Source organism: Streptomyces sp. PT12, assembly GCF_003311645.1.
Lineage (GTDB): Bacteria > Actinomycetota > Actinomycetes > Streptomycetales > Streptomycetaceae > Streptomyces.
Genome location: NZ_QEST01000137.1, coordinates 1 through 54,433 on the forward strand (window position 1 = coordinate 1; position 54,433 = coordinate 54,433).

Sequence of the window (54,433 nt, forward strand, 5' to 3'; positions counted from 1 at the left end):
TTCCTTCAAGCCCATCTCAGGACCCTCCGGGCGTTTCCCTTCGCTGTGTCCACCATATTAGCGGACTTCTCGGAGTGCTCCGCACCAGGCTTCCCGCTCGGGATTTTCGGCGTGCCGAAAGAGACCCCGGTGAGGGAGAATCGTGCTGAACTGAGAGGTCCGCCTGCGAAGCCGCTCCCGCGAGTCTTTCGGCTCTGTGGGGCGATATCCGCTTCAGGCGACTCGACCTACGTTACGACCTCGGGCCGGGTGCGTCAAGTCGCGCCCTGGGGCGGCGGGGCTGGTGGGCCCGGTAGGGGCTCACGCTGGGGTCGCCCGTGATCCAGAAGCGCCACGGGTGGGTGGCGCCGTCGCCCCCGACTCCCGTGCGCGGGCCCGTGCTGATCGACTCCGCCGCGACGGGCTTGCCGGGAAGGATCCGCAAAGGTGCCTGCTCGTCGGCGGAGCAGACGTCGGTGCCGTCGAGGACGCGGTCCACCTCCAGGGCCGTCGCCAACCTGGCCGGGCCCCTGGCGAGTTCGGCGTCGGTGCGCGCCCTGGGGCGGCGAGCGCGGGCCAGCTCCGCGCCCGAGCGGACCTCGCCCGCGCGCAGCAGGACCCCGCTGGCGTGGTCCTTCGGGCCGCACACCAGATTGAGGCAGTACCACATGCCATAGGTGAAATAGACATACGCGTGGCCAGGGGGTCCGTACATCGTGGCGTTCCGCGCGGTGCGGCCGCGGTAGGCGTGGGAGCCGGGGTCGGCCTCGCCCGCGTATGCCTCGACCTCGGTGAGGCGCAGGGTGATCTCGCCCTCGGCCAGCTGGCGGACGAGGGTGCGGCCGAGCAGGTCGGGGGCGACGTCGAGGACGGGGCGGTCGAAGAAGTCGCGGGGCAGGGTGTCCATGGTCCTTCCGGTCGTCGTCTCGTCGTCTCGTCGTCTCGCCGTCTCGCCGTCTCGTCGTCTCGCCGTCCGGCTCAGCCGAGCAGCACGGTCATCGGGATGGCCCGGCTCAGCCAGTGTGCCGTGGCGTCGTCGGCGACGCGGACGGCGGTCTCGGCCAGGCCGGGGGCGTTCCGTTCGAGGGCGTGCCAGCCGCGGGCCACGATCAGGTAGCCGCGGGGGGTGCCCCACCACGAGAGGTCAATCAGGCAGTCGTACAGGGAGTCCCACGTGCCGCCGAACCACCCGGGGAGGTCGAGGGCGCGGGCGCACTCGGCCAGGAAGGTCTCCTTGTCGACAACGGCGGTGAGGTCGGCGGCGGTCGCGTGGCGGCCCTCGCCCCGGGCCAGGCGCAGCGCGGCGTCCGCACCGGCCTCGGTGGCGCCAGCGGGCCAGCGGTGGACCCCGGGCGCGAGGGGGATCCCGATGTCCTCACCGCGTTCTCCGTGGCTGGTCATCGTCTCCTCCCCCGCTGGCCAGGCCCTAGGCTAGCGGCGCCAGCGATCACGACGTTAAGGAGGTTCCTCATGTCCGAGCCGCAGAGGCGTCCGCTCCCCCATGACTTCCACCCGCCCGTTCCCTCGTTCACGGTGCTCAGCGACGATGTCGCCGACGGCGGGCGGCTCGCGGACGGCCAGGTCTTCGCGGCGGGCAACACCTCGCCGCACCTGCGGTGGGCCGAGGCCCCCGAGGGTGCGCGGAGCTACGCCGTCACCTGTTACGACCCGGACGCGCCGACGGGCAGCGGGTTCTGGCACTGGGTGCTGTTCAACATCCCCGCGTCCGTGACCGAGTTGCCCGCGGGGGCTGGCAGCGGGGAGAAGGCCGGGCTGCCAGCGGGCGCGGTGCACGCGCGCAACGACTACGGCACGCGGGACTTCGGGGGCGCGGCGCCGCCGCCGGGGGACGGGCCGCACCGCTATGTCTTCACCGTCTACGCGGTAGACAAGGAGGAGCTTGGCCCCGACGAGCACGCGACGCCCGCGCAGGTCGGCTTCATGCTGCGGTTCCACGCGATCGGGCGGGCGCACCTGATCGGTACGTACGAGAACCCCGCGGAGAGCTGAGCCGGGGTCCTGGCTTCATCCGGCGTTGTCGTTCCCTTCCGTTTCCTGTCCCGAAAACCCCGGGGAAATTGCATTGTCCGGCCGCGGTGCCGGGGGCACAGTGGACGCAGCCCGCCGCGGGGCGGGGGAGGAAAACGGGAGGTGGGCGGGGTGCGGCAGACTCTGGTGCTCAACGCGAGCTACGAGCCGCTTTCGACGGTGTCGCTGCGGCGGGCCGTGGTGCTGGTCATGCAGCGCAAGGCCCTGGTGGAGCACGCCCACCCCGGGCTCCGCGTGCGGGCGGCCGCGGTGGACATGCCGGTGCCACAGGTGATCAGGCTCAGGCGCTTCGTGAAGGTGCCCTTCCGACAACGCGCCCCGTGGTCGCGGCGCGGCGTTCTGGTGCGGGACCGGCACCGGTGCGCGTACTGCGGTCGCCGGGCGACCACGATCGACCACGTGGTGCCCCGCTCCCAGGGTGGCGGGGACACCTGGCTCAACACGGTCGCGGCGTGCGCCGACGACAACCACAGGAAGGCGAACAGGACGCCCGCGCAGGCCGGGATGCGGATGCTGGCACCGCCGTTCGAGCCGACGCCCGCGGACGCGCTGCTGCTCGCGGTGGGGGCGCAGGACGGGGACGCGCTGCCCGACTGGCTGGCCGTGACGGGCGCGGGGGCGCTGCCGGAGGCCGCGTCGGCGTGAGGCGCGTGGGCGTGTGACAGGGGGCCGTTCCCTCGGATGCGGGGGAACGGCCCTGTCGCGTGCTCGGCCCTCTCAGGTCCTCGGGTCCTCGGGTCCTCGGGTCCTCAGTCGACGCGGGGCTGCTGCTGCGGGGGGACGGACTTGTCGAGGGACTGGGGGGGCGCTTCGTTCCCGCCGCCGCCACCGTTGGCGAACTTGCTGAGGTTGCCGCCGAGCCCCTTGAGCGCCTCGCCGATCTCGCTCGGCACGATCCAGAGCTTGTTCGCGTCGCCCTCGGCGATCTTCGGGAGCATCTGGACGTACTGGTACGACAGGAGCTTCTGGTCGGCGTCGCCCGCGTGGATGGCCTCGAAGACGGTCCTGATGGCCTGGGCCTCGCCCTCGGCGCGCAGCGCGGCGGCCTTGGCGTCGCCCTCGGCGCGCAGGATCTCTGACTGCTTGGCGCCCTCCGCCTGAAGGATCTCCGACTGCCTGACGCCCTCGGCCTGGAGGATCGCGGCGCGCTTGTCGCGGTCGGCGCGCATCTGCTTCTCCATCGAGTCCTGGATGGACGTCGGCGGCTCGATCGCCTTCAACTCGACGCGGTTGACGCGGATGCCCCACTTGCCGGTCGCCTCGTCCAGGACGCCGCGGAGTGCGGCGTTGATCTCCTCGCGCGAGGTCAGGGTGCGCTCCAGGTCCATGCCGCCGATGATGTTCCGCAGCGTGGTGACGGTGAGCTGCTCGATGGCCTGGATGTAGTTGGAGACCTCGTAGGTGGCGGCCCTGGCGTCGGTCACCTGGTAGTAGATGACCGTGTCGATGTTCACCACGAGGTTGTCCTGGGTGATCACCGGCTGGGGCGGGAACGGCACGACCTGCTCGCGGAGGTCGATGCGGTTGCGGATGCGGTCGATGAACGGAACGACAATGTTCAGGCCAGCGTTCAGCGTCCTGGTGTAGCGGCCGAAGCGCTCGACGATCGCGGCGCTCGCCTGCTGGATCACCTGGATGGTCTGGACGAGGGCGATGACGACCAGCACCACCAGGATGACCAGCACGATGATGATGGCGTCCATCGTGACTCCCCTTGCAGTTGGACGAGTTGGGATGATTGTCGGTGAACTACCGGGCCATCACATCACGACGGCCGTGGCTCCGTCGATCTCGACGACGCTGACCTGCGTGCCCGGCTCGTAGGTGTCATCCCCCAGCGAGCGGGCCGACCACACCTCCCCCGCGAGCTTGATCCGCCCGGTGTGGGCGTCGACGCGCTCAAGGACGAGCGCGGAGCGGCCCATCAACGCGTCGGAGCCGCTGCGGTGCGCGGGAAGCTGGTCGCGTGAGCGGCGGGCGAGCGGCTGGACGGCCAGGATCAGGGCCGTGGAGGCTACGGCGAAGACGACGACCTGGAGGACGAGGCTGTCGGTGAGTCCTGCCGTCAGGGCGGCGGCGCCCGCGCCGATGGCGAGCATGCCCAGCTCGGGCATGGTGGTCAGGACGAGAGCGATCGCGAATCCTCCGGCGGCTATGAGCCACCACACCCAGAAGTCCATCAACTCATGGTAGTGCGCCGAACGCGGCGCGGAACAGGGCTCGTTGGGGAGGTGGGCCGGGTGCGGGAGACGGGATCAGGAGAGCGGCAGGCCCTGGGCGGTCCAGCGGTCGCCGCGGCGTTCGACGATCAGCGGGAGGCCGAAGCAGCGGCTGAGGTTGGCCGAGGTGAGGACGTCGTCGACGGGCCCCGCGGCCAACACCTTGCCCTGGCGGATCAGCAGGACATGGGTGAACCCCGGGGCGATCTCCTCGACATGGTGGGTGACCATGAGCATCGAGGGGGCGTAGGGGTCGCGGGCCAGCCTGCCGAGGCGGCGGACCAGGTCCTCGCGGCCGCCCAGGTCGAGCCCGGCCGCGGGCTCGTCGAGGAGCAGCAGCTCGGGGTCGGTCATCATCGCGCGGGCGATCTGGGTCCGCTTGCGCTCACCCTCGGAGAGGGTGCCGAATCTGCGGTCGAGGAACGCGCTCATGCCGAGCCGGTCGAGGAAGGCGCGGGCGCGGCGTTCGTCCACCTCGTCGTAGCTCTCCTGCCAGCCGGCGGTCATGCCGTAGGCGGCGGTGAGCACCGTCTGGAGGACGGTCTGGCGGCGGGAGAGCTTGTCGGCGAGCGCGCTGCTGGCGATGCCGATGCGCGGGCGCAGCTCGAACACGTCGACGCCGCCGAGCTTTTCGCCCAGGATCTGGACGGTCCCCGAGGTGGGGAAGAGGTAGCTCGACGCGATGTTCAGCAGCGTCGTCTTGCCCGCTCCGTTGGGTCCCAGGATGACCCAGCGCTCGCCTTCGGCGACGGACCAGGAGACCTTGTCCACCAGAGGCCGGCCTTCGCGGACCACGGATACGTCCACCAGCTCCAGTACATCGCTCATGCGCGCGGTATCTCCCCTTGCAGTCGCCGTCGGTCACAAACCTACGCCACGGCCTCTCGTCGCCTTGCGTCAGGAGGCTTGTTGGACGCACCTCCCTAAGGTAGAGGGCATGCTGGATGAACCTCGTGCGGGGCGGCTGGCCGCCTGGGGCAATGCCCTGTTCGCCGGACTTGTCTCCCCCGATGACGCCATGGCTGGCGCGGTGGGCACCGATACGGTGCACCGCGTCGTCGGACTGCCGGATGAGCCGGGCGCGGTCGGGTTGACGCTCGCGTTCGGACGGATGCGGGCGCTGGGGGTGCGGGGGCTGCGGATCGCGCTGCCCGCGCCCGGGCACCCGCTGGGTCTGAGCGGTCCCGCGGCGTTCAACTCCGCGGCGATCGAGGCGGGTGAGGCGGTGCTGGCGTCGGGGTGCCCGCTGGGGCTGGTGCCCGAGGTCGACGAGGTGGGCCCGGTGGGCGATGTGCTGACGGACGTGGTGTGGCGGTGCCTGCCGGTGCGTCCCGCGGCGCCAGCGGACGTGCCGTCGCTCGGCGAGGCGGAGCGGGAGCTGGCCGAGGTGCTGCGGGACGCGACGGAGGCGTTGACGCGGCTCGATGTCGCGGGGGCAGGGCCCATGGCGCTGACGCGGCTCGAGGCGTACCGGGCGCGGATGGAACGCGGGCGGCAGCTGCTCGCGCCGGGGTATCCGCCGCGCGCGGTGCGGGTGCTCGAGCTCGCGGGGCGCGTGGGCGCGCTCGTCGCCATCGCGGACGAGGCGGCGGGCGAGGGGCACGGCGGCGCGGTGAGCGCGGGGCAGATCGCCGAGCGGGACCGGGTGTTGCGGGCGGTGGAGCGGGCGGCGCGGCGGGCGCGGGTGGCGGCGTACAACGCGTACGCGGAGGAGCTGGAGCGCCAGCGGGGCTGAGGGGCGGGCGGCGGCGGAACGGGAGGGGCCCCGGGAACGGCGTGCGTTCCCGGGGCCCTTGGGGCGCGGTGGCTCAGCCGATGACGCCCGTGTTGGCGAACGCGGGGTTCAGCAGGCCGACGAGGTTCAGGGTGTTCCCCGTGATGTTGGGCTCGATGCTGAGCGGCACCTGGAGCAGGTTGCCCGAGAGGACACCGGGCGAGGCCACCGCCCCGCCCGCGGCGGCCGAGTCCGCGGAAGCGGCGCCGGCGACGGTACCCACGACGGCTCCTGTGGCGGCCAGCACGAAGGCGACCTTCTTGGCAGTGTTCATGGTTGGGATCCTCCTGGACGGAACTGTGCAGGGACTCCGGCGAGGGAGTCGCACGCTGCACAACGCGCGGGCCGAGCGCGCGGCACGGGCGGGGTGCCCGTTACCCACGTTCGGCCCAACGCTCCGTCCGGGAAGGGCCGGTCAGTTGTTGGTGGCGACGTTGCCCCAGACCGGGTTCAGGACGCCGATCACGTTCACGGAGTTGCCGTTGGCGTTCACCGGGACGTGGACGGGCACCTCGACGAGGTTCCCGGAGACGACGCCGGGGGACTCCAGCGCGGTGCCAGCGGCGTTCGCCTGGGCCGAGGCCACGCCCGCACCGGCGGCGGCGAGACCGCCGACCATCAGGGTGACAGCGGTGGCCTTCTTGAGGTTCTTCACTTCCAGACCTTCCTTGCACGACCGCCGCGGCCACTCGCCGCGGCGTGTCCTGCCCAACGCGTGGGGCTCGTGGGAGTTGCGCTGAACGGGTTACATCCACACGACGGTATGAATCTCATCCCGGATGGTGACGCCCGGCTTGGCGCCCCCGGCCTGTGTGGGGTAACGGGCCGGGGGGTAACGGGCGCCCCGCGGTGGTCAGTCGGAGATCCCGTGGCGCACGGCCCACAGCGCGGCCTGGGTGCGGTCGGCCAGGTCGAGCTTCATCAGGATGTTGGAGACATGCGTCTTCACGGTCTTCTCGGAGAGGACGAGCGCCCTGGCGATCTCGCGGTTGGAGCGGCCGCGGGCGATCAGGGCGAGCACCTGGCGCTCGCGCTCGGTGAGCGAGCCCGCGCGGCTGTTCTCGCCCGAGCCCTCCTGGGCCAGCAGGGCACCCGCCACCTCGGGCTGGAGCAGGACGTGCCCCGCGTGGACGGAGCGGATGGCGCCCGCGAGGGCGTCGGGGTCGATGTCCTTGTGCACATAGCCCGCGGCGCCCGCCCGCAGGGCGGGGACGACGGTGCGGCGCTCGGTGAAGCTGGTGACGATCAGGACGCGGGCCGGGTTGCCGAGCTCGCCGAGGCTGCGCAGGGCCTCGACGCCGTCGCTGCCCGGCATCTTGACGTCCATGAGGATCACGTCGGGGCGCAGCTCCTCGGCGCGCGCGACGCCCGAGGCGCCGTCGGCGGCCTCGCCGATGACCTCGATGTCGTCCTGGACCTCGAGGAATGTGCGCAGCCCGCGGCGGACCACCTGGTGGTCGTCGACGAGCAGGACGCGGATGGCGTCAGCCACCGGGGACCTCCATCTCGATCGTGGCGCCCTCGCCGGGCGCGGATACGACGGTGAGCCTGCCGCCGACGGAGGCGGCCCTGTCGCGCATGGAGACCAGGCCGAGGTGGCGGCCCGCGGTGCGGACGGCCTCGGGGTCGAAGCCGGTGCCGTCGTCGGCGACCCGCAGGACGGTGCCGACGCCGCGGCGGAAGAGGGAGACCTGGACCTTCTCGGGGGCGCCGTGCCGCAGGGCGTTGTGCAGAGCCTCCTGGGCGACGCGCAGCAGCGCCTCCTCGTGGGCGGCGGGGAGGGCGCGCGAGGTGAGGCAGTCGAACGTGACGCGCGCGGGGTGGGCGCGGTCGAGGACCTGGGTCTGGGCGCGGAGCGTGGCGACGAGGCCGTCCTCGTCGAGGGCGGCGGGGCGCAGCTCGATGACGGCGGCGCGCAGCTCGTCGGCGGCCTCGGCGGCCAGGGTGGTGACCTGGGCCAGCTCGGCCCTGGCGCGGCGGGGGTCGCGGTCGAGGAGGGTGGCGGTGGCCTGGGCGGTCAGGCGCAGCGAGAACAGCTTCTGGGCGACGGCGTCGTGCAGCTCGTGGGCGAGGCGGGCGCGTTCGTCGGCGATGGTCAGCTCGCGGCTGCGCTCGTAGAGCCTGGCGTTGGTCAGGGCGATGGCGGCGTGCTCGGCGAGGAGGCGCAGCAGGTCCTCGTCCTCCGCGGTGAACGCGCAGCCGTCGGGGCCCCGGCTGCCGGGAGGGCAGCGCTTGTTGGCCAGGAAGAGGGCGCCGAGGACCTCCTGGCCGTCGGCGATGGGCATGCCGAGGAAGTCGGACATCTCGGGGTGGGCGCCGGGCCAGCCCTCGAAACGTGGGTCGTCGCGGACGTCGGCGAGGCGGACGGGGGTCGCGCCCTTGAGCATCGCGGCGAGGATGCCGTGCTGGCGGGGCAGGGGGCCGATGGCCTTCCACTGGCGGTCGCTGACGCCGTCCACGAGGAACTGGGCGAAGCCTCCGTTGCCGTCGGGCAGGCCGAGGGCGGCGTAGCGGGCGTCGAGCAGCTCGCGCGCGGAGGCGACGATCGTCTGGAGGACGTCGCGCACCTGGAGGGTGCGGTTCATGGCGAGCAGCGCCGCGCTGACGGCGGCGAGCCCCGTGCGTGGGCCCATGGGGAGAAGGTAACGCGCCGGGGCCCCGGGCCGGATCGGGCGGGGGCGGGGGCGGCGTTGCGGCGGTGGACCTAGGTCGGGGGGCGGAGGTCGGGGGGCGGAGGACGGGGGCGGGGCGACGGAACGGCGGCGGGCGCATCAGGGGGGACGCCCGCCGCCGTTCCGGCCGCGTCAGGGGTGCCGACGGGTCAGTCGCGCATGACCTCGGGCTCGTGGCGCCGCAGGAACTTCATGACCAGGAGGCCGCACGCGACGGCGATGAGGATGAGCATCGAGACATCGAGGAGCCAGTACCCGGCCTCGTGCTTCCAGATGGGGTCGGGGTCGGGCTCGGCGGCGGGCGAGGCGGTCAGGACGTTGAGGTCGACCGTCGCGCCGGTGCCCGCCAGGGCCCAGCGCGAGGGCATGAGCCATGCGAGCTGTTCAACGCCGAGGCTGCCGTGGACCTGGAACAGCGCGCCGGTGAAGACGAGCTGGACGACCGAGATCATGACGAGCAGCGGCATGGTCATCTCGGAGGTGCGGACCAGGGCGGAGATGACCAGGCCGATCATCATCGAGGTGCAGCCCAGGACCATCAGGACAAAGGTCATCTCGAGGGCGGGCGAGTCCTCGAAGATCACGCCCTCTGGGGGCATGTCGCGCGGGATGAAGCCGATGATGCTGAGCAGGGCGCCCTGGAAGACGGTGACGATGCCGAGGACGAAGACCTTGGACATGAGATACGCGGACCGTGAGAGTCCCACGGCGCGTTCCCGCTCGTAGATGACGCGTTCCTTGATGAGCTCGCGGACCGCGTTGGCCGAGCCGGTGAAGCACATGCCCACGACGAGGATCAGCAGGATGATGCTGGCGTCGCCGTTGCGGCCGCCGTTCTCCACCGGGCCGTAGCCGAGGCCGTGGTCGGCGGGGATGAACGTGCTGACCAGGCCGAGGACGATGGGCAGGGCGATCGTCAGGCCGAGGAACCCCTTGTCGGCCATGATCACGGCGGCGTATCTGCGCATCAGGGTGAGCACCTGGGAGCCCCAGGTCTGCGCCTTCTGCTGGACGGGCGCCACGGGCCAGTACTGCTGGGCCTGCGGCTGCACGGCGTCGAGGTCGGCGGCGTACATCTGGTAGTGCTGCGAGCCGCGCCAGCGGCCCATCCAGTCGTAGTCGCGGTAGTTCTCGAACGCGGAGAAGACGTCGGCCCACGTCTCGTAGCCGAAGAAGTTGAGCGCCTCGTCCGGGGGGCCGAAGTAGGCGACGCCGCCGCCGGGGGCCATGACCAGGACGCGGTCGCACAGGCCGAGCTCGGCGACGGAGTGGGTGACCACCAGGACGGTGCGGCCGTCGTCGGCGAGGCCGCGCAGCAGCTGCATGACGTCGCGGTCCATGCCGGGGTCGAGCCCGGACGTGGGCTCGTCGAGGAAGATCAGCGACGGCTTGGTCAGCAGCTCGAGGGCGACCGAGACGCGCTTGCGCTGGCCGCCGGAGAGCGAGGAGATGCGCTTCTCGGCGTGGTGGCTCAGCTTGAGCTCGGCAAGGACCTCCTCGACGCGGGCGTCGCGCTCGGCGTCGGCGACGTCGCCGGGGAAGCGGAGCTTGGCGGCGAGCCTGAGGGCCTGCCTGACCTGGAGCGCGGTGTGCAGGATGTCGTCCTGCGGGACCAGGCCGATGCGGTGGCGCAGCTCGGCGAAGTGCGTGTAGAGGTTCCTGTGGTCGTAGAGCACCTCGCCATAGGTCGCGGGGCGGTAGCCGGTCAGGGCGCGCAGCAGCGTGGACTTGCCCGAGCCCGACGGGCCGATGACGCCGACCAGGGACTTCTCCGGGACGCCGAAGGAGACGTCGTTGAGGATCGTCAGCTGGTTGTTGTTCACCTGCACCGTGAGGTGGCGGGCGGAGAAGGAGACCTCGCCGGTGTCGACGTACTCCTGGAGCTGGCTGCCCACGAGGCGGAACGTCGAGTGGCCGATGCCGACCGTGTCGTTCTGGCCGAGGTACTGGCGGCCGTTCTTGGGCAGCTGCTGGCCGTTGACATAGGTGCCGTTGTGGCTGCCGAGGTCGTGGATCTCGAAGCGGCCGTCGGGGTGCGCGAGGAACTCCGCGTGGAAGCGGGAGACCTGGAGGTCGGAGACGACCAGCTCGTTCTCGAGCGCGCGGCCGATGCGGGTGACCTGGCCGACGGCGAGCTGGTGGAGGCTGGTGGCGCCGCGGTCGGCACCCGCCGCCCCGCCGCCCTGCTGGTGCTGCTGCTGCGGTGGCTGCTGGTGGGGTGGCTGGGCCGGGGGTTGGTGCCCCTGGGGCATCGCGAGTGGGTGGCCCGCCATGGCGGCGGCCTGGGCCGGGTACTGCGCCTGCGCCGGGTACTGGCCCCGCGCGGGGTACTGCTGGCCCTGCTGCTGGTGCGGCACCTGCGCGCCACCGGCGGCGAACGTGAGCCGCGGGCCGTCGGCGGCGTTCCCCAGATGGACGACCACGCCGGGGCCGAGCGGCAGGTGCTGGACGCGTTGCCCCTGGGCGTAGGTGCCGTTGGTGCTGCCGTGGTCCTCCACGATCCAGCCCTGGCCGACCCAGCGGATGGTGGCGTGCCGCCACGAGACGCGCGAGTCCTGGAGGACGACGTCGCCCTGGGGGTCTCTTCCCACCTGGTACGACCTGGTCGGATCCAATATCCAGGTTTGTCCGTTCAATTCGAGTACGAGTTCCGGCACTCCATGCCCCACAAAGTTGTCCCCCGAATAGACCCCCGCCAGGGGGTCTTGGGATGTTTGAACATCGTGGGGGAACTATTCCAGGCTCCGGCGGCGATCGGGAACCCGCCCCCCGAAAGTCACCAAGCTGGTGCAGAGCGTGCGTAGCTCCGTGACGTTCACCTCATGGCCGCGTCCACGCACCAAGACGGACATGGCGGGGACGCAGGAAGCGGCTACCGTGGAAGAACCATGACCCTTGCACATATGGCCGAGGAATCCGCCGAGGGCCTGCCCTCTGGCGTTCCCACGTTGCTGGTGAAGGTGTTCGGCAAGGACCGGCCCGGACTCACCGCATCGCTGTTCGAGACTCTGGCCGCCTACGCCGTGGATGTCATCGATCTGGAGCAGGTCGTCACGCGCGGGAGGATCACCCTCTGCGCCCTGGTGACCATGCCCGCGCGCGGCACCGGCACGGAGGGCGAGCTGCGCGCCACCGTGCACGCGTGGGCCGAGTCGGCGGGCGTGCAGGCCGAGATCATCTCCGGGCTCGGCGACAACCCCGCGCGGGGCGCTGGCCGCTCGCACGTCACCGTGCTCGGGCACCCGCTGAGCGCCGAGGTGACGGCGGCGATCGCCGCGCGGATAACGCTGGCGGGCGGGAACATCGACCGGATCTACCGGCTGGCCAAGTACCCCGTGACCGCGGTGGAGTTCGACGTGTCGGGGGTGGCGACGGAGACGCTGCGCACCGAGCTGGCCACCGAGGCGGCGGCGCGCGCGGTGGATGTGGCGGTGGTGGCGTCGGGGCTGCAACGCCGGGCGCCGCGCCTCGTGGTGATGGACGTGGACTCCACGCTGATCCAGGACGAGGTGATCGAGCTGTTCGCGGCCCACGCGGGCTGTGAGCGCGAGGTCGCCGAGGTGACGGCCGCCGCGATGCGGGGCGAGCTGGACTTCGAGGAGTCGCTGCACGCCAGGGTCGCGCTGCTCGCGGGGCTCGACGCTTCGGTGGTGGACAAGGTCCGCGACGAGGTGCGGCTCACGCCGGGCGCCAGGACCCTGATCCGCACTCTCAAGCGGCTCGGCTGCCAGGTGGGCGTGGTGTCGGGGGGGTTCACACAGGTGACGGACGTGCTGCGGGAGCGGCTCGGCCTCGACTTCGCCGCGGCCAACACCCTGGAGGTGGTGGACGGGCGGCTGACCGGGCGCGTCGTCGGGGGCATCGTGGACCGGGCGGCCAAGGCCAGGCTGCTGCGGAGCTTCGCCCATGAGGCGGGGGTGCCGCTGTCGCGGACGGTGGCCATCGGCGACGGGGCGAACGACCTGGACATGCTCAACGCGGCGGGGCTCGGGGTGGCGTTCAACGCCAAGCCGCTGGTGCGCGAGGCCGCGCACACGGCGGTCAGCGTGCCGTTCCTCGACACGGTCCTCTACCTGCTGGGGATCACCAGGGAAGAGGTCGAGGCGGCGGACGCCCAGGGCTGACGCGTGCGTGCCCCGGGGTCCGGCGTGCGTCAGGGCTGCGGGCTCCAGAAGGCGACGAGGCGGGCGGAGCCGTGCTCCACGGCCTTCCAGTCGCCGCTGAGGCTGAGGACGGCGAGCGAGGAGGTGGGGTAGCCGCCTCGGTTCATCCGCTCGCGGGTGTCGCCGTCCGACTCGCCCGCGAGCGCGTCGGCGAGGGCGTGGACGGCGGGGTTGTGGCCGACGAGCATCAGGTCCTTGACCGCGTCGTCCGTGCCGTTGATCACGGCGATCAACTCGCCGAGCGTGGCCTCGTAGAGCCGCTCGTCGTAGACGGTCTTCGGGCGCTCGGGCAGCTCGGGGGCGAACAGCTTCCAGGTCTCGCGGGCGCGGGCCGCGGTGGAGCAGAGGGTCAGATCGGGGGACACGCCCGCGCCGGCGAGCCAGCGCCCGGCCACGGGCGCGTCCTTGCGGCCGCGCTCGGCCAGGGGACGCTCGTGGTCGGGCACCTGGGGCCAGTCGGCCTTGGCGTGTCGGAGAAGAACGATCCTGCGGGGAACATCGACGCTCATGTGCCCCAGCTTCGCATGAAAGGAGTGGGCGGGCGCAGGTGGTTGGGAATCGGAACGGCCCTGGTGCGCTGGTGGAAGGCTCAGGGCAGCAGCGCGGCGCGGACGTGGGCGATCAGCTCGCCGACGGGCTGCCAGTGGGTGCCGGTGGCCGCGTCGGCCTCCGTGCCGGAGACGAGCAGCGTCAGCAGGGCGGCGAACACGGCGGCCGGGAGTGCGACGGCCCACCAGCGCAGGCGGATGTCCCCCGTTGAACGGTTCGCGTGGGGGGCGGCCATGACGGTCTCCCTCGGTCGGGCGCCGGGGTCAACTCTGTTCCCCGGCAGGTGAGTCCAACCTACGCAACGCGCCGTGCGCGGCCCATCCGGTGATCCACCCAGTCCCCCCTGAACCTGACCCCCTAGGGGAAGGTGGTGCTGGCACCACCATGGGGCGGCGGAAGGCGTCGGAAGAACGCCGGGGGAGCGTCAGGGGGAGGCGATGATCGCGATCACGGCGATCACGACGCTGATGCCGAGCATGGTGCCGAGGATCTGGAGGAGCTTCCGCTGGCCGCCTGTGGGGTGGGGTTCGAGCGCTGGCATGCGGCCCATCCTCCCACGCGCCGCCCCCGCTCCCCCGGGTGTCCCCCTCAGTCGCCGTCTTCCACGCGGCGGTCCCGCCCGGCGAGGACGCCGACGGCGATCTGGACGGCCATGAGCCCGGCCATCACGGCGAGCGGCACGTCCCAGCCACCGGTGGCCTCGTACAGGCTGCCGATGACCAGGGGCCCAGGGATGCAGATCAGATAGCCGACGCTCTGGGCGAACGCGGAGAGGCGGGCGACGCCCGTGGCGCTGCGGGCGCGCAGGCCGATCATGGTGAGGGCTGCGGGGAAGGCGCAGTTGGCGACGCCGAGGAAGACGGCCCAGACCCAGGCGCCCGGCGCGGGGGCCAGCCACAGGCCCGCGTAGCCGACGAGGCCGCACGCGCCGAGCGCGGCGACCAGCGGCCCCTGGTGGCGCATGCGGGCGGCGACGCGGGGGACGACAAAGCCGAGCGGGCCGCCGAGGCCCATGATGACGGCGAGCAGCAGCCCGGCCGTTCCGGCGCCGACGCCCGCGTCGCGGAAGATCTGGGAGGCCCAGCCGAGGGTGATGTAGGCGGCGGTGGCCTGGAGCCCGAAGAAGACGGCGAGCGCCCAGGCGGTGCGGGAGCGGGCCAGGGAGGGGATGGGCGGCGCGGCGGCGTGGGACGCTCCGCCTGCCCCTGCCTCCGCGCCGCTCCTGTGGGGGTCCGCGCGCCGGGTGCGGGGCCTGGCGGCGAGCCAGGGCAGCAGGGCGAGGGCGGTGATGGCGGCCCATACGCCGATGCCCAGGCGCCAGCTGTCGCCGAGCGCGCCGGTCAGCGGGACGGTCATCGCGGCGGAGACGGCGGCGCCGAGCGCGGAGACGCCCGCGTAGACGCCGGTCATCGTGCCGATGCGGTCGGGGAACCAGCGCTTGACGAGCACGGGCATCAGAACGTTGCCCACGGCTATCCCGGCCAGCGCGACCGTGGTGGTCAGCAGGAAGGGAACGGTCGAGGGCATGAGCGAGCGCAGCGCGAGCCCCGCCGTGAGCGCCGCGAGGCCCGCGATCACCACGGCTGCGGGTCCGAACCTGCGGGCCAGGCGCGGGGCGGCGAAGCCGAAGAGGCCGAAGCACAGGGCGGGCAGCGACGTGAGCAGCCCGGCGACGGTGCCGTTCATGCCGAGGTCGGCGCGGACCTCGGCGAGCACGGGGCCGAGCGAGGAGATGGCGGGCCTGAGGTTGAGCGCAGCCAGGGTCAGCGCGAGGACGAGCCAGGCGCGCCGCTGGCCGGATCCGTCCCCCGGCACGGCGTCGTGCGGCGGCCGCGGTGCGGGGGAAGTCTTTCGGAGAGTACGGTCGTCCTTCGTCAACCCCATGCAACGCATCATAGAATCATGGGATGAATCCCTTGCCCGAGGGGTTCGGACATCCCGGGAGAGATATGTCACTTACCGCGCCCCGACGTTCGGCGCTGGCGGATCAGGTGATCAGCCAGCTGCGCCACGAGATCACCTCGGGGGAGTGGCCGGTCGGCTCGCGCATCCCGACCGAGCCCGAGCTGGTCGAGCAGCTCGGCGTCGCGAGGAACACCGTGCGGGAGGCGATCCGGGCCCTGGCGCACAACGGGCTGCTCGACATCCGGCAGGGCTCGGGCACCTATGTGGTGGCCACGAGCGAGCTGGCCGGGGTGATGCACCGCAGGTTCGCGGACGCCGCCCCGCAGGATGTCGCCGAGATGCGCTCGACCCTCGAGGCGGGCGCGGCGCGGCTGGCCGCGCGGCGCTGCACCGCGCAGGATCTGCGGCAGTTGGAGACGCTGCTGGGGCGGCGCGAGGCGGCCTGGGCCGCAGGGGACGTGGAGCGCTTCGTCGAGGCGGACGCGACGTTCCACATGGCGGTGGTCAAGGCGTCACACAACGAGGTGCTGACCGCGCTCTACGCCGATCTGGGCACGGTGGTGCGGTCGTTCCTGCGCGACGAGGTCGGGGACGAGCTGCGCGACGAGGACTATGTCGAGCACGCGGGCCTGGTGGCGGCGATCACCGCGGCTGACGCCGAGGCCGCCGCCACCGAGGCCGGCTCGTACGCGCTGATCTGCCGGGGGCTGATCCCGCGCGCGACGGTGTGAGGGATGGGGTGACGGGCTGAGTGACGGGCGGTCCCGCTCAGGAGCCGATCATGTGGACGCCGCCGTCCACGTGCACGATCTCGCCCGTGGTCTTCGGGAACCAGTCCGACAGCAGCGCGACCACGCCGCGCGCCGCGGGCTCGGGGTCGGCCAGGTCCCAGCCGAGGGGGGCCCTGTTGTCCCAGATGTCGGCCAGCTCGTCGAAGCCGGGGATGGACTTGGCGGCCATGGACTTCAGCGGGCCCGCGGAGACCAGGTTGACCCGGATGTTGCGGTCGCCCAGGTCGCGGCCGAGATAGCGGGACGTGGCCTCGAGGGCCGCCTTGGAGACGCCCATCCAGTCGTATTTGGGCCACGCCACCTGGGCGTCGAAGTCGAGCCCGACGACCGAGCCGCCGCGGGGCTCGAGCAGCGGGAGCAGGGCCATCGTCAGAGACTTGAGGGAGAACGCCGAGACCTCGACGGCCGTGGCGACCGAATCCCAGCCGGTGTTCAGGAAGTTGCCGCCCAGGGCGTCCTGGGGCGCGAAGGCGATGGAGTGCACCACGCCGTCGAGGCCGATGCCCTCGCCCAGGTGCTCGGCGACGTTGGCGGCCAGGGAGTCGAGGTGCTCCTGGTTCTGCACGTCGAGCTCGATCACCGGCGCCTCCTTGGGCAGCCGCTGGGCGATGCGCTTCACCAGGCTCAGCCGGCCGAAGCCCGTGAGCACGACCTCGGCGCCCTCCATCTGCGCGAGCCGCGCGACGTGGAACGCGATCGAGGCGTCCGTGAGCACCCCGGTGACCAGGATGCGCTTGCCTGCGAGCAGTCCGTCCATGTGTCAGTGCCCCATGCCCAATCCGCCGTCAACCGGGATGACGGCTCCAGTGATGTACGCGGCCTCGTCCGAGGCCAGGAAGCGGACGGCCGCCGCGATCTCCGCGGGCTCGGCGTACCGGCCGAGCGGCACCTGGCCGACGATCTCGGCCTGCCGCTCCTCGGGGAGCGCCCTGGTCATGTCGGTGTCGACGAAGCCCGGGGCCACCACGTTGCACGTGATGTTGCGCGAGCCGAGCTCGCGGGCGAGGGAGCGGGCGAAGCCGACGAGGGCGGCCTTGCTCGCGGCGTAGTTGACCTGCCCAGCCGAGCCGAGGAGCCCCACGACCGAGGAGATCAGCACGACGCGGCCCGTGCGGGCGCGCAGCATGCCGCGGGCCGCGCGCTTGACCACGCGGAAGGTGCCCGTGAGGTTGGTGTCGAGGACGGCCTGGAAGTCCTCCTCGGACATCCGCAGGATCAACTGGTCGCGCGTGATCCCGGCGTTGGCCACAAGAACCTCGACGCGGCCGTGCGCGTCCTCGATCTCTTTGTATGCCTGCTCCACCTGTTCGGGGTCGGTGATGTCGCACTTCACCGCCAGGCAGCCCAGCTCGGCCAGCTCCTTCGGTGGCTCACCGGAGCGGTAGGTGATGGCGACCTGGTCGCCTGCGTCGGCGAGGGCACGAGCAATGGCCAGGCCAATCCCGCGATTTCCTCCGGTGACGAGTACCGAGCGGCTCAAGGGCCGACCCTCCTTCTGCGTCAGGTGTTCCGGACAAACCTAGCCTCCCCGCGCCGCGCCGAGGGGGGCGGGGCGCGACAGGGGCCCCGCCGGGGATCTGTTGGCCCTCCACAACGCGGCCGACGCGCCCTGGGGCGGGCGAGGCGTCGCGGCGGCGGCGAACGGGGGTGCGCCCGGCGGGTATGACCCGGGACACGCCGGGAGGTGGCGGGGCATGATCGTGCCGGGGCGACCACCACCGCCGCCGCCATCGCCGGGTCCGGCGAACGCCCAGAACAGACGAGCACCGAGGACAGATGACCGCCGAGGACAGGAGACCCCGTGCCCAGATCCATCGATGAGACGTTCCTCGCGCTACCGCTGCGCAGGCTCGCCGACGCGGCGCTGGCCAGGGCGAGGGCGCTGGGGGCCGAGCACGCGGACTTCCGCTGCGAGCGGGTGCGCAGCGCCAACTGGGTGCTGCGCGACGCCAGGCCCGCGGGATCCGCCGACACAACGGACGTGGGGTACGCGGTGCGCGTCGTCCACGGCGGGAGCTGGGGGTTCGCCGCGGGCGTCGACATGACGCCCGCTGGCGCCGCGCGCGTGGCGGGGCAGGCGGTGGCGATGGCGCGGCTGTCCGCGAAGGTCATCGCCGCCGCGGGCGCGCGGGAGCGGGTCGAGCTCGCGCCCGAGCCGTCGCACGGCGAGCGGACGTGGGTCTCGTCCTACGAGGTCAACCCCTTCGACGTCCCCGACGGCGACAAGACGGCGCTGCTCGCGGACCGGAGCGCCGGGCTGCTGGGCGCCGAGGGCGTCAGCCATGTCTCGGCGCGGCTGTGGGCGGTGCAGGAGAACAAGTTCTACGCCGACACCGCGGGCACCGTGACCACCCAGCAGCGCGTGCGGGTGCTGCCCGAGCTGACGGCGACCGCGGTGGACGCGGTCAGCGGGCGGTTCGACTCGATGCGGACGCTGGCGCCGCCCGTGGGCCGCGGCTGGGAGTATCTGACGGGCACGGGCTGGGACTGGGACGCCGAGCTGGCCGAGCTGCCGGGGCTGCTGGCCGAGAAGATGGCCGCGCCGACGGTGGAGCCGGGGCGTTACGACCTGGTGGTCGACCCGTCGAACCTCTTCCTCACCATCCACGAGTCGATCGGCCACGCCACCGAGCTGGACCGGGCGCTTGGCTACGAGGCGGCGTTCGCGGGCACGTCGTTCGCCACGTTCGACCAGCTGGGCACGCTGCGCTACGGCTCGCCGCTGATGAACGTCACGGGCGACAGGACCGTCGAGCACGGCCTGGCGACCATCGGCTACGACGACGAGGGCGTGCAGACGCAGTCCTGGGACGTGGTCAGGGACGGCGTGCTCGTGGGCTACCAGATGGACCGGAGGACCGCCGCGCTCCAGGGCTTCGAGCGGTCCAACGGCTGCGCGTTCGCCGAGTCCTCCGCGCGGGTCCCGCTCCAGCGAATGGCCAACGTCTCGCTCCAGCCCGATCCCGAGGGGCCCGACACGGCGGGGCTGATCGACCGGGTCGAGCGGGGCATCCTCGTCGTCGGCGCGGGCTCCTGGTCGATCGACATGCAGCGCTACAACTTCCAGTTCACCGGGCAGCGCTTCTTCCGCATCGAGAACGGACGGCTCGCCGGTCAGCTGCGCGACGTGGCCTACCAGGCCAACACGACGGACTTCTGGGGGTCGATGGCGGCCGTCGGCGGGCCCGAGACCTATGTGCTGGGCGGCACGTTCATGTGCGGCAAGGCCCAGCCCGAGCAGGTCGCGGCCGTCTCGCACGGCTGCCCCTCGGCCCTGTTCCGTGACATCAGCATCCTCAACACCACCCAGGAGTCGGGCAGATGAGCAGCGGAAGGCGTGGCGCCGACGCGCCGCACGAGATCGTCGAACGCGCCCTCGCGCTGTCCCGCTCGGACGGCGCCGTGGTGATCGTCGATGAGACGTCGACGGCCCATCTGCGCTGGGCGGCCAACGCGCTGACCACCAACGGCGTGACGCGCGGGCGGCGCGTGACCGTGATCGCCACGGTGAACGGCGCGGAGGGCACGGCCGCCGGCGTGGTCGGCGGGACCGCGGTGGACGCCGACGCGCTGGAGCCGCTGGTGCGCGCGGCCGAGGAGGCCGCGCGGCAGTCGCCTTCGGCCGAGGACGCGCGGCCGCTGCTCGGGGGCGCGCCCGGTGGCGATGTCACGGCCGCGCCCGACGAGACGTCGGCGGCGGCGTTCGAGGCGTTCGCGCCGGCGCTCGGGGAGACGTTCGCGCGGGCGCGTGCGGAGGGGCGTGAGCTGTTCGGCTTTGCGAACGACGAGGTGGTCTCCACCTATCTGGGCACATCGGCGGGGCTGCGGCGGCGGCACGACCAGCGCACGGGCCATGTGGAGCTCAACGCCAAGTCGCGCGACCGGCTGCGGTCGGCCTTCGTGACCGTGCCGACGGACGACTTCGCCGCCGTCGACCCCGCGGCGCTCGACGCGGACCTCGCGACGCGGCTGCGCTGGGCCGAGCGCAGGGTCGACCTGCCCGCGGGCCGTTACGAGACGCTGCTGCCGCCCACGGCGGTCGCCGACCTGATCACCTATCTGTACTGGAACGCGGACGCGCGCGACGCCCACGAGGGAAGGACCGTCTTCAGCGGCCGTGGCGGCGGGACGCGGGTGGGCGAGCGCCTCTCCTCGCTGCCCCTGACGCTGGCGAGCGACCCGGGCGCGCCAGGGGTGGCGGCCGCGCCGTTCGTGGTGGCGCACTCGTCGACGAACACGTTCGTCTCGGCGCCCTCCGTCTTCGACAACGGGCTGCCGATCGGGCGGACCGAGTGGATCTCCGACGGGGTGCTGCGGCGGCTGCTGACCACCCGGCACACCGCGGAGCTGACCGGGCTCCCGGTGGCCCCGCTCACCGACAACCTGCTGCTCGACGCGGGCGGGACGCGTTCCCTGGCCGACCTGATGGCCGACACCGGGCGCGGGCTGCTGGTCAGCACGCTGTGGTACATCCGCGAGGTGGACCCCAAGACGCTGCTGCTGACGGGGCTGACCAGGGACGGGGTCTATCTGGTCGAGGGCGGCGAGGTGGTCGGCGTGGTGAACAATTTCCGGTTCAACGAGTCACCCGTCGATCTCCTGTCCCGCGCGGCCGAGGCGGGCCGGGCCGAGGTGTGCCGCTCGCGGGAGTGGGGCGAGTACTTCCCGCGCACGTCGATGCCCGCGCTGCGGGTGCCGGAGTTCAACATGAGCTCGGTGAGCCCGGGGGTCTGAGGGCCGCAAGGGCCGGGGGCTCACGGCTCGGGGCTCGGGGCTCGGGGCTCGGGGGCTCGGGGGCTCAGGGCTCGATCGTGAGCCCCGAGATCAGCCCGCCGTCCAGCGTGAAGCGGAAGTGCAGGTCGACCTGGCCGCCGGGGAAGTCGCCCTCCAGGTGGTGGGTCGCCATCCAGCGGTCGCCGCCCTCGTGGCGGGCGCCGGTCAGCTCGGTGGTGTAGGTGTACTCCGAGGCGGCCCGGTCGAGCCAGCGCGCGATGTCGGCGCCGCCCGTGTGGACGGCGCCGTCGTCGGTCACGGTGGCGTCAGGCGTGAAGAGCGCGAGCGCCGTCGGGGTGTCCCTGACGCGGTGGGCCGCCAGGAAGCGGGGGACCGTCTCGGGCAGCTCCGCGGGGTCGATCGGGCGGCCGGTCATGGGAACTCCTCAACTGCTAAAGTGAAAGCTACTTACTTCGACCTTAGCAGTCACCTCGTCGCACCATCATCCCGGGAGGCCCCATGCCTGGCCGTGTCCGACTTGAGGATCGCGAGTGCCCGCTGTCCACGGCCGTGGCGCGGGTCGGCGAGTGGTGGACGCTGCTGATCCTGCACGACGCGTTCGACGGCTACACGCGCTTCGATCAGTTCCAGGCGAACCTGGGCATATCGTCCAGCATGCTGACCACGCGGCTGAAGTCCCTGGTCGCCGAGGGGATCCTGGAGCGCCGCCCCTACCGCGAGGGACCCACGCGCCACGAGTACGTCCTGACCGACCTCGGCCACTCGCTGCGCCCGGTCGTCGTGGCCCTGGCCGCCTGGGGGAACGCCAGGCTGGCCCCCGACGAGCGCAGCATGATCCTGGTGGACGCCACGACCGGCGACGAGGTCGAGCCGGTCGTCGTGGACGCCGCCACCGGGCGCAGGGTCGACGACAGCGAGGCGTTCGTCTTCGCCGCGGGGCCCGCGGCGAGCCCGGCGATGCGGGCGCGTTACCCCCGCGGCGGAGGCGGCGCGGGGCCGCGGAATCCCCGGGCCTGAGCCGAGCCGCCGACCGTAGGATGGGCCGCGTCCCAGACCCCCATCGACTTCCAGGACTCAACGTGACACGCCTCGGCGACTCCGTGCAGCGCGTCCGCGCGCTGCTGACGCGGGACCTCTCCTCCGACACCACCGTCAGGCAGCTGCTCGAGGAGACCGGCGCGCGGCGTTATCTGGACCTCGGTGACCTGTCGGCGGGCGAGCAGGCCGCGTTGATCGCCTCGCGCGCCGTCGACGTGCTGCCGTCGGCCGAGCGGCTGGCCGAGCGCATCGAGGAAGCGCGGGCCGCGGGGCGCGGGCTGCACGTCAAGCTGGGGATCGACCCGACCGCCGTGGATGTGCACCTCGGGCACGCGGTGCCGATCATCGTGCTCAGCCGGTTCCAGCGGATGGGCCACGACGTGACGCTGATCATCGGCGACATCACCGCCAAGATCGGCGACCCCACGGGCCGTTCGACCGAGCGCCCGCCGCTCACCGACGAGGACATCGCCAGGAACCTCGCCGGGTACCGCGAGCAGGTCAGGCCGTTCTTCGACTTCGAACGTGTCAGGTTCAGGCACAACAGCGAGTGGCTCGGCGAGATCGCCCTCCCCCGGCTGATCGGCATCCTGGCCCAGGTCCCGGCCTCCGCGCTGCTCCAGCGCGACGACTTCCGCACGCGCCTCGAAGGCGGGCACGGGCTGAGCATGTCCGAGCTGATCTACCCGGTGGCCATGGCGATCGACTCCGCGGAGATCGCCGCCGACGTGGAGCTCGGCGGCGTCGACCAGCTGCTCAACATGCAGATGGGCCGCCGCGTGATGGAGATCTACGGCCAGGAGCCGCAGGGCATCGTCAGCATGCCGCTCATCGAGGGCACCGACGGCTCGGGCGCCAAGATGTCCAAGTCCAAGGGGAACTACATCGGCCTCAACGCCGCCCCCGACGACGTCTACGGCAAGGTCATGTCCATCCCCGACCGGCTGATGGAGCCCTACCTGCGGGCCTGGACGGAGTGGACCGACGACGAGCTCGCGCTGGCGCTCGGCCGCCTCGCCGACTCCTCGCTGCACCCCATGGACCTCAAGAAGGTGCTCGCGGGCGAGGTCGTCACCGTGCTGCACGGCGTCGACGCGGCGATGGCGGCCAGGGCGGGGTTCACCGCGCAGTTCTCGCGCAGGAGCTTCACCGAGGTCGAGGCGCTGCCCGAGCTGTCCCTCGCCGAGCACGGCGGCGAGGGCATCGCGGCGCTGCTGACCAAGGTGCTCGGCTTCACGCCGAGCGCGTCCGCGGCCCGGCGGCTGGCCAAGCAGAACGGGCTGCGGCTCGTGCTGGAGACCGGCGAGGGCCAGAGCAGCGCCGTGCTGGCCGAGGCGGACGCGCTGCGCCCGCTGGGCGAGGTGCTGGGCGAGCGCCTGGCCGCGGCCGTCGAGCCGCCCAAGGGCATCTACCTCAAGGCCGGGCGCAGGCTCGCCCAGGTCCGGGTCTAGCCTGGTCACGAAGCCCCCGCCGCGTTCGGCGCGGCGGGGCGCGAGGCGAGGTGGTGAGGCGATGCTCAGGCGGCGGGGTGCGGCCGATGACCCCACGGTCCACCGGATCACCGGGGCCAGGCAGGGGCTCGCGGACGACGTCCGCGGGCGGCAGCGCCGTTATGTCATCTCAATGCTCGTGCGCACCGCGGCGGTGGTGCTGACGCTTCTGCTGTGGAACGTCAGCAGGCCGCTCGCCGCGGTCACCCTCGTCCTCGGCGTCGTGCTGCCGTATGTGGCCGTCGTGGTGGCGAACGCGGGCCGCGAGAACGCCCCCTCGCTGCCGTCGACGTTCCTCGCCGAGGGCGCCACGCGGTCGCTTCCGCTCGCGAACGAGGATCCTCACAAGCGGAGTTGACGCCTCCGATCTGGGAAGCTCGATAAATCCTCAGCTCAATTGGGCCGTTCCCCTGCGCCGATCGGTGCATTGCATGTCATACTTCAAGGGCGCTCCGTATCCCCCGTCGGAGCGACGATCCGACGCCGGGCGGCTCCCCCCGTGGCTGCCCGGCGTCGTTTCTTGTGTTGCGGCGATGTTCTGGCGATTTCTTGAGGGTGTTGTATGGATTCCGTGTCGAACGAATCCGCCGCCGCTCCCCTGATCTGCTCGGCCAAGGGCTGCCGCGAGGCGGCCCGGTGGGTGCTGGCCTGGAACAACCCCAAGCTGCACACCCCCGAGCGCCGCAAGACGTGGCTGGCGTGTGAGGAGCACCGGGAGTATCTGTCGCGATTCCTCGGGGTGCGGGGCTTTCTCAAGGACGTGGTGCCGCTGGCCGAATGGCGGTCGGCGCCGGAGGGGTAGGCGCTGTCCCAGGGCCTCCTCCCTGGGCCTCGGGGCCGCGCGGTCAGCCGCCGATCGCGGACATCGGGCGCCGCGGCTGAAGGAACTCGGGGTCGTCGATGCCCGAGCCCGCCTTCTTGCCCCACATCGCCGCCCGCCAGCGCTCGGCCAGCTCCTCGTCGTCCGCGCCCGAGCGCAGCGCCCCGCGCAGGTCCGACTCCTCGCGCGCGAACAGGCAGTTGCGCACCTGCCCGTCGGCCGTCAGGCGGGTGCGGTCGCACGCGCGGCAGAACGGGCGGGTGACCGACGCGATGACGCCCACCCGGTGGGGCCCGCCGTCCACGAGCCACCGCTCGGCGGGCGCCGAGCCCCGGCGTTCGGCCCGCTCGGGGGTGAGCGCGAAGCGCGTCCGCAGCGACGCCAGGATCTGCTCGGCGGTGATCATGCGCTCGCGGTCCCAGCCGTGCTGGGCGTCGAGCGGCATCTGCTCGATGAAGCGCAGCTCATACCCGTGCTCGATGGCCCACGCGAGCAGCCCGGGGGCCTCCGTGTCGTTGAGCCCGGGCATCAGCACGGCGTTGACCTTGACCGGCGTCAGCCCCGCCTCGCGCGCGGCCTCAAGGCCGCGCAGCACGTCGCCGAGGCGACGGCGCCTGGTGATCCGCTCGAAGACATCGGGGTCGGTGCTGTCGAGCGAGACATTGACCCGGTCGAGGCCCGCCTCGCGCAGCGGCGCGGCGAGCCGGGCGAGGCCGATGCCGTTGGTCGTCAGGGACAGCCGGGGGCGCGGGGTCAGCGCGGCACAGCGCGCGACGATGCCCGTGAGCCCCCTGCGCAGCAACGGCTCTCCCCCGGTGAACCGCACCTCGGTCACGCCAAGCCGGGTCACGGCGACGCCGACGAGGCGGACGATCTCGTCGTCCGTGAGCAGCTCGGGCTTGTCCAGCCAGGCCAGCCCCTCTTCCGGCATGCAGTAGGTGCAGCGGAGATTGCACCTGTCGGTCAGCGAGACCCGCAGATCGGTCGCGGCCCTGCCATAGGTGTCGAGCAGCATATTTCGCAGGGTACGGCACACGTGTGACGAATGACCCCGTTCGCGCCCGCGCATCCGCGCCCTCCCGATCCCCCCCGGATCTCCTCCCGGATCCTCCCGTGGGCCGTTCGACGGGCCGTCAACTCCGGACGCCGGTACGGGCGCTGTCGGAAGCTGGCCGTATCCTCGGGGACCATGCTCGAGAACCACCAGACGACCTTGGCCGGAATTCCCGACCAGCAGTCAGCAGGCGTTCCCTGGCCGCCGTCGTATCCGACCGGGTACGCCGTGGTGGACGTCGAGACCACCGGGCTGCGCCGGGAGGACCGCATCGTGTCCGCCGCGGTCTACCGGCTCACGGCGGAGGGCGAGGTGGAGGACCACTGGTACTCGCCGGTGAACCCCCAGCGCGACCCGGGGCCCGTGCACATCCACGGGCTCACGGCGGCGATGCTCGCGGACGCGCCGCTCTTCGCCGACGTGGCGGGGGAGTTCGCGAAGCGGCTCGCAGGCCGCGTGCTCGTGGCGCACAACGCCGTGTTCGACTGGACCATGATCGCCAGGGAGTTCGCCCGCACGGAGCGCACCGCACCGGTCGAGCAGCGGCTGTGCACCATCGCGCTGTCCAAGGCGCTCGGGCTGCCGCTGGCGAACCACAGGCTGCAGTCGCTGGCTGCGTTCTTCGGCGTGACCCAGCGGCGGGCGCACCACGCGCTCGATGACGCGCGGGTGCTCGCCGAGGCGTTCCGGCCGAGCCTGCACCGGGCGGCGGCGAGGAAGCTGCCGCTGCCGCTGCTGGCGTGCCGCCCGCTCACCGAGTGGTCGGACCCGCCGACGGCCGCTTCACCCTCGTCGCCGTCCTCGTCGTCGGGCGCGTCATCGGCGGCGTGGCGGGGCGGCTGGCGGCAGCCGAAGCGGCGCCCCGCGTGCCCCTACCCCAACCCCGGGCGTTACGAGACGGGCGGGCGGCTCGTGCAGGGGATGCGGGTGGCGTTCTCCGGGGACACCTCGGTGGACCGCGAGCTGCTTGAGGACCAGGCGTTCGAGGCCGGGCTGCACATCGCGACCAGCGTCTCGCGCCTCACCAGCCTGCTGGTCACCAACGACCCCGACACCATGACGAGCAAGGTCGCCAAGGCGCGGGCGTACGGCACGCCGGTGCTGGACGAGGCGGCGTTCACGCAGCTGCTGCGGGATGTGGCGCCAGCGCGTGGGGCGGCCCCGACGGCGGACGACTGACCCCGTTCGGGTACGGTCGTGAGCTGTGTACCGCTTTCTGCTGTCCCGGCAGTGGGTGCTGCTCACCCTCGTCGCGCTGCTGCTGATCCCGGCCATGGTGTGGCTGGGCTTCTGGCAGCTGAACCGCCACGAGCAGCGGGTCGAGCGCAACGATCTGATCTCCGGCAGCCTCGACGCGCCCCCCGTGCCGATGGCCGAGCTGACCGGGGTCGGCGGCGCGGTCGACCCCGACGACCGGTACAGGCCCGTGACGGCGACCGGGGTGTACGACACGGAGCACGAGGTCGTGGTGCGCCAGCGCACGGACGCCGACGGCGTGGTCGGGTACCACGTGCTGACGCCGTTGGTGCAGGCGGACGGCACGGGCGTGGTCGTCAATCGCGGCTGGATCCCGGCAGGCGACGACATCACGCGCATGCCCGAGGTGCCAGAGCCGCCGTCCGGCGAGGTGACCGTGACCGGTCGGCTGATGGCCGACGAGTCCACGGGAACGACCGGCATCAGGGAGCGCTCGGGGCTGCCGGACGGCATGGTCATGATGATCAACAGCGCGGAGCGTTCCGAGGCGGCGGGGGTGCCGATGCTCGGCGGCTTCATGGAGCTGAGCGAGACGTCCCCCGCGCTCGCCGAGGCGGAGGCGGCCGAGCAGCCGGAGATGCTGCCGGAGCCCGATCACACGGGCATCGGGGCGCACTTCGCGTACGCCGTGCAGTGGTGGCTCTTCGCGGCCGGGGTGCCGGTGGGGTGGGTCCTGCTGCTGCGGCGCGAGGTGAAGGATCAGTCGCCTCCCGCGGGCTCGCCTCCCACGGGCTCGCCTCCCACGGGCTCGCCTCCCACGGGGGGTGCGGATCCGGGGCCGGTTGCCGGTGCTGCCTCCGGTGCGGTGCGGGCCGGTTCCGCGTAGATCCCCGCGGGGCCGCTTCGGTGCGGCGCGCCACGTTGCCGTCGTTCGCCGGGTGCGGACCGGCCTCCGGCCGGGGGCATGTTTCCCCACCCACCCCCCTCTTCGCCTGCGGCGGCCTGAGGCCGTCGTCAACTGACCCGGTCCACCGTGTGGCGGGAGGGGCGGAGGTGGGTTTCCGTGGGGAGGGCCGGGAGGCCCGCCGAGGTGCGGGCGTGGTCCACGGCCTCCTCGTGCAGGCGCCGCACCACATCGGCCGGGTGGGCCTGGGGGGTGAGGAGCAGGCCGACCCGCACGCGCGGGGCGGTGCGGCGGCCTGTCAGGGACACGCGGGCGCGGTCGACGCCGGGGAACGTCTCGGCCTCAGCGGCGAGCACGTCCTCCACCGCCCTCCCCCGCAGCACCGCCCGCGCGCCGTCGCCGCTGTCGATCTGGATCTCCGCGAGCCGGGGCCGCCTGACCTGCGCCAGCAGCCACCACAGCGACAGCAGCAGCAGCGTCGCGAGGCCGCCGATGACCACGGGCCACCACCAGCCGTGGCGCGTGAACTGCGTCCGGTCCGTGTGCGTCAGCAGCACGTCGTGCGGCGCGCGCCACGAGAAGCCTGAGGGCAGCCACAGGCCCCAGCGGCGCGGCAGGTCGAGCGCCGCCGCGAGGGCCACCAGGCCGACGCCGATCAGCAGCAGGCCGGACAGGCCCATCAGCACTCGGTTCACCGTGCGCAGCACGCCGCGTCACCGCCTCGCCGGTCGGCGCACATGGACGCTCAACGCCGGGGGCCTGGCCAGGCCGAGCTCCCCGATGCCGTGGTCGAGCACCGCGTCGAGGTCCGCCTTGACCGCGTCGAGCTCGCGGAAGTGCGCCTCCGCCAGCGCCCTGACGCGGCGGCGGCCCACCAGCACCCGCACATCCCGCACGCCCGACACCTCCATCGCACGGTCCCGCAGCACGACCGCGGCGGCGGAGCGTTCGATGCCGGAGCGCATCCCCGAGGCGTCGGCGCGCATCGGCAGCAGGCCGCGCAGGCCCGGGCTGACCGCGAGCACGATCAGCCACACGCCGAGCGCGACCGCCGCCACCGCGCCCGCCACCACCCACCCGTCGTCCAGGGTGCGGGTGGCCAGGCCGTCGGTGAGCGCGCGGCGCCAGGCCGCGACGGGGCGGTCGGCGCGCACCGAGACGATGTCGTAGAGCAGCATCCCCGAGGCGATCAGCAGCGCCACGGCGAGCAGCGCGGCGGGGGCGCGGCGGACGGACCAGAACCGGCCCGCGGGGCCCGCGGGTTCGCTCACCGCACCCTCCCGGTGGCCTCGCCGTTGAAGTGCGCGGAGTACAGGCGTTCCACGGAGACCGCCACATACGACGCCTCCATGCCCGTCAACTCCTTGATGCGCCGGGTGACATGGCGCCGCACCGCGCCGCACTGGGCCCCGATGTCCGAGGGGTAGCCGAGGGCGACGGCGACCTGGACGCCCGCCACCCCCGTGCCCCCCTCGGCGCCCGGTGACCTGGTGACCACGGCCGTGGCGTGGGGCAGCTCGCCGTGCAGCCGCGGGGCGACGGGGCCCCGCGCCTCCGCGCGCAGCGCCTCCCTCGCGGCCTGCACGGCGAGCTTGGCGACGACGCGCTCGGAGATCCGCGTCGCGCCCCGGTCCCCCGCGGGCACCGCGGGCTCGACGGCCTCGGCCTCCACCGTGTCCGTCACCCGGCCGTCACCGCCGCCGGTCGTCGTCGCGGTCCCTGATCCGGAAGAAGTCCCCCGGCTCCAGGTCCCCGTCGACGAACCTGCCGACCACGAAGCCGATCGTGCCCAGCGCCGCCACCAGCAGGAAGGCCCCGAATCCACCGAAGTACGTGGCGAAGCCCAGCGCCATGCCGGCCATCATGCCGACCACAGCCATGCTCATGATGTGCTCCTGGCTCCCGCTCCGTCCCCGCTACTGCAACGGAGGCCGCTCGTCGTCGTCCTCCTCGCCCTCGGGGAGGTTGACGTCACCGACGTTGATGTTGACCTCGACGACCTCGAGACCGGTCATCCGTTCCACCGCCGCGATCACGTTCTCCCGTACGGTACGGGAAACGTCGGCGATGGAAACGCCGTACTCCACAACGATTTCGAGATCGAGCGCGGTCTGGACCTCGCCGACCTCCGCCTTGACGCCGCGCGTCGCGGACTTGCTGGCCCCCGGCACCCGGTCCCTGACCGCACCGAACGTACGGGCGAGCCCACTGCCCATCGCGTGCACGCCCACCACGTCACGCGCCGCCATCCCGGCGATCTTGGCCACCACACCGTCGGCGATCGTCGTCCGGCCCCGCGTGGCGGGGTCCCCGGTGCCGCGCCGGGTCCCCAGCTGCTTGCCCGGCGCGTCGATCGTCGTGGTGGTGGTGCTCGTGCCCTGCTCCGTACCGGTGTCGGTCACTGCGCCTTCACCCCTTTCCGAATGCCACAGTAAGCGTGTCATCCGACACGCGACATACGAGATCCTGTTACCCAGCCCCGGCCGATTGAGTACGACCGGGTGAGAACAGAGAGTAAAGGTCATGGGTGCGGACCCGCTGAGTGCCGCCGTGCGGCGGCAGTTGAGCCTCGGCAGGCTGGTGCCGCTCGGGCCGCCCGAGGGCGGGGTCGGGGCCTGGCTGACCGAACGGGCCGCACGTCCGGTGCTGCGTTCGGCGGCCGAAGGGGTCCCCGGCGTCCTCGTCGAGCGGATCGACATCACGCCCGCCGCCGACGGCGGCGCCTGGTCGGGCGACGGCGGCGAGCCCGCCGTTCCTCCGCCGCCCAGCGGGCTGCCGCCCGGCCCCCTGCGCATCGGCGCGGGCATCGCCACGGGCCTGGTCAGGCCGCTGCCCGCGTATGCGGACGAGGTGCGCGCGGCGCTCGCGTGGGCGGCGGACGAACGGCTCGGCCTGGCCGTGGCGTTCGTCGACTGCGAGGTGACGGGCCTGCTCGGCGACGGCGAACGCCCGCCGCGCCCTGACGGGACGGCCGAGGCGGCGTGGGACGCCGACGAGCCGGTGCCCGCGCTTGGCCCTGGCCCCGCCGCCGATGTGGCCGTCGCGGTCCTGTCCGTCCCCGGCGTGCGCGGGCTCTCGACCGCGCTGGGCGGGCCGGCGTCCGCGCTGACGGTCGGCGAGGGACTGATCCGGTGTCAGCTCGTGGTCGACCCCGGCCGCCGCGTTCGCGACGTGGCGCTCGCGGCGGGGCGCGCGGCGGCGGACGCCGCTCCCGGCGCGCCACGGGTCAGCGTGCTGGTGACCCGCGCCGGGGCGCGGCGCCCCGGCTGAGCCCTCACTCGCCAAGACCCGCAAGGGCCCGCAGCCGCCTGGCCTGCGCGGCGCGCTCGAGGGCGCGCTGCTCGTCGTAGGAGTGGTCGAGGGCGGAGCGCAGCAGCGCCTTGGTCTCGATCAACGCGTCGCGGTCCGTGGCCAGCAGGGCCGCGGTGAGGTCGGCGGTGGCGGCGGACAGCTCGGCGGCGGGGACGACGAGATTGGCGAGACCGACGCGTTCGGCCTCGTCGGCGTGGACCGCGCGGCCTGTCGCGCAGATCTCCAGGGCGCGGGCGTAGCCCACCAGGGAGACCAGCGGCGAGGTGCCGCCGAGGTCGGGGACCAGGCCGAGCGATGTCTCGCGCATGGCGAACCGCACGTCGTCGGCGCAGATCCGCAGGTCGCACGCGAGCGCGAGCTGGAAGCCCGCGCCGATGGCGTGGCCCTGGACGGCGGCGACGCTGAGCAGGTCGCTCCTGCGCCACCAGGTGAACGCCTCCTGGAACGCCGCGATGGTCGCGTCCACCTCGGCGTCGGACGCGCGCGCCAGATCGGCGAAGGAGAGATCGCCCTCGATGCCCTCGGGGGTGAGGGCGCGGCGGTCGAGCCCCGCCGAGAACGAGGTGCCCTCGGCGCGCAGCACGACTACCCTCACCTCGCCGGGCAGCCGTCGGCCGACCTCGGCGAGGGCCCGCCACATGGCGGGCGTCTGCGCGTTGCGCTTGGCCGCGTGGGTGAGGGTGACGGTCGCCACGGCCTCGTGGACCGTGGCGTGGACTCCGTCCGTGTCGAGCAGGCTCATCGCGGCCTCCGGTGGTGGTTACTCGGCGGTAATGCTGTCCGCAGGGTAACGCTCCACCGGTGCCGCTCCGCGCTCAGGGGGTGGGGGCCGCCTTCTTGCCTCGGGTGGCGCCGCCCCGGCCGCGCAGGGTCACATCGGCCTCGCTCAGCATGCGATGCACAAAGCCGTACGACCTGCCGGTCTCCTCGGCCAGGGCCCGAATGCTCGCTCCCGACTCGTACTTCTGCTTAAGGTCTGCCGCGAGCCTCTCGCGCGCGGCGCCGGTCACCCGGCTGCCCTTCTTCAGAGTCTCGGCCACTCGTGCCTCCTCGTGCGAAGTGCGCTCTGCCCTCTCATGATCACCCCTATCCCGCTTCCTGGCCACCCATTCACCGAGGTCGGTACGACAAGCGGACAGCTCGCACCCGGCCGCCGCGGGCGGCCACGGCAGGGGCGGGACCGTTCCACGGGACAAACGGGCAGGTCAGCGCGGACGGGCACGCCGCGCCCCGCGGCGCGGGTCGACGCGCGGGGATACGTCAGGGCTCACTCAGATGAATGATCAAGCGTCGGCCGAATGATCCACCGGAGATGATCACAAACGGTGGACACGCGGGCGTCAGGCCAGCGCGACCAGGTCCGCGTAGTCGGCGCTCCAGAGGTCCTCGACGCCGTCGGGCAGCAGGATGATGCGCTCGGGCTGGAGCGCGTCCACGGCGCCCTCGTCGTGTGTGACGAGGACGACCGCGCCGGTGAAGCCGCGCAGCGCGCCCAGGATCTCCTCGCGGCTCGCGGGGTCGAGGTTGTTCGTCGGCTCGTCGAGCAGCAGGACGTTGGCCGACGAGACCACGAGCGTGGCCAGGGCGAGCCGGGTCTTCTCTCCGCCGGAGAGCACGGCCGCGGGCTTGTCGACATCGTCGCCGGAGAACAGGAACGAGCCCAGCGTCTTCCTGATATCGACCATGTCCATGTCGGGGGCGGCCGAGCGCATGTTCTCGAGAACGGTGCGGTCGGCGTCGAGCGTCTCGTGCTCCTGCGCGTAGTACCCGAGCTTGAGGCCATGGCCAGGGGTGACCTCGCCCGTGTCGGGCTTCTCGATCCCGGCGAGCAGCCGCAGCAGGGTCGTCTTGCCCGCGCCGTTGAGGCCCAGGATCACGACGCGTGAGCCCTTGTCGATGGCCAGCGAGACATCCGTGAAGATCTCGAGCGAGCCGTACGACTTGGAGAGCGACGCGGCGGTCAGCGGGGTCTTGCCGCACGGCGCGGGGTCGGGGAAGCGCAGCTTGGCCACCTTGTCGCGCTGGCGCTCGTCCTCGAGCCCGGAGAGCAGGCGCTCGGCGCGGCGCGCCATGTTCTGGGCGGCGGTGGCCTTGGTGGCCTTGGCGCGCATCTTGTCGGCCTGGGCGTTGAGGGCGGCGGCCTTCTTCTCGGCGTTGGCCCGCTCGCGCCTGCGGCGCTTCTCGTCGGCCTCGCGCTGGACCTGGTACTGCTTCCAGCCCATGTTGTAGATGTCGATCTGCGATCGGTTGGCGTCCAGGTAGAACACCTTGTTGACCACGGTCTCGATCAGGGCGATGTCGTGGGAGATCACCACGAGACCGCCCCTGTACGTCTTGAGGAAGTCCCGCAGCCAGACGATCGAGTCGGCGTCCAGGTGGTTGGTCGGCTCGTCGAGCAGCAGGGTGTCGGCGTCGGAGAAGAGGATGCGGGCCAGCTCCACGCGGCGGCGCTGGCCGCCGGAGAGCGTGTGCAGCGGCTGGCCAAGCACCCGGTCGGGCAGCCCGAGGCTCGCGGCGATCGTCGCGGCCTCGGCCTCGGCCGCGTAGCCGCCCTTGGTGAGGAACTCGGTCTCGAGGCGCTCGTACTTGCGCATCGCGCGGTCGCGGACGGCGCCCTGCCCGCTGGCCATCCGGTCCTCGTTCTCGCGCATGCCGCGCAGCACGGTGTCGAGGCCGCGGGCGGCCAGGATGCGGTCGCGGGCGAGGGTGTCGAGGTCGCCGGTGCGCGGGTCCTGCGGCAGATAGCCGACCTCGCCGCCGCGCGTGATGGTCCCGGCCGCGGGGATGCCCTCGCCCGCCAGGCACTTGGTGAGCGTGGTCTTGCCCGCGCCATTGCGCCCGACCAGGCCGATGCGGTCGCCCTTGGCGATGCGGAACGACGCGGACTCGATGAGGATGCGTGCGCCAGCGCGTAGCTCGACGCCGGATGCGGTGATCACGGACGGACTCCAGGTGGCGATGGGAAAACGTACGGGTCTGGGCTGGTCTGGGTCGTACGCCCGCTAATGCACGAGGAGCGAGAAGTCCATGGGTTCATTCTAACGGCGTGGCACAACCCGTTTTCCTGCCGCCCGTCCGCCAGGGGCGCGGCCATGGGTCAGGCGCCCCCGGTGTGGACCTGGAACGCCGCGCGCCTGACGCGTTTCGCCACGGCGGGGTCCGGATGGGCCGCGGCCAGGGCGAGCAGCACCTGCACGGTGCGGGGGTGGCCGCAGGTGCGGATCTCGTTGACCAGTTCGACCACGGAGGGCTGCGGGGCGGCGTCGACGTGGTCGAGCAGGACGCGGTCGGCGCCGTGCTCGTGGGCGGCGGACGCGGTGTCCACCCATAGCCAGGTCTCCTCGGCGCGGGTGAGGACGCCATGGGCGGATTCGGTGTGGTCGCGCGGGTCGCCCTCCTCGTGGTCGGCGAGCCACAGCAGGGCGTAGGGGCGCAGCACGGGCTCGTCGGCGGCGGCGCGTATGGCGGGGAGCGCGGGGGCGCCGACGACGCGCAGCGCCTCGAACGCGAGGCCGCGGATCAGGGCGTCCTCGCCGCGCGCGGCGTTCAGCAGCTCGGTGACGGCGGGGCCCGAAGGGCGCACGGCGAGCCAGGCGCGGTACTCGGCGCGGGCGGGGCCCGGGGTGAGGTTGGCGCAGCCGCGGAGCATGGCGACGGCGGACTGCTCGATGTTGCCCGCGGGGCTCTGGGCGGCGATGCAGATGTGCTCGAGCTTCGTCCACATCGCCCAGCTGCCCAGCTCGGTGAGGCGGGCCCGCTCGGGGTGGTGGCTGCGGGCGTGCAGGGTGAGGGCGCCGACGGACGCGAGGGTGTCGAGGGCCCAGCCGAGGAGGCGGACCACCTCGGCGGTGTCGCGCTCGGCGGCCTCGCGCTCGGCCGGGTCGCGGTCGGCGCGCAGCTCGGAGATCCGCCGCCGCAGCAGGTCGATCAGCCCGGCCCCGGTGACGGGCCCGTCGGAGAGCTGCATGACCGAGAGCAGCTGGGGAACGGCGGCCACGACGTCGGCGAGCGTGCCGGGGTCCGCGTCGGGGGGCGCGGGGCGGGCCAGGGACCACGCGTCGAACAGCGCCACCCAGCCGCGCAACGCCGCCGTGTCGTCGCGGTCCCACGCGCGAAGGCGCCAGCCGGCGCGCACGGGCGCGGGGGCGGCGCTGTGCTCGACGAGCCCGGCGAGGCGGGCGCGGCCCCAGTGCTCGCGCACCTGGGTGGGCGTCAGGCCCAGCTCGTCGGCGGCGCGCTCGGCCACGGCGTCGGGCGAGGTCCCGGTGCGCTCGGCCCAGTGGGCCAGGCGCACGGCGTCGGCCAGGATGGCGCGGGCGCGCCGGGCGAGCTCGTCCTGGGGGGCGACGCCCTTGGGGGGTGTGGGGGCCCTTCTCCCGGCCGACGCGCGTCTGCCCGCCGCGGCGCGCTGGGTGGGTGTCTGAGGGACAAGTCGCAACCGGGGCTCACGCGGAGTTCGGGACGTCACGGCAGCAGTCTCACCGGTCGGGCCTCGAAAGCCCAAACCCCCCGCCCAGCGGGGTACATGAGCGCCCGCGCCACGCGCCCGCGCGTGGGGCGGCGCTCGCGCGGTCGCCTACCCAAGCGGGGTGAGAAACCGGCCGAGGCGCTCCTCGTAGGCGGCGGGGTCGGCGTTCCAGAGCGCGGCGTGCTCGGCGTCGGGGACGGCGTGCAGGACGGTGTTCCCGGCGTGCCGCGCCGCGAGGTCGCGCGAGGCGGCCCACGGGGCGACGGTGTCGTCCGGGCCGTGCAGCAGCAGGACGGGCAGCGCGCCGCGGGCCCCGTGCGGGAAGCTGGGCGGCCGGTCGGCGGGGTCGAGCCCGAACCCGCCGCGCGCGGCGCGCACCGCCAGGGGCAGCAACGGGCGAGGAACGCCGCGCTGCGCCGCGAGCGCCCGCAGCGTCGCCTCGGGGTCGAGCACGGGAGAGTCGAGCACAAGGCCGCACAGGCGCGTGCGCTCCGGGGAGTGCGCGGCGGCGCGCAGGGCCATCGCGCCCCCCGCCGACCACCCGTACAACACCACGCGCCGGGCGCCTCGGTCGACGGCGTAGCGCAGGGCGGCGTCGGCGTCGTGCCACTCGGCGGCGCCGAGGCGGGTGACGCGGTCGGCGGGGCGTGGCGCGCCAGGGTCGCCGCGGAAGCTGGGGATCAGCACGGGGAAGCGCTGGTCGTGGAGGAACGGCAGCACGTTGAGCGGGTGTTCGCGCGTGGCGCCGAGGCCGTGCAGGGCGATGATCCACGTGTCGCGCGAGCCGTCGACGTACCACGCGGGGAGGGTGCCGCGCTCCCCCGTGAGCGACACGCTGGTGTGCGCGATGCCGAGCGCGGTGGGGTCGCCGACGTGGATCTGCGGGGTGAGGTCCACGGGGGTGCCGGGGATCAGCTCGCCCCGGCTGATCCGTTCCAGGCGGCGGACGACGGTGTCGGGCGCGGTGGGAACGTCGAGCACCGGGCCGACGACCGCGTGGCCCGAGCGGGCGGCGAGGCCGTACACGCCGGGGCGCAGCGACTGCGGCGTGCGGGAGAGCGTGATGCGGTCGGCCGTGGTGGCGTGCACGGTCAGCCTGGCGTGCCAGAACCCGGCCGGGCGCGGGGCCCTGCGGGCGCTGAGCGCGAGGTCGCTCGCCCACCGCCCGGCGGCGACCGCGGCCGCTCCGGCCCCGAGCAAGGTGGTGGCGGCCACGGCCGCCGTCGTGCGCCGACGCATGCACCCCAGGATGGACCGGGGCACGGGGGGCCGCCACCCGACGGCCCGGCGGCCTGAGCAACCCGGCCTGGCGGCCTGAGCGCCCCGACGCACCGGCCCGCGGCCGCGCGGAAGGGCGACGGCCCGTCCGCAGTCGCCCCGCCCACCCGCCCTTGTCCGGCCCGCGCCGGAACGCCATGGCCGCGGGAGGCTACGCGGCCCACGCCCATCCCGGCCAGCCGGACCGCGCCAGCCACTTATCGAGGACGAGACCGTCGGCGAGCCGTTCGGTGATCTCCTCGATCGGCGAGAGCCCCAGGCGCCACCGTCCGATGCGCCAGACGACGGAGTAGAGGGCCTTGTACCGCAGCATGGCCGGGGTCGCCTCTTCCTCAGCCGCCGACAGACTGGCCGAGCGAGCGTAACCGCGCAGGAAGGCCGCCAGCCGCTCCTCGGCTCCCGATATCCCGAGTCCGGTGGCCATCGTCACGGCGGCGACCGGGTCGTTCAGCCGGAGACCGAGATGCGCCACCTCGAAGTCGAGCACCGCGCTGACGCGCCCCTCGTGCACAAGGACATTCCACAGCGAGTAGTCGCCGTGCACGATCTGGACCGGCAGCGTCCTGACCAGCTTCGCGTGCAGCCGCTCCGCCGGGCCGATGCTCTCCCGGAACCACCGCAGGCCGGGGCCGTCGCCCAGCCGTCTCTCCAACTCCGCACAGGCGCCCTCCAGGTCGGAGACTCCCGGGTGGATCTGCTCCAATGACCCACGCCAGTCGCGTGGCGCCAGCTCGACCGCTACCTCGGCGAGCGCCTGATCGAGGACTCCCAGGGCTTCCGCGGCCAACTCGATCGACTCAAGCGACTCGTCGGCACGCTGCCCCGGCACGAACGGGAAGATCGCCATGGAGTCGTGCACAGTCCGTCCGTCCAGAGTCGGCCGGGGGGCTGGCACGGTGAAGGGCAACCCACCGCGTTGGTTCAGCTCGTTCAACAGCCGATGCTCGGCCGCTATCTCGGCGGGCAGGAGGTTCTGGTAGATCCGCAGCACATGAGTGTCGTCGAGGATCAGTGTCGTGTTGTTCGTCCCACCCGCTGGTCTCCGGACGCGTGAGGGCTCGGGCAGGCCCCACACGGCCAGCTCGACAGGCCGATGAACGTCCATCCGGTACCTCTCCTCACGGCGCACGAGTCCCTGGCACCCTACGCACCGGCACTGACATCGCGACATGATCGCCGTTCAATGGCCCGGGACGGTCCCGCGTCCGGTCCCGACGGCCTGGAAGCGGCAGGACTCGGTTCCGGTCCGGATGAGGGTGCGGCGGAAGGTGATCCGGTCGGCGATGGCCGCGGGAGCGACGGCCTGCGGCCGCCAGCGCTCTCGCCCCCGGCAGCGGCAGCCACACGCACCACGGCGAGCGGCATCGCCCCGCAGGTCGGCAGGCGGCAACCGACGGCCGCCAGGCCGTCGTTGCCCGCCGCGACCAACCACCCGCCGCGACCAACCACCCGCCGCGACCAACCACCCGCCGCGACCCCGCCGGAGGCGACCCCGCCGCGGGCGGGCGTCACGACTGGCCGTAGGCCGCCAGCTTGGCGGACACCGCCTCCAAGTCCGCCCTGGACAGCAGGGCCGGGGTGTGGGTGCGGGATGACGTCGCCGTCAGCCACAGGTGGCACATCCACTCAAGCTGCGCCGTGTGCTCGTACGCCTGGCGCAGGGTCGTGCCGTGCGCGATCGTGCCGTGGTTGCGGAGCAGGCACGCGGTGCGGTCGCGCAGTGCCTCGCGCGTGTGGGCCGCCAACTCCTCGCTGCCGTACGTCGCGTAGGGCGCCACCCGGACCGGGCCGCCGAGGGCGGCGGTCATGTAGTGGATCGGCGGCAGCTCGTCCACCAGCGTCGAGACCGCCGTCGCGTGCAGCGCGTGCGTGTGGACCACCGCCGCCGCGTCGGTCGAGTCGTAGATCGCGAGGTGCAGCGGAAGCTCGCTCGTGGGGGCGAGCGTTCCGGCGCGTGGGCGGCCTCGGCGGTCGACGGCCAGCAGGTCGCGGGGGCGAAGTTGGTCGTAGGGAACGCCGCTCGGTGTGACGAGGATCGCATCGCCCACGCGGACCGACAGGTTCCCCGATGTGCCGACGACCAGGCCGTCCGCCACCGTCTGACGTGCCCTCAGGACCAGCTCGGACCAGGCCCGTCGCCACTCGGCGGGAATCCCACGTCGCATGTTCATCTCTCGTTCACCTATTCACCTTACGTTAACGGGCGCTTGCCCCCCGACCCGCCGAATGATTGTCCGGTACATGGAACACATCACGCTGCTGATCGCGATCGTGATCATCACAGCCCTGGCGTTCGACTTCACCAATGGCTTCCACGACACGGCCAACGCCATGGCCACCACGATCTCGACCGGGGCCATGAAGCCCCGTCCCGCGGTGGCGATGTCGGCGGCGCTCAACCTCGTCGGAGCGTTTCTCTCGATCGAGGTCGCCCGCACCATCTCGGGCGGCATCGTCGACGAGGAGGCGGGCGTCCAGCCCGAGGTGATCTTCGCGGGGCTCGTCGGCGCCATCGTCTGGAACCTCCTGACCTGGCTCGCCGGGCTGCCGTCGAGCTCGTCGCACGCGCTGTTCGGCGGCCTCATCGGCGCCACCCTCGCCTCGGTCGGCAGCGGCGCGGTCAACGCCGACGCCGTGGTGACCAAGGTCGTCATCCCGGCGCTCGCCGCGCCCCTGGTCGCCGGGGTCGCCGCCCTGCTGGCCACGCGCCTCACCTACCGGATCACGCGCGGCGCGGACGAGCGCGAGGCCGCGCGCGGCTACCGGGCCGGGCAGATCGCCTCGGCCGCGCTGGTCTCCCTCGCCCATGGCACCAACGACGCGCAGAAGACCATGGGCGTGATGACCCTCGCGCTGATCACCGGGGGCGCGCTGGCCCCCGGCGCCGATCCGCCGCTGTGGGTCATCGCCTCCGCGGGCATCGCCATCGCGCTCGGCACCTACCTCGGCGGCTGGCGCATCATCCGCACGATGGGGCGCGGGCTCACGGACATCGCGCCCCCGCAGGGATTCGCCGCGCAGACCAGCGCGGCCACCACGATCCTGGCGTCATCGCACATGGGGTTCGCGCTGTCCACGACGCAGGTGTGCTCGGGCGCGGTGCTCGGCTGCGGGCTCGGGCGCGCGGGCGGAACGGTCCGCTGGTCCACGGCGACCCGCATGGTGGTGGCCTGGGGCCTGACCCTCCCGGCCGCCGGACTGATCGGCGCGGCCGGGGCGTTGATCGCGGAGCGCGGCGACTGGGGCGTCGGCGTGGTCGTGGCGCTGCTGGTCGCGGTCAGCGCCGGGATCTGGCTGCTGTCGCGCCGCAGGCCGGTGGACCACGCCAATGTGAACGCGGACACGCCCGCCGAGGTGAGCGGCAAGGTGAACGTCGAAGGCGAGGAGCCCGAGCCGGTGGACGCTGGCGTCGATGTCCCGCCCGCGCCCGCCCCTTCTGTCTCGTCGGCGTCCTGACCAGGGAGTTGAGCACACCGCTGTGAACCTCGATCTGACCATCGCATGGGATGTCCTCGGCCAGGTCGTCCTGGTCTCCGTGCTGCTGACCGTGGCGCTCGTGGGCCTCTTCTCGGTCGGCATCAGGACGGCGGGCCGGTCGTCCGCGACCGCGGCCGCGCGGCCCGTCGGGCTGGTGTCGTTCGCCCTGTGCGCGGCCGCGGTCGGCTACGGCATCTGGATCGTGGCGACCTGAGGGGCGCCGCCCCGGCCCGCCGTCGGCGCTCGGCTCAGGCGGTGCGGCGGCGGTGCCTGGCGACCAGGACCGTCGCCGCGCCCGCCACGAGGAGGCCGACGCCGCCGCCGATGACATAGGGCGTGGCCGAGCCGCCGCCCGTGGCGGCCATCTCCGGCGCGTCCTCGGCCTCCTCGGTCTCCTCCTCGGAGACCGTCTGGGTGCGCGGGGCCCCGGCTGGCGTCTCGCAGCTGGCCTCGGCGAGCGTGAGGGTGCCGGTGACCCCGGCGATGTCGAGGTTCAGGGGGTTGACCGAGATCGACAGGTCGAGCGCGCTGGCCGCCGCCGCGCCCTGGGAGGTCTCGGTGCGCGACAGGTCGAGGGTGACCTCGCCGACGCCTGGCACCGGGACGTTCACCGAGCCCTCCACCGTGAGCGGCACCTCCTGGCCGAAGACGGTGGCGGCGGCGGGCATGTCCGTCTCGGCGACCGGGGTGCCGCCCAGCGGGCAGTGCGCCCTGGCGGCGATGGCGTCGAGCTCGATGAGCGGCCGCATCGGCAGCCCCGGCACGGTGACCTGCGCGGCGGCGAGCGATGTCTCGGCAAAGCTGCCGTCGGCGTCCACGGTGGCGGTCGCGTCGGCGACGTCGGCGCGCAGCAGCTCGAACGGGCGGCCCTCGTCGACGCCGTCGAGCGTGGCGGTGAGCAGGGTCTCCCTGGCCTCGGTGGCCCGGCCAGGGGCCTGGACCTCGTTGAGGGTGGCATTCAACGGGACGCCCAATGTGCCGTCGAGCAGGGAGACTTCGAGACCGGCGCGCAGGACGGCGGCGCTCGCGGCGCCCTCGCCGCCCGCCGCGGGGGCGGACTCGTCGGCGTGGGCCGCGGGCAGGGCGGCCTGTGCCATCAGCGCCGCGGTGGTGAGCAGCGTGGCGGCGGCGCGGCGGGCGGTGTGGTTCACGGGCGGAACTCTCCAGGGTGTGGAACGGCGAACTCGGGACGCGGGGGGACGTCCGTCATCCTTGGCGCCGCGCGTCCCGGCGGGCGGCGTTCCGGCCCTCGTTCACCCGAACGGGGTACCCCATGCGCGCCTCGCGCCGCCTCACGCCACGACGCGCCCCCGCAGCACCACGCGGCTCGGGTGCCCCAGCACGCCGATGTCCTTGCGAGGGTCGGCCGGGTAGACGACCAGGTCGGCGGGGGCGCCCTCGGTGAGGCCCTGGCGACCGAGCCAGCGGCGGGCGCTCCAGGTGGCGGAGGCGAGCGCGTCGCCCGCGGGGATGCCAGCGGCGACCAGCTCGGCGACCTCCCTGCCGATCAGCCCGTGCGGCAGCGAACTCCCGCCGTCCGTCCCGGTGTAGATCGGGACCCCGGCGTCGTACGCGGCGCGCACCGTGTCGTACCTGCGCGCGTGCAGCCGCCTCATGTGCTCGGCCCAGCGCGGGTACCTGGCCGCGCCCTGGTCGGCGAGCGTGGGGAACGTGCCGATGTTGACGAGCGTCGGAACGATGGCCACGCCGCGCTCGGCGAACAGCGGGATCGTGTCGTCGGTCAGCCCCGTGGCGTGCTCGACGCAGTCGATCCCGGCCTCGGCCAGATCGCGCAGCGCGTCCTCGGCGAAGCAGTGGGCGGTGACGCGGGCGCCCTCGCGGTGGGCGGCGGCGATGGCGTCGCGTACGGCGCCCACGGGCCAGCACGCGGCGAGGTCGCCGCGCTCCCGGTCGATCCAGTCGCCGACGAGCTTGACCCAGCCGTCGCCGCGCCTGGACTGGCGGACGACGGTGGCGGTCAGGGCGTCGGGCTCGACCTCGTCCGCGAAGCCGCGCAGGTAACGGCGGGTGCGGGCGATGTGGCGGCCCGCCCTGATCAGCGGCGGCAGGTCGTCGCGGGCGTCCGTCCAGCGGGTGTCGGCGGGCGAGCCCGCGTCGCGCAGCAGCAGCGCGCCCGCGTCCCGGTCGGCGACGGCCTGCTCCTCGGCCGTGGCGCGGTCCACGACCCCTTCGGCGCCGAGCCCGACATGGCTGTGCGCGTCCACGAGCCCCGGCAGCACCCACCCGGTGAGCGTCGTCATGTCCCGTGCGGCGGCGGGGCGTTCGAAGGTGATCCGGCCGCCGACCACCCACACCTCGTCCCTGGTCTCGTCATCGGGCCCGATCAGCACGCGTCCCGTGATGTGGAGTGCGAACACGCGGTCCATGATCACACGCATCGGCGCCCAACGACCGCTCGGCAGCGGCGCCTTCGGCTGTTAGGCTCCTCACTCGCCGGGAGCTGGACGTAGGAACGGACAGCGTACGACCCGTCGGACACACTCCCACGGGGCGCGACCGTTCGTCAGGCCGTCAACGAGGGGGGTCAACATGCCCGGCACCGGCGGACACGGCGCGCACGAAGCGGAGTCCGACGGGGACGCCGGCGGGGACGTCGGCGAGGACGTCGGCGGGGACGTCGGCGGCGAGTTCGATGACTTCTTCGAGCGGCACCACGCCGAGCTGTCCCGGCTGGCCCATCTGCTGCTCGGCGGCGGGGGCGGGGCGGGCGACGCGGACGACCTGGCCGCCGACGCGCTCGTGGCCGTGTGGCGCCACTGGGACCGGGTGCGCGCGGCGCGTTTCCCCCTCGCGTACGCGCGGGGCGTGGTGGCGAACATGGCCCGCGCGCGGATCCGCGCCGAGACGCGGGAGCGCCGCAGGATCGCGCTGTTCTGGTCGGGGCAGCCCTGGCGGGACGGTGCGGCGGACGCGCCCGACGTGCCCGCGGTGCTCGATGTGCGCGCGGCGCTGCGGCGCCTGCCGCACCGGAAGCGGGCCTGTGTGGTGCTGCGGCACGCGTTCGACCTGTCCGAGCGCGACACGGCGCGCGCCCTCGGCATCTCCGTGGGTACGGTGAAGAGCCAGACCTCGCGCGGCATGGCCGAGTTGGAACGGCTGCTGACCGAGGGCGGGCCCCGGGGCAGGCCCGAGGGAGGCGGCCGGACACGGGAGTTGCTCCGGGCGCTGCGCACGGGGCCCGAGCAGCGGGGCAGTTGGTGACCGGGGGGCGCGTGGGCGAGGGCAAGGACCTGAGACGGCTGCTGCGCGCGGCGGCCGACGAGCACAGCCCCGACCGCGCGCGGATGCGGGCGCGCGTGGCGCGCGGCATGGTGGAGGAAGCGAACGCGGCGGAGGCGGCGCGCGGTCGGCGCCCCCGGCGGGGAAGGGCGCGCGGGTGGCCCAGGGCGGCGGGCGCGGTGCTGGCGCTTGGCGCGACGCTCGGCGGGGCCGCGGTGGTCGCCGGCCTCGCCGAGGGCGGCGGGCGGGCGGCGGTCAGCGAGGTCGCGCTCCCCTCGTCGGGAGCGCTCGACCCGGGCAGCGGGGAGCGCTGGTCGCAGAGCAACGTCACGGTGGAGACGGCCGAGCCGCTGACGGCGTTCACGGTGGAGCTGCGGGTGGCGCTCGGCGAGGGCGTGCGGCCCACCGGGGCCTGGCGTTCGCTGCCCGGCGACGACTTCGATGTGACGGTGGGCGTGGAGGAGGGCGCGCTGGTGTTCCGGTGGGAGCTGCGCCCGGGGGCCGAAGTGCCACCGGGTGAGCATGTGTTCGCCGGGCGGTACGACCACGAGGCCGGGCCGCGGGACACGGCGGGCGACCGCTATGCGGTGGCGGGCGAGGGGCCGGGGGTCGAGGTGACGGCTGAAGGCCGTTTCCCCGGATCGCGCTAATTGAATTCCTGGGGTGGCGCCGAAGGCCGGGGGAAGAAATTCGGATGCCGAATCCCGGCCTATTCCGGATACACCTCTCGGGGCCTCGTCTTCCCGCTTCGACGGCTTCTAAACGGTACGTTCGCGGGTTCTTGACACACCACAGGACGGATCCCGGACGGTCACGCGGTTGTTACAAAGCTGTGACTTCCCGGCACATCCCGCCCGCTTTGTCCGGTAACTAAAGGGCATAACGCCACATTTCCCCGGGATCCTCTGCGCCACCGCCCCGGCCCCCACGCGTGCGCGATAACACATCGGGCTCACCCTGTTAACCCCCTTCGGCGATGCATCTTCATCGATGGCTGGGTAAATTCAATCTGCATGAGCCCCGCACAAGCGGACCATACACGTCCCACCCCAGATTTCCTGGACAACGATTTTCCGGCAGGCCGAGAAGGGCTGGCGCTCGACATACCCCGCCTCGCGGACGGCGCGGCCCTGTGGCGCATCGCCCGCGACTCCCGGGTCCTGGACCTCAACTCCCCCTACAGTTACCTCCTGTGGTGCCGTGACTACTCCGGCACGTCTATCGTGGCGAGGGCCGCCTCGGGCGAACCGGTCGGTTTTATCACCGGCTACACCCGCCCCGAGGTCCCGCGCACCCTGCTGATCTGGCAGGTCGCGGTGGATCAAGGGCAGCGTGGACGCGGCCTCGCTGCCGCGATGCTGGACGCGTTGACCGACCGCGCGGCCCGTGAGTGGGGGGTGAATCTCGTCGAGACCACCGTCACCCCGGACAACATCGCGTCGGACCGCCTCTTCGCCTCGTTCGCCGCCCGGCGCGGCGCCGAGCTGACGCGCGAGGTGCTGTTCGACGCGGCCGTCTTCCCCGACGGCCAGGGCCACGAGCCCGAGGTGCTGTACCGGATCGGCCCCCTGACCGGGCGCGACGCCGAGGAGCCACGCGGGCGCGCGGACCGCGCCACCGCGGGGCGCTGACCCCGCGGCGGCGCCGCCCGGCGCCCCCGATCCACCGAACGCCCTCGCACATCCCCTGAACCAGGAGTCTCCCGTGACCATCACCCAGCCGGACCTGAGCGTCTTCACCACCCTGGAGTCGGAGGTGCGGAGCTACTGCCGTGGCTGGCCCACCGTCTTCGACCGGGCCCAGGGCAGCTACCTGTACGACGAGGACGGCCACATGTTCCTCGACTTCTTCGCCGGAGCGGGCTCACTCAACTACGGCCACAACAACCCCGTGCTCAAACGCGCCCTGCTCGACTACCTGGAGCGGGACGGCATCACGCATGGCCTGGACATGTCCACCACGGCCAAGCGGGCGTTCCTCGAGACGTTCCGCGACGTGGTGCTCAGGCCGCGCGACCTGGACTACAAGGTGATGTTCCCCGGGCCCACCGGCACCAACTCGGTCGAGGCCGCGCTCAAGCTGGCCCGCAAGGCCAAGGGCCGCGAGTCGATCATCTCGTTCACCAACGCCTTCCACGGCATGTCGCTCGGATCGCTCGCCGTGACGGGCAACGCGTTCAAGCGCGCCGGGGCCGGGATCCCGCTGGTGCACGGCACGCCGATGCCGTTCGACGACTACCTCCAGGGCCAGACGCCCGACTTCATCTGGTTCGAGCGGCTGCTCGAGGACGCGGGCTCCGGGCTCAACAAGCCCGCCGCCGCCATCGTCGAGACCGTCCAGGGCGAAGGCGGCGTCAACGTCGCCAGCCCCGAGTGGCTGCGCGGCCTGGCCGACCTGTGCGCGCGCCACGACATGCTGCTGATCGTCGACGACATCCAGATGGGCTGCGGGCGCACCGGGCCGTTCTTCTCGTTCGAGGACGCGGGCATCGTCCCCGACATCGTCACGGTGTCCAAGTCCATCAGCGGCTACGGGCTGCCAATGGCGCTGACCCTCTTCAAGCCCGAACTCGACCTGTGGGAGCCGGGCGAGCACAACGGGACGTTCCGCGGCCACAACCCCGCGTTCGTCACGTCCGCCGCCGCGCTCGACATGTACTGGACCGACGGGCAGATGGAGAAGCAGACCCTCAGCAGGGGCGACCAGGTCGAGGCCGGGCTGCGCGCCATCGCCGCCGAGCACGCGGGCAGCGGCGCGTCGGTCCGCGGGCGCGGCCTGGTGTGGGGCCTGACGTTCGACGACGTCACGCGCGCGACGGCCGTGTGCCGCCGGGCGTTCGAGCTGGGGCTGCTGCTTGAGACCTCGGGCCCGCAGAGCGAGGTGGTCAAGCTGCTGCCCGCGCTGACCATGACGCCCGAGGAGCTGGACGAGGGCCTGCGCATCCTCACGCGCGCCGTCCGCGAGACCGCCTGACCGTGCCCGCCGCCCGACCGGCCCACGGCTCGACCGGCCGCCGAGGCGAACGAAGAAGCGAACGAAAGGGAAGAGACCACTGTGATCGTCCGATCGCTGAGCGACATCGAGGGAACCGACCGCGACGTGGAGTCCGCCTCAGGCACCTGGCGCAGCAAGCGCCTGGTCCTGGCCAAGGAGGGCGTGGGGTTCTCGTTCCACGAGACCGTGCTCTACGCGGGCACGGAGACCAGCATGTGGTACGCCAACCACATCGAGGCGGTCTTCTGCGTCGAGGGCGAGGCCGAGCTGACCAACGACGAGACCGGCGAGAAGCACTGGATCAGCCCCGGCACGATGTACCTGCTCGACGGCCACGAGAAGCACACGCTGCGCCCCAAGACCGACTTCCGCGCGCTGTGCGTGTTCAACCCCCCGGTCACGGGCCGCGAGGACCACGACGAGAACGGCGTCTACCCCCTGCTCACCGAGGCATGAGACCCCCGCGCCCCGTGGGGGACGGCCGCGACGAGTGAAGGAGAGAGAGGAAGCAACCCCATGACCACCGCACCCGAACGCACCGCCGACCTGTATCCCACCCGAGGGACCACCGAGGTGGCCACCCCCCGCCAGGACCCCGTCGTGTGGTCGTCGGCCGACGCCCCAGGACCGTTCACCCAGGCGGAGCTCGCGGGGCATGAACGGGACGGGTTCACCACCGTGGAAGCGCTTATCACCCCCGAGGAAGTGGCCGTGTACCGGGCCGAGTTGGACCGGCTGGTCAGCGACCCCGCGGTGCGGGCGGACGAGCGTTCCATCGTGGAGCCCGCGTCCCAGGAGATCAGGTCCGTCTTCGAGGTGCACAGGATCAGCGACGTCTTCGCCCGGCTGGTGCGCGACCCGCGCGTGGTGGGCCGGGCGCGGCAGATCCTCGGCTCGGACGTGTATGTCCACCAGAGCCGGATCAACGTCAAGCCCGGCTTCGGCGCCAGCGGCTTCTACTGGCACTCCGACTTCGAGACCTGGCACGCCGAGGACGGCATGCCCCGGATGCGCGCGGTGTCGGTGTCGATCGCCCTCACGGAGAACTTCGCCACCAACGGCGGCCTGATGATCATGCCGGGCTCGCACCAGACGTTCCTCGGCTGCGCGGGCGAGACGCCCAAGGACAACTACAAGAAGTCCCTCCAGATGCAGGAGGCGGGCACCCCGTCAGACGAGGCGCTCACCGGCTTCGCCGACCGGCACGGCATCAGGCTCTTCACGGGCAAGGCGGGCTCGGCCACCTGGTTCGACTGCAACTGCATGCACGGCTCGGGGGACAACATCACCCCGTATGCGCGCAGCAACGTCTTCATCGTGTTCAACAGCGTGGAGAACGCGGCGGTCGAGCCCTTCGCGGCCCCGGTCCGCCGCCCCGAGTACATCGGCGCAAGGGACTTCACCCCGGTGCGCTGAGCGCGGCCTTGTGTGACCCGCGGCCTTGTGTGACCCGCGGCCTTGTGTGACCGGCGCCCGGCCGACCGCTCCGTTTCATGGGCGGTCGGCCGGGCGCCGCTGTTGTACCCTCCGGAGCGTTCACCGGAGCGTTCATGTGAAAGGTCGGCCCGCGCGCGGGCCTGGAGAGCAAGGGAGAGTCGGATGCGGCGTCACCTCGGAGCGACCGAGCTGCTGTCACCCCCCTCCCCCACCTCCGAGGACCTTCGTGCCCGCCCCTCCTGTACCCGACCTTTCTGTGCCCGCCCCTTCGAGCACCCTGAACCTGGGCGTCCTCGCCCACGTCGACGCGGGTAAGACCAGCCTCACCGAGCGACTGCTGTTCGACCACGGGGCCATCCCCGAACTCGGCAGCGTCGACGCCGGATCGACGCGCACCGACAGCGGCGAGCTCGAGCGCGGCATCACGATCCGCTCCGCGGTCGCCGCGTTCGCCACGGGCGACACCCAGGTCAACGTCGTGGACACCCCGGGACACCCCGACTTCATCGCCGAGGTCGAACGCGCCCTGTCCGTGCTCGACGGCGCGGTGCTCGTGCTGTCCGCCGTCGAGGGCGTCCAGGCGCAGACCCGCGTCCTGATGCGGTCGCTGCGTCGACTGCGCCTTCCCACGCTGCTGTTCATCAACAAGATCGACCGCGTGGGCGCCCGCACCGAAGGGCTGCTGGCCGACATCAGGCGCCATCTCGCCCCCGGCATCGTGCCGTTGAGCACCGTCCGGGACCCCGGCACGGACCGCGCCCTGGCCGTCGCCCTGCCGCTGGGCGAGGCCGCGGCCGAGGCGCTCGCCGAGCACGACGACGCCCTGCTGGCCCGCCTCGTGGACGGAACGCCGCCGCCCGCGCGGGAGTTGGCCGCGCCGCTGGCCGAGCAGACCGCGGCGGGCCTGGTGCACCCGGTCTTCTTCGGCTCCGCGCTCACCGGCGAGGGCGTGGCCCAACTGACCGAGGGCATCAGGACGTTGCTGCGCCCGCCAGCCCCCGATCCCCACGCGCCCGCGCGGGGCACGGTGTTCGCCGTGGAACGGGCTGGGGGCGGGCGCAAGGTCGCCTATCTGCGGCTGTTCGCGGGCACGGTCAGGGAGCGGGAGCGCCTCACGTTCCACCGCCCCGACGGCGGCCGCCACCGGGGCCGGGTCACCGGGCTCGACGTCGTGACCGCGGCCGGGGCGGGGCGCGGGGCGGGGCATGTCGGCGAGGCGGGGAATGCCGGTGGGGCGCTGACGGCGGGCGGGATTGCGCGGCTGAGCGGGCTGCCTGGCGTGCGGGTGGGCGACGTGCTGGGCGAACGTTCCCCCTCCGGCGCGGGGCAGCGCGTTCCGCACGTTCCGCACTTTGCGCGGCCGGGGCTCGAGACGGTGGTGCGGCCCCAACAGCCCGGGCGCGAGGCCGCGTTGCACGCCGCGCTGACGACCCTCGCGGACGATGACCCGCTGATCCGCACCCGCCCCGCGGGCGGCGGGGCGACCTCGGTGCTGCTGTACGGGGCGGTGCAGCGCGAGGTCATCGGGGACCGGCTGCGGCGGGAGTTCGGCGTGGCGGCGGCGTTCGAGCCGATCACCCCCGTCCTGGTCGAACGGCCGCTCGGCACGGGCGAGTCGGTGTGGGAGTTCGCCCGCCACGGCCCGAACGACTTCTGGGCGACGGTCGGCCTCCGCGTCGAGCCCGCCCCGCCCGGCAGCGGGATCGCGTTCACCCGGGACGTCGAATGGGGCGCGCTCCCCCGGGCGTTCCACCGCGCGATCGAGGAGGCGGCGCGGCGCGCGCTCCAACAGGGCCTGTACGGCTGGGAGGTGGTCGACTGCGCGGTCACCGTGACCCGCATCGGCTACGACGCGCCCATGAGCACCGCGGCCGACTTCCGCGACGTGACGCCGATCGTGCTCCACCGCGCCCTGCGGGCGGCCCACGTCCGGGTCCACGAGCCGTGCCAGCGCGTGGAGTTGGAGGTCCCGCCCGCCACGTCGGGCGCCGTGACGGGCCTGCTTGCCGCGCTGGGCGCGGACATCGGCGCATCGTTCGCACGCGGCGGCTCATGGGTGCTCATGGCCGACCTCCCGGTCCGCGTCGTCCAGGAGTTGACGGCGGCCCTGCCCGGACTCACCCATGGCGAGGGCGCGTTGTGGTCCCACCCCGCCCCCACCCGCCCGGTCAGGGGCGCTCCGCCGCGCCGCGAGCGGTTCGACGGGAATCCGCTGAACCTCGACGAGTATCTGCGGTTTCTCGCGGATCGGAGCTTGACCGCGGCGCGGGGGGTGGGTGGGGGGTGAACGGGGCCCCGCGGGCGGCTGTGGCGGCGGCTACCGGCCGGATGTCCTCCCGTTCGCCGTCGGCCGGGTTGACGCTTTCGTGGTGGGTGCGGGTCACCGAGGGCACCTACGGGAGAGGGGGCGTCGGGTGACCGGCCGTCCCGGTAGCCGGTCGGTTTCGCTGCTGGCCGGGATCGTTCGCCGAACGGGCGCGGCCGCGGCGGTAGTTGACGGCCGTTCTCCCGGTGGTCGGTTGCGGTGGCGCGCACCCTTCGGGCCTGCCCTGGCCGCCGCCATCGTCGTTCACCGCGCGCACGTTGAGCTCAGGGAGCATGCCGGGGCGGGGCGGGCGCGCGCGTCGTTCAGCGGGCTCGTTCGCCTTGATGCCCCGCTTACGCGGGGACAGGTGCTCCTCTGACACGGGGCACGTTCTGTTCAGCGCAAAGCGTGCCGCGTGCCCGACCGGCAGGCGGCCGACCGCGAACCCAGCGGAGCGAGGGACTGTTTCGCGGGTGTGTCCTCGGGTAAGGTTCCCATATCATGGGAGCGCTCCCAACCCGGAACCATCCCCCACTCCCTTCCGGAAGACGGAGACCGCACAATGTACGCAGAGACCCCCACACGCCGCTGGACGCTGCGGGTGATCACGCCGGTGATGGCCGCGGTCGTCGGCCTGCTCACCCTGTTCATGAGTCCCTGGAGCGACTCGGCCAGCGCCCATGGCTCGATCGTGGAGCCCGCCTCCAGGAGCTACGGCTGCTGGGACCGCTGGGGCAGCGACCACATGAACCCGGACATGGCGGTGGAAGACCCCATGTGCTGGCAGGCGTTCCAGGCCAACCCGAACACCATGTGGAACTGGATGAGCCTGTTCCGGGAGAACCTGGCGGGCAACTTCCAGGGCTCGATCCCCAACGGCAAGCTGTGCAGCGCCGGTGACGCCCAGGGCGGCCTGGCCACCTCGCTCGACAACCCCGGCGAGTGGACCACCACGGACGTCGGCAGCAACTTCAGCGTCCACCTGTACGACACGGCAAGCCACGGCGCGGACTACTTCCAGGTGTATGTCACCAGGCAGGGCTTCGACCCCACCACCGACGCCCTGGGCTGGGACGACCTCGAGCTGGTCGAGGAGACCGGGAGCTACCCGCCCGCGCAGGACATCACGTTCGACGTCAGCGCCCCGGGCCGTTCGGGGCACCACATCGTCTACACGATCTGGCAGGCATCGCACCTCGACCAGACGTACTTCATCTGCAGCGACGTCAACTTCACATGAGCTGACGGTCATTGAGCCGCACGGGCCCCGGCGGGCGTGTCGTCCGCCGGGGCCCACCCATGAGCCGCCTATGAGCCGTTGGACCAGGGCCGGGCGCAGAGCACGAGGCGGTGGCCGTCGGGGGCCTCGATCGTGACGCCCGGCCCGAGTGCTGCCATATCGGCCCTGGTCCCGGGGGCGGAGCGGCGTCATCTCTCCTGCGACCACCCGCCTCCGCCCGTTCCGCCGCCGCCTCCGCCCGCGCCGCCGGTGGACGAGCCACCCGAGCTGTCGCCGTCGGCAGCCGACGCCCCGCAGGCCGCCAGCACACAGGCCGCGACCACGGCCATCAGCGCGTTCCAAGGCCGCATCCGCCGCATAACGCCTCCTCTTTGACGTGTCCATTCCCAACACGCGCCAGCATGCCAGGTGCGTGCCCCTCGGCCGAGGGGCACGCACGGATTCACGTCACCGGAGTCGTCGCGGAGTCGAAAGGCCGCGCGGGGTCCCGGCGCCCGGCAGCGCCGTCATGTCCCACACGGTGAACGACGTGCCGCCGATGGCCGGTTGGCTGCGGCTCCGCGACGCCGGGAAGCGGCGGGGGCCCGGGGCGGGTCCGGGCGGTGCTGGGCGGTGCTGGGCGGTGCGCGGGGTGGCGGGTGACGGCCGCGCGGCCGAGCGACGTCGCCGACAGCGAACCTCAGGTGCCCCGGACGCCGACACCGCAGCGGGTACGGGGCCCACAAGAGGTGGAGTTCCTCACTCGATCGCTTCGAAGATGTCGCTGTCGGTCTCGCGCTGCCATTTTCTTGGTATTTCTCGAAACATCCCGGACGAGTGGATGGCCAGGAAATCAGTCGCCATCTTCCGAAGGCTCCGGGGCAAGATCCTCAATGACCCGGTTGATGATCGCCCGCGCACTGCGGCCATAGCTGGCGACTCCGGCCAGGCTCTCGAAGATGCCGCCGTACAGCGCGATCTCCTGCGGCTGGGCAAGGTTCAGCTCGGCCGAGAAGGTCTCAACCATCACGCGGTCGTTGTCGAGCAGCCAGAAGCCGTGAGCAGGCGCAACCACATAGGCAGTCTCGAACCCGATGATGCCGAGCTTCACGTTCGGCAGGGCCGACAGCGACACCAGGCGGTCGAGCTGACCCAGCATGATCTCTGGCGGGCACAGCCGGTACCGAAGGGTGGCCTCGGTCAGCACGAAGTGGAAGCGCTTGTCAGGCCGGTACAGGATGTCTTGGCGCTGCACACGCGCCGCAACTGCTTCGTCGATGTCGTTGCGCACCTTGAACACGGTGATGCTCTGCGCGAAGCGGTAACGGGCGTACACGGCGGTCTGAAGCAGGCCGGGAATGAAGGTGGACTCGAACGCCCGGAACAGCCGCGTCTTGGCGTTGATGTCCGCGACCTCTTGTTGGTGCGGTTTCAAGCCGACGCGCAGCTGGCGTTGCCACTCGACGTGCTGCACCTCAAGCGCATGCAGAGAGGCGAGCAACCCTTCCGTCTCGCCCTCGCTGTTGGTCCCCCGGGTCCAGTCGCGTATGTCGTCGTCGGTCGGCGTCTGCTTGCCGTTCTCCAGCTTGCTGACCTTGGAGGGCGGCCACGACAACGACTCCGCGAGCGCCCGCCCGCTCAGTCCCGCGGCGGTGCGGAGCTCGCGGAGTCGCTTGCCGAGTGCGTCACGAGCTTCATGAACGCTGGTGATGCCGGTCGTCCGCTTCGGTGGCAAAGTCGTCCCGTCGTACGGCGCGGTGCCAGGCCGCATCTCGCCAATAATTGTGCTGCACGATCTGGGCCGGGTCCTCGATCAGTTCGCCGCCCAGGAAGTTCTCGTCGCTGTCGAAGTGCATCCGCACCAGCTTGCGCGAGTCGAACAGCCAGTAGTCGTAATCCGGTAGGCCGGAGGCGTCGTCGCGCCTCACATACCTGATGTCCTCGCCAGCCTGGTTGGTGTGCTCTGAGCAGAAGATGCCGAAGCGGCTGTAGTCGGTGAGAGGCGTGCTCACGACTCGGACGCGTGAGAACCGCCGACCCGCCGCGGTCGCCTCCCGGATCATGCTCAGCCAGTTCTGGAACCAGCTCATGTCCACCGGCTCGCCTGCCGTGAACTGGTCCAGCGCGTTGGCCTCGTTCGCGGACTTGTAGAGGTCGCGCGTCTCCAGGCGGAACGCGGTGTGCTCAAAGCTGCGGAAAAGCTGGCCGAACTCGGGGCCGGTTTCGATCATGCGGCTCAGTGCTGACCCTCCCGCTCCAGGTAGCGGAGGGCGTACATCTTGAGCACGTCCTCCGGGATCTCGATCAGGGTCTCGTGGTCAGGCACGTCCCCGACGTCCGCAAGCACCTGAGGGTCGGTGACCTTCCAGCCCTGGGCGATGTACGTCGCCCGGTCAGTGCGGTCGGTGGCGAACAGGGTCGGGGACTGCCCCTCCTGGGACTCCGGGTCCTTGCCGAGGAACCTGGCGCGGATCGTTGGCCTCCGTTGCGAGAAACTCGGCGAACCGTTCTCAGCCATGGTGACGGGCAGAGGTAGGAACGTCAAGCGTGGCAAGTCACCGCCACCGAGCCAGGACAGCTCGTGCACGAGCACTGATCAGGCCGTCCGGCCGACACCGCGTCGGGGCCCGCAGTACGCCCATGTCGAGGAGCCGCGCGGCATGAAGCCAGCGGAGCACGCCTACTGGCTCAGGGTGCCCGATGACTCCGCCAGGGCCGTCTGCGGTGGCTGCGGGGCCACCCGTTGATCAGGCGCCTGGAAACCTGTGAAGGGCGTTGGGTCCACTGTGGGGGCCCGAGGAGAGGGCAGCGGTGGGGGCGGTGGGTTCGAGGGCGGGGCAGGCGCGGGTGGCCGCGGGGATGGGGATGCCGCTCGTGCTGGTCTCCGCCGCGCTGTTCGTCGTCGTGTCGGCGGAGTTGGCGGACAGGCGCGCGTCCGAGGGCGCGTCCGCCTGCCGGGGCGGCGTGGCATCGGACGCGTGCGCGACGACGGGTGCGGGGAGCGTTCGGGACATCGAGCACGACCCGCGCGGCAGGGACGTCCGCCACATAGTGCACCTCGCCGAACAGGGCGGCGTCCGCACGATCGGGGCCGGGCCTGTGCTGAACGCCGTGCGCACCGGTGACGGGGCGCGCTGACGCACTGGCGGGGTGAGATCCGCCGCGTGGGGTTCGGCGGCGACGAGCAGGAGACGTGGGCGTCGCCGGTGGACGACTGGCGGTGGCCGCTCGCGTTCGGTCTCATCCTGCTGCCCCTCGGGGCCCGTGTGCTGGGGCTCGGCCGGTGGCAGCGCCACCGCTGGCTCGTGATCGCGGGGGTGCCGACGGGCGCCCTCGTCGGCTGCGTCGGCTGCGTGGCGGGCATG

The 54,433-nt window shown here is 72.7% G+C and carries 62 protein-coding genes (1 of these 62 cut by a window edge); 26 read left to right on the top strand and 36 right to left on the bottom strand.

Annotated features, from left to right (window positions below; genetic code table 11):
* Nucleotides 1-232: 232 nt before the first annotated feature.
* Nucleotides 233-886: a DNA-3-methyladenine glycosylase gene (locus DEH69_RS15485; RefSeq protein WP_113687558.1), complete on the bottom strand. Its 654-nt coding sequence runs from the start codon at nt 884-886 to the stop codon at nt 233-235.
* Nucleotides 887-957: 71 nt separating this feature from the next.
* On the bottom strand, nt 958-1,380 hold the full coding sequence (locus DEH69_RS15490) for a barstar family protein (RefSeq protein WP_113687559.1): 423 nt from the start codon (nt 1,378-1,380) through the stop codon (nt 958-960).
* Between the two features lie 69 nt (nt 1,381-1,449).
* On the opposite strand from DEH69_RS15490, the gene DEH69_RS15495 reads away from it, so the two are divergent.
* Both DEH69_RS15495 and DEH69_RS15500 read left to right on the top strand, forming a co-directional pair.
* Nucleotides 1,450-1,989, top strand: coding sequence for a YbhB/YbcL family Raf kinase inhibitor-like protein (locus DEH69_RS15495; protein WP_113687560.1), 540 nt, complete (start codon nt 1,450-1,452; stop codon nt 1,987-1,989).
* Between the two features lie 150 nt (nt 1,990-2,139).
* Nucleotides 2,140-2,673, top strand: a complete 534-nt coding sequence (locus DEH69_RS15500; protein ID WP_113687621.1) for an HNH endonuclease — start codon at nt 2,140-2,142, stop codon at nt 2,671-2,673.
* A 104-nt stretch (nt 2,674-2,777) separates the two neighbouring features.
* Here the strand turns inward: DEH69_RS15500 and DEH69_RS15505 are convergent, their stop codons facing one another.
* From DEH69_RS15505 to DEH69_RS15515, 3 genes are all read right to left on the bottom strand, one after another.
* Nucleotides 2,778-3,731 (bottom strand): SPFH domain-containing protein, encoded by a 954-nt coding sequence (locus tag DEH69_RS15505; protein ID WP_113687561.1) that lies wholly within the window; start codon nt 3,729-3,731, stop codon nt 2,778-2,780.
* Nucleotides 3,732-3,788: 57 nt separating this feature from the next.
* Nucleotides 3,789-4,208, bottom strand: a complete 420-nt coding sequence (locus DEH69_RS15510; RefSeq protein ID WP_113687562.1) for an NfeD family protein — start codon at nt 4,206-4,208, stop codon at nt 3,789-3,791.
* Between the two features lie 75 nt (nt 4,209-4,283).
* A complete protein-coding gene (locus DEH69_RS15515; RefSeq protein WP_113687563.1) occupies nt 4,284-5,075 on the bottom strand; it encodes an ABC transporter ATP-binding protein in 792 nt (263 codons plus the stop codon).
* A gap of 109 nt (nt 5,076-5,184) precedes the next feature.
* Here DEH69_RS15515 and DEH69_RS15520 point away from each other — a divergent pair, with 109 nt between their 5' ends.
* On the top strand, nt 5,185-5,982 hold the full coding sequence (locus DEH69_RS15520; RefSeq protein ID WP_113687564.1) for a hypothetical protein: 798 nt from the start codon (nt 5,185-5,187) through the stop codon (nt 5,980-5,982).
* Nucleotides 5,983-6,055: 73 nt separating this feature from the next.
* Here the strand turns inward: DEH69_RS15520 and DEH69_RS15525 are convergent, their stop codons facing one another.
* The 5 genes from DEH69_RS15525 to DEH69_RS15545 form a co-directional block, all read right to left on the bottom strand.
* Nucleotides 6,056-6,295: a chaplin gene (locus DEH69_RS15525; protein WP_113687565.1), complete on the bottom strand. Its 240-nt coding sequence runs from the start codon at nt 6,293-6,295 to the stop codon at nt 6,056-6,058.
* A gap of 141 nt (nt 6,296-6,436) precedes the next feature.
* Nucleotides 6,437-6,676 (bottom strand): chaplin, encoded by a 240-nt coding sequence (locus tag DEH69_RS15530; RefSeq protein WP_113687566.1) that lies wholly within the window; start codon nt 6,674-6,676, stop codon nt 6,437-6,439.
* A gap of 198 nt (nt 6,677-6,874) precedes the next feature.
* Nucleotides 6,875-7,513, bottom strand: a complete 639-nt coding sequence (locus tag DEH69_RS15535) for a response regulator transcription factor (protein ID WP_113687567.1) — start codon at nt 7,511-7,513, stop codon at nt 6,875-6,877.
* Complete coding sequence (locus DEH69_RS15540) at nt 7,506-8,654, bottom strand: GAF domain-containing sensor histidine kinase (protein ID WP_113687568.1); 1,149 nt, start codon at nt 8,652-8,654, stop codon at nt 7,506-7,508. The genes DEH69_RS15535 and DEH69_RS15540 overlap by 8 nt, the downstream gene beginning before the upstream one ends.
* A gap of 188 nt (nt 8,655-8,842) precedes the next feature.
* Nucleotides 8,843-11,350 (bottom strand): FHA domain-containing protein, encoded by a 2,508-nt coding sequence (locus tag DEH69_RS15545; protein WP_113687569.1) that lies wholly within the window; start codon nt 11,348-11,350, stop codon nt 8,843-8,845.
* 231 nt (nt 11,351-11,581) lie between these two features.
* Between DEH69_RS15545 and serB the strand changes: the two genes are divergently transcribed.
* Nucleotides 11,582-12,817 carry a phosphoserine phosphatase SerB gene (gene serB, locus DEH69_RS15550; protein ID WP_258534691.1) on the top strand — a complete coding sequence of 412 codons (1,236 nt, stop codon included), beginning with the start codon at nt 11,582-11,584 and terminating at the stop codon, nt 12,815-12,817.
* Nucleotides 12,818-12,846: 29 nt separating this feature from the next.
* Here serB and DEH69_RS15555 read toward each other — a convergent pair whose 3' ends face one another.
* From DEH69_RS15555 to DEH69_RS15565, 4 genes are all read right to left on the bottom strand, one after another.
* Nucleotides 12,847-13,365: a histidine phosphatase family protein gene (locus tag DEH69_RS15555; protein ID WP_113687571.1), complete on the bottom strand. Its 519-nt coding sequence runs from the start codon at nt 13,363-13,365 to the stop codon at nt 12,847-12,849.
* Nucleotides 13,366-13,445: 80 nt separating this feature from the next.
* Entirely contained in the window at nt 13,446-13,640 is a 195-nt protein-coding gene (locus tag DEH69_RS15560) for a hypothetical protein (RefSeq protein WP_113687572.1), read from the bottom strand.
* Between the two features lie 189 nt (nt 13,641-13,829).
* Complete coding sequence (locus tag DEH69_RS32760; protein ID WP_258534692.1) at nt 13,830-13,946, bottom strand: SGM_5486 family transporter-associated protein; 117 nt, start codon at nt 13,944-13,946, stop codon at nt 13,830-13,832.
* A gap of 47 nt (nt 13,947-13,993) precedes the next feature.
* The gene (locus DEH69_RS15565) at nt 13,994-15,289 is read right to left on the bottom strand and encodes an MFS transporter (protein ID WP_113687573.1); all 1,296 of its coding nucleotides are present in this window, start codon (nt 15,287-15,289) and stop codon (nt 13,994-13,996) included.
* A 65-nt stretch (nt 15,290-15,354) separates the two neighbouring features.
* On the opposite strand from DEH69_RS15565, the gene DEH69_RS15570 reads away from it, so the two are divergent.
* Nucleotides 15,355-16,041, top strand: a complete 687-nt coding sequence (locus tag DEH69_RS15570) for a FadR/GntR family transcriptional regulator (RefSeq protein WP_113687574.1) — start codon at nt 15,355-15,357, stop codon at nt 16,039-16,041.
* Nucleotides 16,042-16,078: 37 nt separating this feature from the next.
* Here DEH69_RS15570 and fabI read toward each other — a convergent pair whose 3' ends face one another.
* Together fabI and fabG are read right to left on the bottom strand one after the other, a co-directional pair.
* Nucleotides 16,079-16,858 (bottom strand): enoyl-ACP reductase FabI, encoded by a 780-nt coding sequence (gene fabI / locus DEH69_RS15575; protein WP_113687575.1) that lies wholly within the window; start codon nt 16,856-16,858, stop codon nt 16,079-16,081.
* A 3-nt stretch (nt 16,859-16,861) separates the two neighbouring features.
* A complete protein-coding gene (fabG, locus tag DEH69_RS15580; protein ID WP_113687576.1) occupies nt 16,862-17,581 on the bottom strand; it encodes a 3-oxoacyl-[acyl-carrier-protein] reductase in 720 nt (239 codons plus the stop codon).
* A 321-nt stretch (nt 17,582-17,902) separates the two neighbouring features.
* Here fabG and DEH69_RS15585 point away from each other — a divergent pair, with 321 nt between their 5' ends.
* Together DEH69_RS15585 and DEH69_RS15590 are read left to right on the top strand one after the other, a co-directional pair.
* Nucleotides 17,903-19,426 (top strand): TldD/PmbA family protein, encoded by a 1,524-nt coding sequence (locus DEH69_RS15585; RefSeq protein ID WP_113687577.1) that lies wholly within the window; start codon nt 17,903-17,905, stop codon nt 19,424-19,426.
* A complete protein-coding gene (locus DEH69_RS15590; protein ID WP_113687578.1) occupies nt 19,423-20,835 on the top strand; it encodes a metallopeptidase TldD-related protein in 1,413 nt (470 codons plus the stop codon). Before DEH69_RS15585 ends, DEH69_RS15590 begins: the two co-directional genes overlap by 4 nt.
* A gap of 64 nt (nt 20,836-20,899) precedes the next feature.
* Here DEH69_RS15590 and DEH69_RS15595 read toward each other — a convergent pair whose 3' ends face one another.
* On the bottom strand, nt 20,900-21,250 hold the full coding sequence (locus DEH69_RS15595) for a nuclear transport factor 2 family protein (RefSeq protein ID WP_181727448.1): 351 nt from the start codon (nt 21,248-21,250) through the stop codon (nt 20,900-20,902).
* A gap of 83 nt (nt 21,251-21,333) precedes the next feature.
* Between DEH69_RS15595 and DEH69_RS15600 the strand changes: the two genes are divergently transcribed.
* From DEH69_RS15600 to DEH69_RS15615, 4 genes are all read left to right on the top strand, one after another.
* On the top strand, nt 21,334-21,852 hold the full coding sequence (locus tag DEH69_RS15600; protein WP_113687579.1) for a helix-turn-helix domain-containing protein: 519 nt from the start codon (nt 21,334-21,336) through the stop codon (nt 21,850-21,852).
* Nucleotides 21,853-21,914: 62 nt separating this feature from the next.
* Nucleotides 21,915-23,324, top strand: coding sequence for a tyrosine--tRNA ligase (tyrS, locus tag DEH69_RS15605; protein WP_113687580.1), 1,410 nt, complete (start codon nt 21,915-21,917; stop codon nt 23,322-23,324).
* 61 nt (nt 23,325-23,385) lie between these two features.
* Nucleotides 23,386-23,721 (top strand): DUF3099 domain-containing protein, encoded by a 336-nt coding sequence (locus DEH69_RS15610; RefSeq protein WP_113687581.1) that lies wholly within the window; start codon nt 23,386-23,388, stop codon nt 23,719-23,721.
* 204 nt (nt 23,722-23,925) lie between these two features.
* On the top strand, nt 23,926-24,165 hold the full coding sequence (locus DEH69_RS15615; protein WP_113687582.1) for a hypothetical protein: 240 nt from the start codon (nt 23,926-23,928) through the stop codon (nt 24,163-24,165).
* 43 nt (nt 24,166-24,208) lie between these two features.
* Here the strand turns inward: DEH69_RS15615 and moaA are convergent, their stop codons facing one another.
* A complete protein-coding gene (gene moaA / locus DEH69_RS15620) occupies nt 24,209-25,198 on the bottom strand; it encodes a GTP 3',8-cyclase MoaA (RefSeq protein ID WP_220131275.1) in 990 nt (329 codons plus the stop codon).
* 174 nt (nt 25,199-25,372) lie between these two features.
* Here moaA and DEH69_RS15625 point away from each other — a divergent pair, with 174 nt between their 5' ends.
* Nucleotides 25,373-26,416: a DEDDh family exonuclease gene (locus DEH69_RS15625; RefSeq protein WP_113687584.1), complete on the top strand. Its 1,044-nt coding sequence runs from the start codon at nt 25,373-25,375 to the stop codon at nt 26,414-26,416.
* A 25-nt stretch (nt 26,417-26,441) separates the two neighbouring features.
* A complete protein-coding gene (locus DEH69_RS15630) occupies nt 26,442-27,320 on the top strand; it encodes an SURF1 family protein (protein WP_113687585.1) in 879 nt (292 codons plus the stop codon).
* Between the two features lie 128 nt (nt 27,321-27,448).
* Here DEH69_RS15630 and amaP read toward each other — a convergent pair whose 3' ends face one another.
* From amaP to DEH69_RS15655, 5 genes are read right to left on the bottom strand one after another with little or no spacing between them, the layout of a single operon-like run.
* Complete coding sequence (gene amaP / locus DEH69_RS15635; protein ID WP_113687586.1) at nt 27,449-28,045, bottom strand: alkaline shock response membrane anchor protein AmaP; 597 nt, start codon at nt 28,043-28,045, stop codon at nt 27,449-27,451.
* 6 nt (nt 28,046-28,051) lie between these two features.
* Nucleotides 28,052-28,609, bottom strand: coding sequence for a DUF6286 domain-containing protein (locus tag DEH69_RS15640; RefSeq protein WP_113687587.1), 558 nt, complete (start codon nt 28,607-28,609; stop codon nt 28,052-28,054).
* Entirely contained in the window at nt 28,606-29,022 is a 417-nt protein-coding gene (locus DEH69_RS15645; protein WP_113687588.1) for an Asp23/Gls24 family envelope stress response protein, read from the bottom strand. The genes DEH69_RS15640 and DEH69_RS15645 overlap by 4 nt, the downstream gene beginning before the upstream one ends.
* A 7-nt stretch (nt 29,023-29,029) precedes the next feature.
* Nucleotides 29,030-29,224 (bottom strand): hypothetical protein, encoded by a 195-nt coding sequence (locus tag DEH69_RS15650; protein ID WP_113687589.1) that lies wholly within the window; start codon nt 29,222-29,224, stop codon nt 29,030-29,032.
* A 30-nt stretch (nt 29,225-29,254) separates the two neighbouring features.
* The gene (locus DEH69_RS15655; protein WP_258534698.1) at nt 29,255-29,782 is read right to left on the bottom strand and encodes an Asp23/Gls24 family envelope stress response protein; all 528 of its coding nucleotides are present in this window, start codon (nt 29,780-29,782) and stop codon (nt 29,255-29,257) included.
* A gap of 79 nt (nt 29,783-29,861) precedes the next feature.
* Between DEH69_RS15655 and DEH69_RS15660 the strand changes: the two genes are divergently transcribed.
* Nucleotides 29,862-30,608 (top strand): nucleopolyhedrovirus P10 family protein, encoded by a 747-nt coding sequence (locus DEH69_RS15660; RefSeq protein ID WP_113687590.1) that lies wholly within the window; start codon nt 29,862-29,864, stop codon nt 30,606-30,608.
* A gap of 4 nt (nt 30,609-30,612) precedes the next feature.
* Here DEH69_RS15660 and DEH69_RS15665 read toward each other — a convergent pair whose 3' ends face one another.
* The 7 genes from DEH69_RS15665 to DEH69_RS15695 form a co-directional block, all read right to left on the bottom strand.
* On the bottom strand, nt 30,613-31,392 hold the full coding sequence (locus DEH69_RS15665) for an enoyl-CoA hydratase/isomerase family protein (protein WP_113687591.1): 780 nt from the start codon (nt 31,390-31,392) through the stop codon (nt 30,613-30,615).
* A gap of 73 nt (nt 31,393-31,465) precedes the next feature.
* Nucleotides 31,466-31,690: a helix-turn-helix domain-containing protein gene (locus DEH69_RS15670; protein WP_049578499.1), complete on the bottom strand. Its 225-nt coding sequence runs from the start codon at nt 31,688-31,690 to the stop codon at nt 31,466-31,468.
* Between the two features lie 300 nt (nt 31,691-31,990).
* The gene (locus DEH69_RS15675; protein WP_113687592.1) at nt 31,991-33,589 is read right to left on the bottom strand and encodes an ABC-F family ATP-binding cassette domain-containing protein; all 1,599 of its coding nucleotides are present in this window, start codon (nt 33,587-33,589) and stop codon (nt 31,991-31,993) included.
* Between the two features lie 158 nt (nt 33,590-33,747).
* Nucleotides 33,748-35,118, bottom strand: a complete 1,371-nt coding sequence (locus tag DEH69_RS15680; RefSeq protein ID WP_113687593.1) for a hypothetical protein — start codon at nt 35,116-35,118, stop codon at nt 33,748-33,750.
* Between the two features lie 108 nt (nt 35,119-35,226).
* Nucleotides 35,227-36,357: an alpha/beta hydrolase gene (locus DEH69_RS15685; protein WP_113687594.1), complete on the bottom strand. Its 1,131-nt coding sequence runs from the start codon at nt 36,355-36,357 to the stop codon at nt 35,227-35,229.
* 190 nt (nt 36,358-36,547) lie between these two features.
* Nucleotides 36,548-37,501, bottom strand: a complete 954-nt coding sequence (locus DEH69_RS15690; protein WP_181727449.1) for a phosphotransferase enzyme family protein — start codon at nt 37,499-37,501, stop codon at nt 36,548-36,550.
* Nucleotides 37,502-37,904: 403 nt separating this feature from the next.
* A complete protein-coding gene (locus DEH69_RS15695) occupies nt 37,905-38,561 on the bottom strand; it encodes a class II aldolase/adducin family protein (protein WP_258534693.1) in 657 nt (218 codons plus the stop codon).
* A gap of 76 nt (nt 38,562-38,637) precedes the next feature.
* Here DEH69_RS15695 and DEH69_RS15700 point away from each other — a divergent pair, with 76 nt between their 5' ends.
* Nucleotides 38,638-39,852 carry an inorganic phosphate transporter gene (locus DEH69_RS15700; protein ID WP_113687597.1) on the top strand — a complete coding sequence of 405 codons (1,215 nt, stop codon included), beginning with the start codon at nt 38,638-38,640 and terminating at the stop codon, nt 39,850-39,852.
* A gap of 22 nt (nt 39,853-39,874) precedes the next feature.
* A complete protein-coding gene (locus tag DEH69_RS15705) occupies nt 39,875-40,087 on the top strand; it encodes a hypothetical protein (protein ID WP_258534694.1) in 213 nt (70 codons plus the stop codon).
* A gap of 34 nt (nt 40,088-40,121) precedes the next feature.
* Here the strand turns inward: DEH69_RS15705 and DEH69_RS15710 are convergent, their stop codons facing one another.
* Both DEH69_RS15710 and DEH69_RS15715 read right to left on the bottom strand, forming a co-directional pair.
* The gene (locus DEH69_RS15710; RefSeq protein ID WP_113687598.1) at nt 40,122-41,024 is read right to left on the bottom strand and encodes an SCO1860 family LAETG-anchored protein; all 903 of its coding nucleotides are present in this window, start codon (nt 41,022-41,024) and stop codon (nt 40,122-40,124) included.
* A gap of 141 nt (nt 41,025-41,165) precedes the next feature.
* Nucleotides 41,166-42,251, bottom strand: a complete 1,086-nt coding sequence (locus DEH69_RS15715) for an amidohydrolase family protein (protein WP_258534695.1) — start codon at nt 42,249-42,251, stop codon at nt 41,166-41,168.
* A gap of 172 nt (nt 42,252-42,423) precedes the next feature.
* Here DEH69_RS15715 and DEH69_RS15720 point away from each other — a divergent pair, with 172 nt between their 5' ends.
* From DEH69_RS15720 to DEH69_RS15755, 8 genes are all read left to right on the top strand, one after another.
* Nucleotides 42,424-43,095 carry a SigE family RNA polymerase sigma factor gene (locus DEH69_RS15720; protein ID WP_113687599.1) on the top strand — a complete coding sequence of 224 codons (672 nt, stop codon included), beginning with the start codon at nt 42,424-42,426 and terminating at the stop codon, nt 43,093-43,095.
* Entirely contained in the window at nt 43,092-43,763 is a 672-nt protein-coding gene (locus DEH69_RS15725) for a hypothetical protein (protein WP_147255608.1), read from the top strand. Before DEH69_RS15720 ends, DEH69_RS15725 begins: the two co-directional genes overlap by 4 nt.
* A 363-nt stretch (nt 43,764-44,126) precedes the next feature.
* The gene (gene ectA, locus DEH69_RS15730; protein WP_113687601.1) at nt 44,127-44,744 is read left to right on the top strand and encodes a diaminobutyrate acetyltransferase; all 618 of its coding nucleotides are present in this window, start codon (nt 44,127-44,129) and stop codon (nt 44,742-44,744) included.
* A 73-nt stretch (nt 44,745-44,817) separates the two neighbouring features.
* Entirely contained in the window at nt 44,818-46,086 is a 1,269-nt protein-coding gene (gene ectB / locus DEH69_RS15735; RefSeq protein WP_113687602.1) for a diaminobutyrate--2-oxoglutarate transaminase, read from the top strand.
* Nucleotides 46,087-46,167: 81 nt separating this feature from the next.
* Complete coding sequence (locus DEH69_RS15740; protein WP_113687603.1) at nt 46,168-46,563, top strand: ectoine synthase; 396 nt, start codon at nt 46,168-46,170, stop codon at nt 46,561-46,563.
* Nucleotides 46,564-46,623: 60 nt separating this feature from the next.
* Nucleotides 46,624-47,523: an ectoine hydroxylase gene (gene thpD / locus DEH69_RS15745; protein ID WP_113687604.1), complete on the top strand. Its 900-nt coding sequence runs from the start codon at nt 46,624-46,626 to the stop codon at nt 47,521-47,523.
* Nucleotides 47,524-47,800: 277 nt separating this feature from the next.
* Nucleotides 47,801-49,831 (top strand): translation factor GTPase family protein, encoded by a 2,031-nt coding sequence (locus tag DEH69_RS15750; protein WP_113687605.1) that lies wholly within the window; start codon nt 47,801-47,803, stop codon nt 49,829-49,831.
* Nucleotides 49,832-50,411: 580 nt separating this feature from the next.
* Nucleotides 50,412-51,089 carry a lytic polysaccharide monooxygenase gene (locus tag DEH69_RS15755; protein ID WP_113687606.1) on the top strand — a complete coding sequence of 226 codons (678 nt, stop codon included), beginning with the start codon at nt 50,412-50,414 and terminating at the stop codon, nt 51,087-51,089.
* Between the two features lie 188 nt (nt 51,090-51,277).
* Here DEH69_RS15755 and DEH69_RS31540 read toward each other — a convergent pair whose 3' ends face one another.
* The 4 genes from DEH69_RS31540 to DEH69_RS15775 all read right to left on the bottom strand — a co-directional run bounded on the left by DEH69_RS31540 (nt 51,278) and on the right by DEH69_RS15775 (nt 53,586).
* A complete protein-coding gene (locus tag DEH69_RS31540; protein ID WP_181727450.1) occupies nt 51,278-51,439 on the bottom strand; it encodes a hypothetical protein in 162 nt (53 codons plus the stop codon).
* Nucleotides 51,440-51,921: 482 nt separating this feature from the next.
* The gene (locus DEH69_RS15765) at nt 51,922-52,839 is read right to left on the bottom strand and encodes a helix-turn-helix transcriptional regulator (RefSeq protein WP_181727451.1); all 918 of its coding nucleotides are present in this window, start codon (nt 52,837-52,839) and stop codon (nt 51,922-51,924) included.
* The gene (locus DEH69_RS15770) at nt 52,763-53,299 is read right to left on the bottom strand and encodes a DUF6879 family protein (protein WP_181727452.1); all 537 of its coding nucleotides are present in this window, start codon (nt 53,297-53,299) and stop codon (nt 52,763-52,765) included. Before DEH69_RS15770 ends, DEH69_RS15765 begins: the two co-directional genes overlap by 77 nt.
* A gap of 5 nt (nt 53,300-53,304) precedes the next feature.
* Nucleotides 53,305-53,586, bottom strand: coding sequence for a hypothetical protein (locus DEH69_RS15775; protein WP_258534696.1), 282 nt, complete (start codon nt 53,584-53,586; stop codon nt 53,305-53,307).
* A 293-nt stretch (nt 53,587-53,879) separates the two neighbouring features.
* On the opposite strand from DEH69_RS15775, the gene DEH69_RS15780 reads away from it, so the two are divergent.
* Both DEH69_RS15780 and DEH69_RS15785 read left to right on the top strand, forming a co-directional pair.
* Nucleotides 53,880-54,206, top strand: a complete 327-nt coding sequence (locus DEH69_RS15780; protein ID WP_113687609.1) for a hypothetical protein — start codon at nt 53,880-53,882, stop codon at nt 54,204-54,206.
* A 26-nt stretch (nt 54,207-54,232) separates the two neighbouring features.
* Nucleotides 54,233-54,433 carry the 5' portion of a hypothetical protein gene (locus DEH69_RS15785; RefSeq protein ID WP_113687610.1) on the top strand. The gene runs 105 nt beyond the window's last position, so only the first 201 of its 306 coding nucleotides appear in the window; the start codon lies at nt 54,233-54,235; the stop codon falls past the right edge of the window.

Coding starts and splice junctions, on each gene's coding strand:
- DEH69_RS15660 (WP_113687590.1), top strand. CDS start 29,862: ATGGGTGCGGACCCGCTGAGTGCCGCCGTGCGGCGGCAGTTGAGCCTC.
- DEH69_RS15655 (WP_258534698.1), bottom strand. CDS start 29,782: ATGACACGCTTACTGTGGCATTCGGAAAGGGGTGAAGGCGCAGTGACC.
- moaA (WP_220131275.1), bottom strand. CDS start 25,198: ATGCTGCTCGACACCTATGGCAGGGCCGCGACCGATCTGCGGGTCTCG.
- DEH69_RS15590 (WP_113687578.1), top strand. CDS start 19,423: ATGAGCAGCGGAAGGCGTGGCGCCGACGCGCCGCACGAGATCGTCGAA.
- DEH69_RS15515 (WP_113687563.1), bottom strand. CDS start 5,075: ATGAGCGATGTACTGGAGCTGGTGGACGTATCCGTGGTCCGCGAAGGC.
- DEH69_RS15695 (WP_258534693.1), bottom strand. CDS start 38,561: ATGCGACGTGGGATTCCCGCCGAGTGGCGACGGGCCTGGTCCGAGCTG.
- DEH69_RS31540 (WP_181727450.1), bottom strand. CDS start 51,439: ATGCGGCCTTGGAACGCGCTGATGGCCGTGGTCGCGGCCTGTGTGCTG.
- DEH69_RS15650 (WP_113687589.1), bottom strand. CDS start 29,224: ATGAGCATGGCTGTGGTCGGCATGATGGCCGGCATGGCGCTGGGCTTC.
- DEH69_RS15555 (WP_113687571.1), bottom strand. CDS start 13,365: ATGAGCGTCGATGTTCCCCGCAGGATCGTTCTTCTCCGACACGCCAAG.
- ectA (WP_113687601.1), top strand. CDS start 44,127: ATGAGCCCCGCACAAGCGGACCATACACGTCCCACCCCAGATTTCCTG.
- DEH69_RS15560 (WP_113687572.1), bottom strand. CDS start 13,640: ATGGCCGCCCCCCACGCGAACCGTTCAACGGGGGACATCCGCCTGCGC.
- serB (WP_258534691.1), top strand. CDS start 11,582: ATGACCCTTGCACATATGGCCGAGGAATCCGCCGAGGGCCTGCCCTCT.
- DEH69_RS15565 (WP_113687573.1), bottom strand. CDS start 15,289: ATGGGGTTGACGAAGGACGACCGTACTCTCCGAAAGACTTCCCCCGCA.
- DEH69_RS15520 (WP_113687564.1), top strand. CDS start 5,185: ATGCTGGATGAACCTCGTGCGGGGCGGCTGGCCGCCTGGGGCAATGCC.
- DEH69_RS15770 (WP_181727452.1), bottom strand. CDS start 53,299: ATGATCGAAACCGGCCCCGAGTTCGGCCAGCTTTTCCGCAGCTTTGAG.
- DEH69_RS15595 (WP_181727448.1), bottom strand. CDS start 21,250: ATGACCGGCCGCCCGATCGACCCCGCGGAGCTGCCCGAGACGGTCCCC.
- DEH69_RS15700 (WP_113687597.1), top strand. CDS start 38,638: ATGGAACACATCACGCTGCTGATCGCGATCGTGATCATCACAGCCCTG.
- fabI (WP_113687575.1), bottom strand. CDS start 16,858: ATGGACGGACTGCTCGCAGGCAAGCGCATCCTGGTCACCGGGGTGCTC.
- DEH69_RS15720 (WP_113687599.1), top strand. CDS start 42,424: ATGCCCGGCACCGGCGGACACGGCGCGCACGAAGCGGAGTCCGACGGG.
- DEH69_RS15510 (WP_113687562.1), bottom strand. CDS start 4,208: ATGGACTTCTGGGTGTGGTGGCTCATAGCCGCCGGAGGATTCGCGATC.
- DEH69_RS15615 (WP_113687582.1), top strand. CDS start 23,926: ATGGATTCCGTGTCGAACGAATCCGCCGCCGCTCCCCTGATCTGCTCG.
- DEH69_RS15490 (WP_113687559.1), bottom strand. CDS start 1,380: ATGACCAGCCACGGAGAACGCGGTGAGGACATCGGGATCCCCCTCGCG.
- DEH69_RS32760 (WP_258534692.1), bottom strand. CDS start 13,946: ATGCCAGCGCTCGAACCCCACCCCACAGGCGGCCAGCGGAAGCTCCTC.
- DEH69_RS15765 (WP_181727451.1), bottom strand. CDS start 52,839: ATGCGGCCTGGCACCGCGCCGTACGACGGGACGACTTTGCCACCGAAG.
- DEH69_RS15610 (WP_113687581.1), top strand. CDS start 23,386: ATGCTCAGGCGGCGGGGTGCGGCCGATGACCCCACGGTCCACCGGATC.
- DEH69_RS15600 (WP_113687579.1), top strand. CDS start 21,334: ATGCCTGGCCGTGTCCGACTTGAGGATCGCGAGTGCCCGCTGTCCACG.
- DEH69_RS15570 (WP_113687574.1), top strand. CDS start 15,355: ATGTCACTTACCGCGCCCCGACGTTCGGCGCTGGCGGATCAGGTGATC.
- DEH69_RS15505 (WP_113687561.1), bottom strand. CDS start 3,731: ATGGACGCCATCATCATCGTGCTGGTCATCCTGGTGGTGCTGGTCGTC.
- DEH69_RS15755 (WP_113687606.1), top strand. CDS start 50,412: ATGTACGCAGAGACCCCCACACGCCGCTGGACGCTGCGGGTGATCACG.
- DEH69_RS15690 (WP_181727449.1), bottom strand. CDS start 37,501: ATGGACGTTCATCGGCCTGTCGAGCTGGCCGTGTGGGGCCTGCCCGAG.
- DEH69_RS15525 (WP_113687565.1), bottom strand. CDS start 6,295: ATGAACACTGCCAAGAAGGTCGCCTTCGTGCTGGCCGCCACAGGAGCC.
- DEH69_RS15495 (WP_113687560.1), top strand. CDS start 1,450: ATGTCCGAGCCGCAGAGGCGTCCGCTCCCCCATGACTTCCACCCGCCC.
- DEH69_RS15775 (WP_258534696.1), bottom strand. CDS start 53,586: ATGGCTGAGAACGGTTCGCCGAGTTTCTCGCAACGGAGGCCAACGATC.
- DEH69_RS15685 (WP_113687594.1), bottom strand. CDS start 36,357: ATGCGTCGGCGCACGACGGCGGCCGTGGCCGCCACCACCTTGCTCGGG.
- thpD (WP_113687604.1), top strand. CDS start 46,624: ATGACCACCGCACCCGAACGCACCGCCGACCTGTATCCCACCCGAGGG.
- DEH69_RS15665 (WP_113687591.1), bottom strand. CDS start 31,392: ATGAGCCTGCTCGACACGGACGGAGTCCACGCCACGGTCCACGAGGCC.
- DEH69_RS15625 (WP_113687584.1), top strand. CDS start 25,373: ATGCTCGAGAACCACCAGACGACCTTGGCCGGAATTCCCGACCAGCAG.
- DEH69_RS15540 (WP_113687568.1), bottom strand. CDS start 8,654: ATGGGCCCACGCACGGGGCTCGCCGCCGTCAGCGCGGCGCTGCTCGCC.
- DEH69_RS15485 (WP_113687558.1), bottom strand. CDS start 886: ATGGACACCCTGCCCCGCGACTTCTTCGACCGCCCCGTCCTCGACGTC.